Here is a 55,091-nt window from a genome sequence, read left to right on the forward strand (position 1 = left end):
AAGGCTGAAGCGGCCCGCCTCATCCATCTTCCAGGCGATCGCAGCCTGCTGGTCTTCCAGCAAGCTGACGTGAACATCGGCATTGAGCTGCGTATTGATGAGAAACATCGCGGCATTGATTGTCACCGAGAGCGAGGTCGAAACCGGGCTTCGCGCTTTCAGCAGCGATTGCAGCAGGGCAAGATCGTCGGCATTGCTCGGCGCAAGCAGCCGGGCGGGGCCGGCGAAAATCGAGGGGTCTGGTGCAACTCCCTCATATCGATACTGCGGTATCGCGCGAAAACCGTAGGCTTGGTAGAGCGACGGTTTGTCGGTGTAGAGGATGACGGCTTCAAAACCCTGCCGCTCGCACCAGTCGAGCGCTTTCACCGTCACGTCGCGGTAGAGCCCGCGGCCGCGCCATGGCGGCCGCACCGCACCCGATTGCAGCCCGGCGGCATGGACGATCCTGCCGTTGAGGACGAAGGGCAGCGCAAAGGCCGAGATATTGGCGGCAAGGACGCCCTCGGCATCGAACCAGCCGAACGGCATGCTGGTGGGATCGGGTCCGCCGAGCCGCTGCATTGGGCCGAGATCGATGCCGAAAATATCCTTGAGCAGGCAGACCAAGGCTGCCCAGCCGGCCGGGTCGCCGAAATAATCCTGCCGGAAGGTGAGGCCCGCGCTGTCGGGGGGCTTATTCATCACACGCCGGTAGAGCCGAAGCCGCCGGCGCCGCGCATTGTCTCGCTTGCCGCGGCACTCTCGGCGACCCGCGCCTGGGTCACCGGCGCGATCACCATCTGGGCGATGCGCATGCCGCGCTCGATAATGAACGGTTCGTCGCCGAGATTGGCGAGCAGCACTTTCACCTCGCCGCGATAGTCACTGTCGACGGTGCCCGGCGAATTCAGGCAGGTGATGCCGTGTTTGAAGGCAAGGCCGGAGCGCGGCCGCACCTGGCCCTCGAACCCCTCGGGGATCTCGAAGATGAAACCGGTTGGCACCAGCGCCCGTTTGCCGGGCAGCAGCGTCAGTGGTGCTGCCGCGTCGACGGCGGCGCGCAGGTCCATGCCGGCCGCCCCCTTGCTTTCATAGGCGGGCAGGTCGAGGCCTTCGCCGTTGGCCAGGCGGATGAGGTTCAGCGTCGGTCTCACATCGTGATGAATGGTCATGGCCCATTACTTTGCGCCCGGAGCGCCGAGGTCAATTGCAAAGCCGGGCTTTAATCGTTAGATACGCGGCAATTCCACAGGATTCACAGTATGGCCGAAAGTCTCGCCGAGGCGGTTTCCCGCCGCCGCACATTCGCTATTATCGCCCACCCGGACGCGGGCAAGACGACGCTCACCGAAAAGCTGCTGCTGTTCGGCGGCGCCATTCAGCTTGCCGGGGAAGTCAAGGCGAAGAAGGATCGCATACAGACGCGCTCCGACTGGATGAAGATCGAGCGCGAACGCGGCATCTCCGTCGTCACCTCGGTGATGACCTTTGAATATAACGACAATGTCTTCAACATCCTCGACACACCGGGCCACGAGGATTTCGCCGACGACACCTATCGCACGCTGACCGCCGTCGATGCCGCCGTGATGGTCATCGATGCCGCCAAGGGCATCGAGCCGCGCACGCTGAAGCTCTTCGAAGTCTGCCGCATGCGCGATATCCCGATCATCACCTTCATCAACAAGATGGACCGCGAAAGCCGCGATCCCTTCGAGATCCTCGACGAGGTGGAAGAGAAGCTGGCGCTGGATACGGCGCCGATCACCTGGCCGATCGGCCGCTCGAAGACCTTCTGCGGCTCCTACAATATTGCTGCCAACACGGTGCGCGGCTCGGATACCGAAATCGAGGGAACGCCGGTCAACGGCCCGCAGAGCGTTGCCGGCCGGCTGCCGGAAAACGAGCGCCAGGTCTTCGTCGAGGAGACGGAACTGGCGATCGAGGCCTGCCGCCCATTCGACCGCCAATCCTTCCTGGAAGGCCATATGACGCCGGTTTTCTTCGGCTCGGCGCTGCGCAATTACGGCGTTCGCGACCTGATCGACGCGCTCGGCGATTTTGCGCCGCCGCCACGCGACCAGGTCGCCGATACCAGGACGGTGCACGCGACCGACGACAAGATGACGGCCTTCGTCTTCAAGATCCAGGCCAACATGGATCCCAACCACCGCGACCGCATCGCCTTTGCCCGCATCTGCTCCGGCAAGCTCGAGCGCGGCATGAAGGCAAGGCTTGCCCGCACCGGCAAGCAGCTCGGCCTGACGGCGCCACAATTCTTCTTTGCCTCGCAGCGCCAGCTCGCCGACACCGCCTATGCCGGCGATGTCGTCGGCATTCCCAACCACGGGACGCTCCGCATCGGCGATACGCTGACCGAAGGCGAATCGCTGGTCTTCCAGGGCGTGCCGAACTTCTCGCCTGAAATCCTGCGCCGCGTGCGCCTGGAAGACGCGATGAAGGCGAAGAAGCTCAAGGAAGCCCTGCAGCAGATGGCCGAAGAAGGCGTCGTCCAGCTGTTTTCGCCGGAAGACGGTTCACCGGCGATCGTCGGCGTCGTCGGCGCCCTGCAGCTCGACGTCTTGAAGGAGCGGCTGATGGCCGAATACGGCCTGCCGGTCTCCTTCGAAACGTCGCGTTTCTCGGTCTGCCGCTGGATCTCGGCCGATCAGCCGGCCGATCTCGAAAAATTCCTCACCGTCAAACGCGGCGATATCGCCCGTGATCTCGACGGCGATCCGGTCTTCCTCGCCCAGGACGGTTTCTCGTTGCGCTACGAGTCGGAACGCCATCCGGCCATCAAGATGGTCGCCATCAAGGAATATCACGCCGCCAAGGCGGCGTGATACGGCTCTAGCCGGCAAGCCGTTCCGCCAAAAAATCGACGACGGCGCGCACCGCTGGCAGCTGGCCGCGCCGGTGCGGCATCAGGATCGTCGTCTCGATGCTGCCGGCCGTCCAGTCCGGTAGCAGCCGCACCAGCCGCATGGTCGCCAGCGCCTTCCGGCAGACCGATGTCGGCAGGCAGGTGATGCCGAGCCCGGCCGCCGCCGCTTCCATCAGCACATAGGGTTCATCCGCCGCCATCACGGACTGCAGTGTGACCAGAGCCTTTTCGCCGCTATCGCAATAGAGCCGCCATTGATTGTCGGTCAGGCTGGTCATGATCGTGGCATGTTGCGCCAGCTCTTCCGGCCTGCTCGGTTCGCCATGGGCGCGGATATAATCCGGCGACGCGAGAATGAAGAAAGGATGGCTGGCAAGCTTGCGCTGCACCAGCGCCGAATCCGGCAGCGGCGCGCGGTGACTGCGCAGCGCGATGTCGAAGCCTTCCTGGACGATATCGACGAAGCGGTCGGTCACATGAACGGAAAGCCGGAGCTTTGGATAGCGTGCCGCCAGCGCCGGCAGATGCTCCGTCAGGGTGAACTGCGCCGTCGGCACCGAGGCGGTCAGGCGAACGCTGCCGGCCGGTTCGGCCAGATGCCGCCGCACGATGCCCTCGGCCATCTCCGCCTCGATGATCGAGGCCTGGGCGTGCTGAAAGAATTCTCGGCCGAGCTCGGTCAGCGCGAAGCTCCGTGACGTGCGCTGAATCAGCCGCACGCCAAGCCGTCCCTCCAGCTCCGCGACCCGCTTGCTGACGGTCGATTTCGGAATGCCGAGATGTCTCGCCGCGGCCGTGAAACCGCCACTGTCGACCGCCTGCACGAAGAGATGCAGGTCGTTGAGGTTGAAAAGCGCCATGACCATCTTCCAGGATTATAGACATTGGGATGCATTTATAGCCTCTACCGCAAGATCGTCCACATCTGCACATTGATCGCGTCCAAACGGGCTCAATTCTGAAAGGAACGATTGATGTCACCCATATTGTTTTACGGCGTCCCGGAAGGCTGCTCCTTCGGCTCGATCGTCGCGCTGGAATGGTCCGGCCTGCCCTACCGGCTCTGCCGCGTCGAGATGCCGGAAATGGTCTCCAGCGATGAATACCTCAGGATCAACCCAGTCGGCGAAACGCCGTCGCTGTTGCTTGAGGATGGCAGGGTCATCAGCGAAAGCATGGCGATCCTCCAGCATATCGGCGCCCGCGCAATCGGCAGCGGTCGGGGTTTTGCGCAGGGGTCGGAGGATTTCGATCGCCTGAACCAGATGCTCGCCTTTCTCAACACCAGTTTCTTCAAGGCTTTCGGCCCGCTCTGGTATGCCTTCGAACACCCGCTGGAGCCGCAGCAGAAGCAGGCGCTGGCGGCCTATGGCATCGCCGCGGTCGAAAAGGCCCATCATACGCTGGAACGTCTGCTTGATGGCCGCGAATGGCTTCTCGGCAACGGCCCGAGCCTGGCCGACGCCTATTTCGTCGGGATCGCCCGCTGGAACGATTTTCACAAGGTCGTCGACCGGCAGCAGTTTCCCGGCCTGCATCGCCTCTATGAGCGCATGCAGCAGCAGCCGGCCGTGCGTTTCGCCCAGGCGATCGAGCACCGGCAGGAGGTTAAAAGCAGTGGCGGTTTCCTCGGCGAGGTCGATCTGACCGAAGCGCTCGGCCTGTTGAAGCAGGCGGCCTGAACCCGGTGGCCATCGCATCTCAGGGTGCGATGGCCGCTGCCCGAATAGTCTGCAGCCTAAACGTCCTTGCCGCGTTGGTCCTCGCGATCGGATCGTGGCAGCGGCTCGATATTCTCCACCCAGGGCAGGGCCGACCGGCACCATATCTGTTTCCTCGGTTTGAGGTCTCGCCGCTGATCGATGCCGCCGACGCGGATGCCGATCGCGCCGCCGTCGCCATCGGTGCGATAGAGCGGCGAGCCGCAATTCGGGCAGAAGAATTGACGGCTGAGGCGGCCGCTGTCGCCATATTTGCTGTAGCTGCGCGGTTCACCTGCTATGAGCGCGAAGCTTTGCGGCCGCGCCGGTGCGGTGATGCGATAGGCGGAGCCCGTCAGCCGCTGGCAATCGGTGCAATGGCAGATCGAGACCCGCTCCGGATCGATTTCCGCCTGATAGCGGATCGCCCCGCAATGACAGCCTCCGGTGATATGCATCGGCAAGTCCTCAAAGCATGTCGCAAAAGTGTACCGCGGTTTTGCGACGAAGACATGCGGAAAAACAAAGACCTGAAGCGTGGGCCAAGCGAATCTGAATGATCGCGCCACGCTTTAGTCTGCCGGCTGCGCGGCCGGGCGTGTGGCGTAGAAGGCCTTGGCATCCGCCGTGAAGGCGGCCCGCTGATCGGCATTCGTGTAGAACATATGCCCGCCGCGATAAAGTTTCAGCCCGACGCGGCCGTCGGTGAGCGAGGGCGGCAGGTGGTCGACCACATAGCGGCTGACGCCGTAAGGCGTCACCAGATCGCTGTAGCCATGCGCGATCAACAGGTGGAAGGCCGGGTTTGAGGCGAGCAGCTGCCGGATGTCGTCGGTGGCACTCGCCTGGAGGCGCGATCCGCCGCCGCGCCCGCCGCCCCATTCCCAGCGCCGGCTGATATCACTGTCGAGCAGCGAATAGGTCATCTCTGTTTTGAAGCCGAGGGCGTTGCGGGCGTAGTCGGCAAAGGCGCCGCCATAGGCGCGGGTGAAGCCGTCGAGGATGGCGTCGTCGCCCCGGTCGTAATCCGATTCCGGATAGGGATCGGGGGTGGCAAAGGCGGCGTCGTAGGGGCTCATCACTTCGCCGCTGCCGGCGGAGTGTTTGACGAAGGAATTGCCGAGGAAGCCGCGGTTGCGAGTGACGATATCCTCGGGGATGCCCGTCAGCCCTGCGATCCTGCGATAGAAGGCGGCCGCCTCGGCGCCTGTCGGCGGCGGACCGGCGAGCGTCGTCAGATAGTCGCCCAGCGCGAAGGTTTCGGCCTCGCGCTGCTTCTCTTCGTCAAAGGCGTTGTGCCGGTCGAGTTCGGCTGCCGCCAGCGACGGCAGCTCAAGTGCTGCGCCGAGCGCGAACTGGTCGGCATTGAACATCAACTGTCCCTCAAGCAATGGCGAAAGCATCACCGCGCCGGCGACGATGATGCCCTGGCTTTCCTGCAGCGTCGAAGCGACCTTGGCTGCGCGGAAGCCGCCGTAACTTTCGCCGAGAAGATATTTTGGCGAATTGGAACGGTTGTTGTGCGCGGCATAGAGCGCGATCGCCTTGGCAATGCTCTGGGCGTCTGAGTTGACATTGTAATAGTTGGAGGTGTCGTCGATCTTTGCGGTCCGGCTCCAGCCGGTGCCGATCGGGTCGATCAGCACGAGATCGGTGAAATCCAGCCAGCTTTGCGGGTTGTCGACCAGTTTCGCATGGGCGCCGTCACGGGCCTGAGGCCCGAAGTCGAGCACCTCAGGCCCGACCAGCCCGAGATGCAGGAAGGCGGACGCCGCACCCGGCCCGCCGTTGAAGGCAAAGGTCAGCGGCCGGTCCGGCCCTCCGTCTTTCGCGACATAGGCGGTGTAGAAGATCGCGCCGGTCTGCGCGCCGTCCTGGCCGAAGAGATCCAGCGTGCCGGCGGTTGCAGTATAGGCAATCTTTCGGCCGCCGATCGTCAGTTCGTGCTCGGTGACGGAATCGGCCGGCAGCAGCTTCAGCACGCCGTCGCGCGCACCGCTCTCGACATTCGCCCGGCCTTCGCCGTTTTCCTGCGCGGGGGAAAGGCCAGGAGCCAGCGACGTCGCAAGCGCGGCAAGCAGAAACAGAGTTCGTAAGCGCAAGATGTCTTCTCCGGCGGTGGATAATGCGGGCTGAGATAGCGTAGCATCCGCCGCCGGCGACCGGCATCAAGAGATGGTGATGGGCCGGTGAGGGCTCAGCTAGAGCATGATGCCGAAAAGTGTGAGCGGTTTTCGGACGACATCATGCTCTAACTCTTTAATTTAGAACAGGATTCAGATTTTAGGCCGACCGGGCCTAAAATCATCCTGTTCTAGCCTTCTCCACCGCATGGACGTTGATCTCGACCGACCGGCCGGCCTTCCAGCCGTTGATCGCGGCTCCGAGCCCGAGCGCGACGAAGAGGGCCGCACACCAGGAAAAGCTGCCGGTCCAGTCGCGGATGAGCCCGACGATAAGCGGGCCGATGGCGGCAAGCAGGTAACCGACGCATTGCGCCATGCCGGAAAGATGGGCGGCGACATCGGGATCGCGCGAGCGCAGCACGATCGTCGTCATCGCCGCCGCGATCAGCCCGCCTTGGCCGATGCCCTGCAGCACCGCCCACAGCCAGACGGTCGACAGCGGCGCAAACAGCAGGCCGAGCAGGGCGGTGACGGCGACACCGCAAAGGCTCGCATTGATCAGCCGCTGGTCTTTGCCGCGCACGGCGATATGCGGGACGATGAGGCAGGATGTTGCCTGCACCATTACCGACAGCGAGACGATCGCCCCGGCGGTGACGCCGTCGAGGCCGCGTTCGCGCAGGATCGGAACCAGCCAGCCGAAGACGCAATAGGCAAGCGCCGATTGCAGTCCCATGAACAGCGTCACCTGCCAGGCGAGCCGGTCGCGCCAGAGGCCCTCGACGCGGAAACCGTTTCGCCCGGCCTGCCTGCCGCTGCGCAGAACCTGCGGCAGCCAGAGCAGGCTGACGATCAAGGCGGGTAGGGCCCAGGCGGCTAGTGCGCCCGCAAGAGAGCCGCCGAGCGCGTGTTCGATTGGCAGTGTCAGCCCGGCCGCACTGGCCGCACCGGCGCAGAGCGCCATCGTGTAGAAGCCGGTCATCAGCGCGGCGCGCCCGGCGAAATCCCGTTTCACCAGCCCCGGCAACAGCACGTTGCCGACGGCAATGCAGGCGCCGGCCAGCGCAGTGCCGATGAACAGCAGCGGCACCGAGGAAAACCCGCGCAATGCAGTGCCGAGGGCCAGAAGCAGGATAACGCCGAGCAGCGTGCGTTCCGTGCCGAGGCGCTGGGCAAGACGCGGCGCCAGCGGCGAAAAGGCGCCGAGACAGACGACCGGAAGCGTCGTCAGCAGGCTGGCGCCAAGCGCGCTGAGGCCAAGCTCCGCGCGGATTTCCGGCAGCAGCGCCGAGGCGCTCGAAAAGACCGGGCGCAGGTTGAAGGCGATCAGCACCAGGCTGGCGCCGAGCAGGAAGCGACCTGCGGCGCCGCGCACCGGTGTTGCCTGTGGCGGTGGCAGGCTGCCGGCCTCGGCGTCGATCAACAATTCGTCGGTCGCGTCAAGCGCGGTGATGGCATCGGTGGACGGTGTGGTCATGACAGGATCATCCGGTCGAGGGCGGCAAGAACCGGCGCCATGAAGCGGCGCACCGCCGCGTCCGCTTTGTCGGGATCGCCGGTTTCGATGGCGTCGACGATATCGGCATGCGCTTGCATATCCGGTTCGGGAATATCCCTGCCGAGTGTGGCGGCGATGGTATCGGCGATCGAGGCCGAGAAGAAATCGTAGATCTCGATCATCGCCCGGTTGCCGGAAGCGGCGATGACGGCCTTGTGGAAGGCAAGGTCGCGCTCGATGAAGGCGGCCTGGTTGCCGCCGTCGTAATTGCCGCGTTCGGCAAGCAGCCGGCGAAGCTCGGTAACCGTCTCCGGTCTTTTGCGCACCGCCGTCAGCCGGGCGGCTTCGACGTCGAGCGCCAAGCGCGCCTCGAACTGGTCGCGCAGGCTGGCGCGCCGCGCCATCGTCAACGGCCGGCCGGCATCGCTGGTCGCGCGCACATAGGTTCCCGAACCCTGGCGGGTTTCGAGATAGCCTTGGGAGACCAGCACCCGCACCGCCTCGCGCACCGTGCCGCGGCTGACCGACAGCATGGCCGACAGCGAGGCTTCGTTGGGTAATTTCTCGCCGACCGCCCAGCGCTTGCCGAGAATGTCGCTGCGGATCGCCTCGACAGCGTCATCGGCGAGATTGGTCCTGCTGATTGCGTGCATCCCACTACTCATAAAGTCATCAGATGACTTTATGAGTAGTGGGATTTCGATTATCCGTCAACGGTCTCAAATCAGGGCAATAAAAAAGGGCCGCCTCGGCGACCCTTTCCATGAGTTTGGCCTCAAACGGGCCCGGACTGTCTATGCAGCCCCAGGAAGGCGGGGATTAGTGCGAGGGCTGCCTCGCTTTCATCAACTCTCCCATGCCCGTTAAGAGGTCCGAAATCTCATTAGACATTGGATCACCTTCCTTTCGTTCTGTTGCTGATAGCTCAAAGGTAGGCCGATTCTTCGCAGATGCAAGAGAGAAATGCGATCAATGCGCCGCCTTGATGAAGGTGCCGTTCTGCAGCTCGCGCATCGCCTGCATGATTTCCTCGCGCGAATTCATCACAATCGGGCCGTGCCATGCGACCGGCTCCTCGATTGGCTTGCCTGATACAAGCAGGAAACGGATGCCCTGGTCCCCCGCCTGCACCGTCACTTCGTCGCCGCTGTCGAAGACCACGAGCGTGCGGTTGCCGGACATGTCGCGAATGTTCAACTCCTCGCCGTCGACTTCCTTCTCGACGCGCACGCCGAAGGGTTTCGACGCATCGCGAAAGGTGCCGGAGCCGGCGAAGATATAGGCGAAGGCGTTGCGGTAGGTGTCGACCGGCAGACGCTTCTTCTTGCCGGGCGGCACCGAGACGTCGAGATAGATCGGCTCGGCGGCGACGCCGTCGACGGGACCGGCCTTGCCCCAGAAATCGCCGCAGATCACCCGCACGGCCGTGCCGTCATCATCGACGACGACAGGGATGTCGGCGGATTTGACGTCCTGATAGCGCGGCGCCGTCATCTTCAGCGAGGAGGGCAGGTTTGCCCAGAGCTGGAAACCATGCATGCGGCCGGCGAAATCGCCCTTCGGCATTTCCTGGTGCATGATGCCGCTGCCGGCCGTCATCCACTGGATATCGCCGGCGCCGAGCAGGCCACGGTTGCCAAGGCTGTCGCCATGCTCGACGGTGCCGGCAAGCACATAGGTGATCGTCTCGATGCCGCGATGCGGGTGCCATGGGAAACCGCGAATATATTCCGCCGGATTGTCATTGCGGAAATCGTCCATCATCAGGAAGGGATCGGTCATCGCCGGATCGCCGAAGCCGAACACGCGGTGCAGCTTCACGCCCGCGCCTTCCATGGTCGGTGTGGCGGTACTTTCATGTTTGACGGGGCGGATCGACATGGCGTCCTCTTGAAGGTTCAACTTGGCGGCAACTATAGCGGCCCGGCCACTAAGCGCGAAGCCTGTCCTGCGGACAACGCAGTGTTCACAAAAGAACACAGGCTTTCGCCGAATTTGAACATATGAAGCGCCACGAAACCGTCATCTTGCGCTTGCAAACCGCCGGCGCGTTAAGCTGTTATTAGCCGCGACGTCAGACAATTTCAGCATGCCCGCCGATGCGGCGGCGGGTCCCGGAGCAAGAAAGCCATGTGTCGCTGGGCAGCCTATCGCGGAGACCCTCTCTATCTCGAGGAACTGGTATCCTCGCCCGCTCATTCGCTGATCGAGCAATCCCATTGCGCCACCCGCGCCAAGACGGCGACGAATGGCGATGGCTTCGGCATCGCCTGGTATGGCGACAGGCCCGAGCCCGGCCGCTACCGCGATATCCTGCCGGCCTGGTCGGATTGCAATCTGAAGAGCCTGGCGCGGCAGATCCGTTCGCCGCTCTTCCTCGCCCATGTCCGCGCCGCCACCGGCGGCGGCACGCGCCGCGACAATTGCCACCCCTTCACCCATGACACCTGGTCCTTCATGCACAATGGCCAGATCTCCGGCTTCGAGCGCCTGCGCCGGCCGATGGAGGCGATGCTCGATGACGACCTGTTCAATGCTCGCGGCGGCACGACCGATTCCGAGCTGATGTTCCTGCTGGCGCTGCAGTTCGGCCTGCGCGAGGCGCCGGTCGCCGCAATGGCTGATATGGTCGGCTTCGTCGAGGACGTGGCCGAAAGCGTCATCGGCTCGATCCTGCTGCGCTTTACCGCCGCCTTCTCCGACGGCAACACGCTCTATGCGATCCGCTATGCCACAGATCGCAAGGCGCCGACACTCTATGCCTCTCCTGTCGGCGCCGGCTATTGCCTGGTCTCCGAGCCGTTGAACGACGATGTCGACGCCTGGGCTGAAATTCCGAATGGCAGTGCCGTCACCGTCGGCAAGAACGGCATCGACGTCGCTGACTTCCGGCCGGAAAAGCGAAGCGCCGCCAAGCCGCAGCGCGTGGCTATTCCGGCTTGAAGCGCTTTAGCTGAATTGCTTGGCGATCAGCGCCGCCAGCCTTTCGGCAACCTCTTCCTTCGCCAGGTCAGGCCATTGCTCGACGCCGTCGCGGCGAATGAGTTTGACGCTGTTGCGGCTGCCGCCCATGATGCCGGTGGCCGGCGAAACGTCATTGGCGACGATCAGGTCGGCGCCCTTGCGCTCGAGTTTCGCCTTGGCATTGCTTTCCACGTCCTGCGTCTCGGCGGCAAAGCCGATCACCAGTTTCGGCCGCATCGTATGATGGCCGACGGTTTTCAGGATGTCCGGATTCTCGGTCAGCGCCAGCGTCGGAATGGATTCGCCCGGATGTTTCTTCAGCTTCTGGTCGGCGGCCGAGGCCACCCGCCAGTCCGCCACCGCCGCGACCATCACCGCGATATCGGCCGGCAGCGCCGCCAGCACGGCATCGCGCATTTCCTCCGCCCGCTCGACATGCACGGTGTTGACGCCGACCGGGTCGGCGATCGTCACCGGCCCTGAGACCAGCGTCACCTCCGCCCCGAGCCTGGCAAGAGCGGCGGCGATCGCATGCCCCTGCCGGCCGGAAGAGCGGTTGGCGATGTAGCGCACCGGATCGATCGGCTCGTGCGTCGGTCCCGACGTGACTATCGCCTTGCGTCCCTTGAGCGGCTTTTCTCCGTCGTCGAGCATGGTTTCGGCGGCCGCGACGATCTCCAGCGGTTCCGCCATCCGGCCGAGCCCCGCCTCCCGGCTCTCCGCCATCTCGCCTGCCATCGGCCCGACGAAGCGGACGCCGTCGTCCCTGAGTCTTGCCGCATTGCGCCGCGTCGCCGGATGCGCCCACATGCGGGGGTTCATCGCCGGTGCGGCCAGCACCGGCCTCTCCGTCGCCAAAAGCACGGTCGAGGCGAGATCGTCGGCAAGCCCGTTCGCCATCTTCGCCAGCAGGTCGGCCGTGGCGGGGGCAATGAGCACGAGATCGCAGTCGCGCGCCAGCCGGATATGGCCGACATCCTGCTCATCCTGGCGCGAAAACAGATCGAGGAAGACGTGGTCGGCTGCAAGCGCGCCGACGGCCAGCGGTGTGACGAATTCCTGGGCGCCGTTGGTCATCACCGGCCGCACGCTGGCGCCGCGCTCGCGCAGCCGGCGGATCAGATCCAGGCTCTTATAGGCCGCGATGCCGCCGGAGATGATGAGGAGGATGCGTTTGCCGCTGAGAGCCATGGCTTTCTACCCGTCGCCTTTTTTTCGACCCTAAGCCTTTGGTGGACAACATGCAATCGCGGGACGGCACATCGCCGCGCTCGGCCGGTGCCGCCCCGTTCATGACGTCGGCCGTCATTCTCGTGGGCTCAGAGGTTGCTCATCCCGCCGTCGATCACGAGTTCGCTGCCGACGATATAGGCGGCCTCATCGGAGGCGAGAAAGACGATCGTTTTCGCGACCTCGCTGGGGTTCCCGAAGCGGCCGACGGGGATCTGCGACTGGATCTCGGCAGCCATCGCCTTGGATTGGGCTTCCGACGCCCCGAGCTTGCTGTAGAGCGGCGTGGCGATCGGGCCCGGGCTGATGGCGTTGACGCGGATGCCGCGACCGATGAGTTCGCCCGACAGCGTCTTTGCGAGCGTCAGCAATGCACCCTTCGTCAGTGAATAGACGCTGGAGTTCGGCATGCCGATATGGGCGTTGATGGAGGTATTGAGCACGATTGCGGCCCGGCTCGAAAAAATCGGCAGCAACGACTGGATCAGGAAAAACGGCCCCTTGACATTGATCGCCACCGACTTGTCGAAGGCGGCTTCGCTCCACTGTTCCAGCGGCCCGAATTCGGCGACACCGGCATTGACGAAGAGGATGTCGAGCGTGCCGAAAGCCTCTTTCACCGTATCGGCGACGGCCTTCTGGCCGGCCGCATTGCCGGCATCGGCCTGGATGACGATCGCTTTGTCGCCGAGTTCGCTACGGGCGGCTTCGACGCTTGCGGCGCTGCTGCCGGTAACGACGACGCGGGCGCCTTCGGCGATGAATTGGCGGGCGGTTTCGATGCCGATGCCGCTGGTGCCGCCGGTGATGAGGGCTGTCTTGTTCTGCAGTCGTGACATGATGACGTTCCTTTGATCGGATATTGTGGCCGGAGAAGGCGCGCTTTCATCCGGCGAATTGGGGAGCGCTTGGCTTTCGTCAGGTTCGGGTGATCGACGCGCCGCCATCGACCAGCGAGGCAGTGCCGGTGACGAAACTCGCATCGTCGGAGGCGAGGTAGAGAACCGAGCGGGCCAGCTCCTCGGGCGCTGCGACACGCTTCAGCGCATGCAGATTGGTGATGAAGGACTGCTTGTCGGAGGTGTCGTTCATCTCCCGATACATGTCGGTGTCGACGGCGCCCGGCAGGATGGCATTGACGCGCACGCCCTGCTGTCCGTATTCGGCCGCGAGCGCCTGGGTCAGGCCGATCAGGCCGGATTTGCTGGCGGCATAGGCGGCGACGCCGGGAAAGGCGAAGCTGTAACCGACGAAGGTCGAGGTGAAGATCACCGAGCCGCCGCCATTCCCCACCATTTCGCCGATCTGGTGCTTGGCGGCGAGGAAGGCGGCGGTCAGATTGATCGCCAACGCATCGCTGAAGCCTGCTTCCGAAACGCCGGTGCTCGGGCCGGCCTCGCCGAGTGTGCCGGCATTGTTGAAGGCAATGTCGAGCTTGCCGTAATGGGTCACGGCGGCCGCGACCAGCGCCTTGTGATAGTCTTCCGACCGGACGTCGCCGGCCACGGCGACAGCATCGCCGCCTTCCGCCTTGATCTCCGCGACGAGACTGTCGAGTTCGCGCTCGCGGCGGGCGCCGACGACGACCTTGGCGCCCTCAGCGGCGAAGAGCTTTGCCGTGGTGCGGCCGATGCCTGAGCTTGCGCCGGTGACGATTGCGACCTTGTTGTTCAAACGGTTCATGGTCTCATTCCTGTTCTTGATCCGAGGCGGCCCCTGCCGTCCCTTCCGTTGAATGGAAGATGGCATTTTCCGTTCGTTCGGATTAGTCTCCAGATCATGGAATTCGAATTCGGAAAAGCCGAACGATGATCAGAATCGAAGGTATAGCGGCTTTTGTCGCCGTCACCGAGGCAGGCTCGGTCAGCGAGGCCGCCCGGCGGCTGCGGCTCTCCAAATCCGTCGTCAGCGAAAGGCTGGCCGAGCTGGAGAAGTCGCTCGGCGGCATGCTGCTGCACCGAACGACGCGCAAACTCACCTTGACCGAGGATGGTGCGGTCTTCCTGGAGCGGGCCGGTCGCATCGTCCGCGAGATCGAGGAGGCTGCCGCCGACATGGCCGAGCGGCGCGGAACCCTGTCGGGGCCGATCCGCATTGCTGCACCCGTCACCTTCGGCCGCATGCATCTCGGCCCGGCGCTTTATCCCTTCCTCGCCGAACATCCGGAGATCGAACTGACGCTCGATATCGACGACCGGCGCGTCGATGCGTCCTCGGACGGCTACGACGCGGTCATCCGCAACGGCCCGATCGCCGATAGCCGGCTGGTCGCCTGGAAGCTCACCCGCAGCCGCCGCCTCCTCTGCGCGTCGCCGGCGTATCTCGCGCGTGCAGGAATGCCGGCGTCGCTGGCGGATCTCAGCAGCCATCGCGGCATCTTCTACACCAATCGCGGCGTTGCCGACTGGCGCTTCCAGACGCCCGACGGTGCGATCGTCGTCCGCGCGAAACTGGCGCTCGGCATCAACAATGGCGACATGCTTCGTGACGCTTCGATTGCCGGTCTCGGCATCGCGCTGCTGCCTGCCTTCATTGCCGGCCCGGCGATCCGCGAGGGCCGGCTTGCCGAAATCGATGTCGGCCACAGGCCGGAGGCCGAATTCATCTATATGGCCCATCCAGAGGGCCGCAATCCCTCGGCCAAGCTCCGCGCCATTGCCGATCACTTGAAGAAGAGCTTCGGCGATCCACCCTATTGGGATCCGGCGGGTTAACGCATGAATTCCAAGGCTCATCAGGATGAACATATGCCGCCGTCAGCGCACGCCGCAAAGACCGTGATCGCAGCAGAAAAGCATTATTTGACGCGCGACTCCGCCGCCTATCGCCGCGCCAGTCTGGCGCTTTTCCTCTCCGGCTTTTCCACCTTCTCGCTGCTCTATTGCGTCCAGCCGCTGCTGCCGATCTTCTCGCAGGAATTTGCCGTCAGCCCGGCCGAAAGTTCGCTGTCCCTCTCGCTCTCTACTGGCTTCCTGGCGGTCGCCATCATCTGTGCCGCCGCGGTTTCGGAAGGTCTCGGCCGCCGCAGCCTGATTGCGCTATCGCTGGTCGCCGCCGCATTGCTGACGATTGCCACCGCCTTCGCTCCGGATTGGCACCTGCTGCTCGTCATCCGCGCCCTGCAGGGCCTCGTTCTCGGCGGCGTGCCCGCCGTCGCCATGGCCTATCTCGCCGAGGAGATCGACCCGCGCGGCCTTGGCGCCACCATGGGCTCCTATGTCGCCGGCACGGCCTTCGGCGGCATGTCCGGCCGCGTACTGACAGGCATCTTCGCCGAATATCTTACCTGGCGCCCGGCGCTTTTCATCATCGGCGCCATCGGCCTTGCCGCCGCGCTCGGCTTCATCGCCCTGCTGCCGCCGTCAAGAAATTTCGTCCGCCGGCCGGGCTTCGACCTCAACTTTCATCTCAAAGCCTGGCTCGGCCATCTCAAAAATCCGGCGCTGCCCTTCATCTTCGCCGTCGCCTTCCTGGCGATGGGCTCCTTCGTGACGATCTACAACTATGCCGGTTTTCGCCTGGTGGCGCCGCCCTATGGCCTCAACCAGACCGAACTCGGCCTGATCTTCACCGTCTATCTCTTCGGCATCGGCGCTTCTTCGATCGGCGGCCTGCTCGGAGATTGGATCGGGCACTTTCGCGTGCTTCTCTTCAGTCTGGCGCTCACCGCCGCCGGCAGCGCGCTGACGCTGTTTGCCCCGCTGCCATCGATCATCCTCGGCATCATCGTGCTGACGACCGGCTTCTTCATGAGCCACTCCATCGCCAGCGGCCTTGTCGGCAAGCTGGCGCATGGCACCAAAGGCCACGCCTCGTCGCTCGATATGCTGGCCTATTATGTCGGCTCCAGCCTCATGGGCTCGGCCGGCGGCTGGTTCTTCGCAGTGGAAGGCTGGGCCGCCGTCGTTATCTTCACGCTTGCCATGCTGGCGCTGGCCTTTATCTCCGCCTGTGTGGCGCAACATTTCGCGAGGAGCAGAGCATGATCCGCATAGACCGTCTCGACCACCTCGTGCTCACCGTCGCCGATATCGAAACGACCTGCGATTTCTATTCCCGTATCCTCGGCATGTCGGTCGAGGTGTTCGCGGGAGACCGCAAAGCCCTGAAATTCGGCCGCCAGAAGATCAATCTGCACCAGGCCGGCCACGAATTCGATCCCAAGGCGAGACATCCGACCCCTGGTTCCGGCGATCTCTGCTTCATCGCCGAGACGCCGCTTGCCGACGTCATCGCCCATCTGCAGGCGTCGGGCGTTGTGATCGAAGAAGGGCCCGTCGAACGCACCGGCGCCACCGGACGTCTGCGCTCGGTCTATTTCAGGGATCCCGACGGCAATCTCATCGAAGTTTCAAATCTGATCGACTGACGCTCGATTTGGCCAATACCCCGACTCAACCAAGCTGAATATAGGGCACGTCCTTCTTCGCCACCTCGTCCAGCGCTTCCTCGTAACCGGCATCGGCATAACGCATGACGCCGAGGGCGGTGTCGTTGGTCAGCGCGTGGTCGAGCCGTTCGTCGGCGCCATCCGTGCCGTCGGCGATGACCGTGACGCCGCAGCTCGTCATGTAGCCGGCATAGCCGCCGCCGCCGGAATGGACGACGACGAGGTCGGCCATCGAGGAGCAGAGCATCATCGCATCGATCAGCGGCCAGTCGGCGATCGCATCCGAGCCGTCCTTCATCCGTTCGGTCATGATATTCGGATGCGCCATGGCGCCGGCATCGAGATGGTCGCGGGAGAAGGCGACCGGGCCTTTGAGTTCGCCATTCGCAACCAGCGTATTGACGCGCCGGGCGAGTGCCGTGCGTTCGCCGTGGCCGAGCCAGGCAATGCGCGCCGGCAGCCCTTCGAATGGCACATGCTGGCGCGCCAGCCGGATCCAGTTGGTGATGATCTTGTTGTCGGGGAATAGTTCCAGCAGCAGGTCGTCGATGCGGGCGATATCGCTCTCCTCGCCCGACAGCGCCATCCAACGGAACGGCCCGATCGCCCGGGCAAACAGCGGCCTGAGATAGGCTTCGGTGAAGATCGGAATGTCGAAGGCATTGGTGACGCCGCCCTCTTTCGCCTGGGTGCGGATGAGGTTGCCATTATCGAAAACTTCCGAGCCCTTCCTCTGGAATTCCAGCATCGCCGTCACATGGTCGACGATCGAGGCGCGGCTTGCCGCCATCAATTGCCCCTGGCCGTCGTCGCGCAGTCCCCTGACCTGCTCGAGGCTCATGCCCTTCGGCACATAGCCATAGACGAGGTCGTGTGCCGAGGTCTGGTCGGTGACGATGTCGGGCACAATGCCGCGCCGGGCAATCTCCGGATAGACCTCGGCCGCATTGCCGACGAGGCCGACGGAAAGAGCCCGCTTCTCCTTCACCGCCGCATTGATCATCTGAAGGGCGCTATCGAGATCGGGTGCGATTTCCTGGAGATAGCCGATCTGCTGGCGCTTGCGGGCCCGTTCCGGGTCGATATCGACACAGAGGATCGCCGCCCCTGCCATGCGACCGGCGAGCGGCTGTGCCCCACCCATGCCGCCAAGGCCGGCCGTCAGCACGAAGCGGCCGAGGAGATCGCCGCCGAAGCGCCGCTCGGCAATGCGCATGAAGATCTCGTAGGTGCCCTGGATGACGCCCTGGCTGCCGATATATTGCCAGGCGCCGGCCGTCAGCCCGCCCCAGCAGATCAGCCCCTTGCGCTGCAGCTCGTAGAACACTTCGGCCTTAGCCCATTGCCCGACGATGTTGCAGTTCGCCATGATGACCAGCGGCGCTTTGGCGTGAGTTCGAACGAGCCCGATCGGCTTGCCGGACTGGATGAGCAGCGTCTGGTCCTCCTCCATCTCGGTCAGCGCCTTGACGATGCCCTTGTGCGCCGCCCAGTTGCGGGCCGCCTTGCCGAGCGCGGCATAGACGATCAGGTTTTCGGGATCCTCACCGACGGACAGCACGTTTTCGAGCAGCCGCAGCAGCGCTTCCTGCCGCCAGCCCTTGGCACGCAAGTCCGGCCCGCCGGGAATGGGAAATTTCGGATGACGTGGATTGGCCTTCGGCATCGTGGATTCCTCGTTGGTTATCCTCCCTTCTTCCCAGGCGAGAAGGGAATGGCGTTATTTGCCCGGCAGCGATTCCACATAGGCGAGCGCCGCATCGAGCAAACGCCGTCTGAGCGCATCGTCGCCGTAGACCGCAGCCGTCGCCCGCACCCAGCCCTGCATCACACGCTCGCCCGAAAGCATCTGGATGACGCCCGGCAGCGCCAGCGCCCAGCCGTCATTGCCTCGGCCGAGACGGACCAGCATGCCGTCACTGCGCGCGCAGCAGAGAAGATTGCCGTTCAGCAGGAAGGCCCGGCCGCCGAACATCGATTTTTCGCTGAAGCCAGGCCGATCGCCGAGTTCCTCGCGCAGCAATTCTTCCAAGCCGGGATCGCGCGTCATGGTTCAGGCCTTCGTTTCCAGTGCATAACGGGCGATCTCGATCCCCATCGCCTTTTCGACGACGGGATAGACTGTGGGATCGAGCACGCTTGCCGACAGCGGTATGAGTTCCTTTGGAACACGCAGGATGAAGACATGCATGCCCTCCTTGAGCTGGCCGACGCTGAGCGGTTCGCCCTCGGTTGACAGGGTAGTAATGACGGCGGGGAAGGTGGCAAGCCGCATGCCATCCGCATCGTCCACCGCCATATATTCATTCATCACATGCAGCCTCACCGATTTTTCGCCCGGACCGACGGTGATCGTGCCGATGTCGAAGGCTTCCTTGGTGTAGACGACGTCCTTGCGGGTGATGATGCCCTCGGCGAGGATATGCCCGCCCGTCGTCTTGCAGATGGCGTCGATGACATCAGATCCGCCCTTCCTCTCCGCCGCAATGATCGCCTCGCCGAGCGCAAGCGCCATCGAGATGCCGCCGAGTGCGGCATGGCTGCGCACATAGGAGGCTCTCAGCGGATTGCGGCAGCTGGCGATGAAGCCGCCGGATTGATCGGCGGCGGCGCGCAGCACCGGCGAGATCTTCGCGGTCGCGCCCTTGACCACCAGTTCGATATAGCGGTTCTCGGACCGATTGCCGCCGACGGCGGTCTGGATCATCGGCTCCGGTGAGCCGGCCATGCCGATCGAGCCCATGTCGCCTGTGGGGTGCGCACGGATATCGCCGACCGCGTCGACCACCTTGGTGCCGAGGATTGCCGACGGCAGCCAGCCGTTCAGCGTCGAGGATTTGCCGTTCTGGCCGATGATCAGCCCGGAGAGCCTTTCGCCCAGCGCCTCCTGCAGGAGCTGCACGGCCTTGACATAATCGATGCCCTGCATCTCCCAGGGCGTAGTCGAGGCCGGCGCACCGATCGCCGCCGCCGTCGCGATCCAGTCCTCGTCCTTCAGTTCGTCGATCGAGACCAGCTCCGGCTTGCCGATGGTGACCGCCGCCAGCCCGAGCATCCGCCCGTGATCGGCCCAGCCGCCGCCGCCGGCGGCATAGACGGAGCCGCCCTTGACGGCCGCTTCCACGTCCTTCTCAACCAGTATGCGTCCCATCCGGCTTCTCCTGGTTCGAATTTCTGTCCATCTCGCGCACCGCCTCGAACAGCACGGCGGCGCCGAGCGCGACGTCGTCATTGTCAGCCCATTCGTCGGGGCAATGGCTGCGGCCGTCCCGGCAGGGCACGAAGATCATCGCCGCTGGCGCCACCTTGGCGATCCAGGCCGTATCGTGCCCTGCGCCGGAGGCCATGCGGCGATGCTTGGCGCCGACGCGCTCGCAGGCGGCCTCCAGCGTCGACAGCAGCCCGGCATCACCCGGGGTCGGCAGATTGTCGGACACCCGGTTCGGCGCCTTGATCGTCACGCCATAGGCGTCCGCCAGCTTTTGGACATGGCCGTCGAGCCAGCGACAGAAGGCCTCCATGTCGGCGCGGATCTCCGCGCGGCCATCGATCAGCAGCACCACCTTCGACGGCACGACATTGGCCGCATTCGGCTCGATCCGGAACTCGCCGACCGTCGCCGCGAAGTGGCCTGGTGTTTTGGCAAGTTCGGCGGCGGCGTTGCGGATGTCGAGCACCAATTGCGAGGCCGCCACCAGTGCATCCGCCCGCCGGTCCATCGGCGTCGTGCCGGCATGGTCGGCCCGCCCCTCGACGGTGATCTCCAGGCGGGTGATGCCCGAGATCGCGGTGACGATGCCGATATCGGCTTTTTCGGCTTCGAGCACCGGCCCCTGTTCGATATGAAGCTCGAGAAAGCCTGCCAGATCGGGCCGCTTCTGCTGCGCCAGAACGTCTGGACTGCCGCCCACCTCGGCGATACCCTCGGCAAGCTCGCGCCCGTCGCTGACGCGCGAAAGCCAGGCTTCCGGCAATTGCCCGGTCATCCCCCGGCTGCCGATGCAGGATACGCCGAAGATGCTCACCTCCTCGGCAAGGAAATCGACGATCTCCAGATCGTGGTCGAGCTCCAGGCCCTGATCGTGCAGTGCCCGCGCCACCTCCAGTGCCGAGATCACCCCGGCAATGCCGTCGAAGCGGCCGCCATCCGGCACCGTGTCGGAATGCGAACCGACCATGATCGTGCCGAGCCAGGGTTTGCGGCCGGTGCGCCGGCCGATCAGATTGCCGGCGGCATCGATCCGCGTTTCCAGTCTTGCCGCCTTCATCCGCGCTTCGATATAGGCCCGGCCTTCGAGAAAGAGCGGCGTGAAGGCCCGCCGCGTCCACGGATGCCCCGGCTCGGTGATTGCGGCCAGCGCCTCGATATCTCCAGCGATCCGGCCGGCATCGACGGGAAGATTACGGCTCATGCACCGGCTCCCGCGATAACCTGGCGCGGCAGCGGCCTCACGAACCGTCCGGTGCGGGGCTCGGCGAGCACCTTCCCGCTCTCGGCGATCTTTTCGCCGCGCAGATATGTGGCCGCAACGGTCCAGGGCAGGCGGATCCCATTATAAGGGCTCCAGCCGACGACGTTGTTGCCGCTTGCGGCGGCGTCATAGACGCTCTCCCGCGGCTCCAGCACGACGATATCGGCATCCTTGCCGGGGGTCAGCGCCCCCTTGATATGGTCGAGCCGGAAATGCTTGGCCGGGTTTTCCGCCATCAGCTTGGCTGCCCAAGTGAGCGGAATGCCCCGTTCGACGGCGCCTTTGATGAAAAGCGGCACCATCACCTCGAGACCGGGAACACCGGAGGCATTGGCGAGCATGTCGGGATTGGTCTTGCGGTTCTCCGACCAGCTGACGTGATCGGTCGAAACCAGCCAGACATCGCCCTTCGCCACTTTCCGCCAGAGTTTTTCCACCTCGGCGCGCGGCCGTACCGGCGGATTGATCTTTGCCTTGCCGCCGAGGCGCTGCACGTCATTCTCTTCGTCGAGCGTCAGATAATGGATGCAGCATTCGACCGTCGCGGCAAAGCCGTCGCGGCGATAGGAACGCGCGATGTCGTAGCCGCGCCCGAGCGAGCAGTGCACCACATGCGCCGGGCAGCTGGTCGCAGCCCCCGTCTCGAAGATCGTGTGCATCGCCAGGAGTTCGGTAATCGCCGGCCGCGACAGGCCGTGCGCCCGCCAGTCGGTGATGCCGCTCGCCTTCACCTGCTCCATGTAGGTGCGTACCGCCTCGTCGTCCTCATTGTGCACGCCAGCCGTCAGCCCCGTCGGCGCGATTGCCGCAAAGCAGGCGTCGAGCAGAGCCGGCGGAATGCGCGGAAAACGCTTTGGGTCTGTGCCGAAGGTCGAGAATTTGAACGCCGCAACGCCTGCTTCGACCATCTCGGCAATCCGCGCGGCGCCTTCTTGCGGATCGACCGTGCCGTAAAGCGCGAAGTCGACGCGCGCCTGCGGGCTCGCATGGTCGATCTTCCGTTTCACCGCCGCTGCCGAGCAGACGAGGTCGCCCTCGTCATAAGGCATGTCGATGATGGCAGTCACGCCGCCGGCGGCTGCCGAGCGCGTCGACCAGATGAAATCCTCCTGGTCTTTCTGGGACAGCGAATGCACCTGCGCGTCGATCGCGCCGGGCAGGATCAGCGCTTTGCCGAGCAGATGCCGCTCGCGCGCCGCAGGCGGCACGCCGAGGCCGACCTCGGCAATGCGGCCGTCACGCACGGCGACATAACCCGCTTCGACAATGCGGTCCGGCAGCACCACTGTGCCCTGCAGAACGAGATCGAAGTCCATGACGCTTCCTCCCTAAGCTGAGATCAGAGTGCCGGTGCCTCGTGGCGGGCCAGCCGCTCCTCGATGCGCTCCAGCGAGCCGAGCGCGAAGAAATCGTCGAAGGATGCGATCGGAACTTGCTCGGTCAGCCTGGAGACGAAGTCGTCCGAGCCGAGTTCCTCTTCGATCGCCTCCACCTCGGCCGACAGCGGCCGGTCGACCGTATAGAAATCCGCATGTTTGCGCACCACTTCGTAGAGCATGGCGGCGACGCCCTTCGGTTCGTCGCCGAGAATGTCGATCGCCTGGGCAGACAGCAGCGCCTCGAGGGCTGCGAGACGCTTCAGCGCCCGCATCTGCCGGTCGAAGCGCTCGATGACCAGCGGCAGGAAGGCTGCCTCATCCTCCAGTCCGGCCGCCACCACCAGCGACTGTGCCGATACGGGATTGGACATCGACAGCACGCGCGAAAAAATCTCGCCGGCAAGCTTGATGATCGGCCCGAAACCGGTGGCGATCCGCCCCGGCGGCACGAGATTGACCGGCAGGTCGCGCCGCTGACCGTTGCCGAGAATGACACAGCGGTTGAAGGCATTGCGCGCCGCATGCGCCATGCAGAGTGCCGCCGATTCGAGCAGGATCGTCACATCGAGCGGCAGCGACCCGCCCGAGGTCATCACCCGGCCTTCGACGACGACCGGATTGTCGTCCGAGCGGCCGGTGGCGGCAAGGATCTTGTGGCCGGTCGACAGCAGGTTTTCGATCACCGCGCCGAACACCTGGGCGATCATCCGCAGGCTGAGCGGGTCCTGAACATGCGTTGCAACCGGCCAGTTCCAATCGTCGGAGGCGTTGCAGAGCCAGGCGCCGATCAGCGCCTCGCGCGCCGTGCCGACATGGCGGACCGCCTTCCAGGGATCGCGGGACGCGCCGAGCGCGCCGGCCGCCATCATCGCCGTCGCCAGCAGGATGCGGATCGAGGCGGCGGCATTGCGCGTCGTTTCCGCCGCCGCTGCAAAGCTCACCGCATTGATGCTGAGCGAGGCGAGGCTGTCGCGCGGCGCCATCCGCACCGGCTCCAGCCCGGCTGCCCGGAAAGCCTCTGCCGCCTGCATCCGGTTGCCGCGATAGACCGCTTCGCCGACGCCGGTCAGCACCGCGCCGATCTGTCCCATCAACCCGATATCCGCACAGCCGATCGAGCCGGTGCGGCGCACGACCGGGATGAGATCGGCCTCGAGCATCCTGATATAGGCCTGGATCAGCTCCGGCGTGCAGCCGACCTGGCCGGTCAGCGCCGTATTGACGCGGATCGCCATGGCATTGCGCACGACATTGCAGGAAAAGGGTGTGCCGGTGCCGAAATGATGGGCGCGCACCAGGCCGAGGTTGAAGGTATCGAGTTCGTCGGCCGACCACTCCACATCCTTCATGGCGCCGACGCCGGTCGTCGCGCCATAAACGGGCATGCCGGAGGCGATGGCCTCCTCGACGACCTCACGGGCGATTGCGATGCGGGCCATGCCGGTCGCCGACGCCGAAATCGTCGCTTTGCCGGCACCGATCGTCACCATCTCGGCAAAACCGAGCGGCCGTCCGGAAAGTTCGATGCCAGGGCGTTCGTGCTGCATGTGCCATATCTCCTAAACAGTGAGACTAAGCGGCCCTTCCGTCACATGGGATATCCTAAATGCCGAACACAGCATGTTTTTGACAGGCGGATCAGCTCACCATCCAGGCAATATAGAGAAGCGTCAATGCGATGACCCAAAGCGCGATCCTGGCCGAGCGGTTATGCCGCGCCTCGGCCTTGCCGATCGCCTCCGCCGTCTGCGCGTCGAAGCGCAGCCCATGTTCGCTCATTTGCAGGAGCTGGTGGTGAAATTTTTCCGTTTTCGCTGCGATTTCGGGCACGGCTTCGGCGAGTTTGACCGCCGCCTTCAGTCCGTCCTTGATATCGGTGGCGATCCGCTTCGGGCCGAGATTGGTGCGGATCCAGTCGCCGACAACGGGCTCGGAGGCCTTCCACATGTTGAAGCGCGGGTTGAGCATGCGCGACACGCCTTCGACCACGACCATGGTCTTCTGCAGCATCACCAGCTCCGGCCGTGTCGCCATGTCGAACAGTTCGGTCACTTCGAAAAGCAGCGTCAGCAGCTTGCCCATCGAGATCGTCTCGGCCGGCTGTCCGTGGATCGGCTCGCCGATTGCCCGGATCGCCTGGGCAAAACTCTCGACATTGTGGTGTCCGGGCACATAGCCCGCCTCGAAATGCACCTCGGCGACGCGGATATAATCGCGGGTGATGAAGCCGTAGAGGATTTCGGCGAGGAACCGCCGCTCCTTTTTACCGAGGCGTCCGACGATGCCCATGTCGACGGCGACGATCATGCCGCCCGCATCGACGAACAGATTGCCCGGATGCATGTCGGCATGAAAGAAACCGTCGCGCAGCGTGTGGCGCAGGAACGACTGGATCAGCGTATCGGCGAGCAGGTTGAGATCGTGGCCGGCGGCGCGCAGGCCCTCGACATCGGACATGCGCGTGCCGTCGATCCATTCCATGGTGATGACGTCGCGTCCGGTGCGCTCCCAGTCGACCTTCGGGACGCGGAAGCCCGGGTCCTTTTCGGTATTCTCGGCGATCTCGGAAAGGGCGGCCGCTTCCAGGCGAAGATCCATCTCCACCTTCGTCGTCTGCTCCAGCGTCTTCGTCACCTCGACCGGCCGCAGCCGTCGGCTGGAGGCCAGGAAACGCTCCTGCATACGGGCGACGAGATACATCGCCTCGATGTCATGGGCAAAACGCTGGCGCACGCCCGGCCGCACGATCTTGACGGCGACCTTCTTGCGGCCCTCTGATGTCTCGACCTCGGCCGGATGCACCTGGGCGATCGAGGCAGCGGCGATCGGCTCGCCGAAGCTTGCATAGAGTTCGCCGATCGGCCGCCCGAGCGAGCCTTCGATATTGGCCTTGGCGGCAGCCGAGGGAAAGAAGGCCATCCGGTCCTGAAGCTGCGACAGGTCGTTGGCGAATTCGACGCCGACGACATCCGGCCGCGTCGCCAGGAACTGGCCGATCTTCACATAGGAGGGACCGAGCCGTTCGACGGCCTGTGCCAACCGGTCGCTGCGCTTCTGATGCCGCGCCTTGCTGCGCTCGAAAATCGTGACGAAGGATTTGGCGAGTGCGACCGGAGGCGGCAGGCCTTCGGACGGAAGAGCCGACACGACGCCCTCACGCACGAGCACCCAGCCGACGCGCCAAAGGCGGAAATAGGCCCCGAATGTGCTCATGCTGCCATACCCCGCCGGACGAGGTTCGTGTTTTCTTCCCTCATTCCCTCAAAGCTTCCAGCCGGAATGCAGCGCGGCAATGCCGCCGGTATAATTGGTGTAGTTGACGCGCGAAAAACCGGCCTGGCGGATCATTGCCGCGAAATTCTCCTGGTTCGGGAACTTGCGGATCGATTCCACCAGATACTGGTAGGGTTCGGCCTCGCCGGTGATCGCCTTGCCGAATTGCGGAATGGCATTGAACGACCAGGCGTCATAGATCTTGTCGAGCAGCGGCATATCGACTTCGGAAAATTCCAGCACCAGCAGACGTCCGCCGCGCTTCAACACCCGATAGGCCTCCGACAGCGCCGCATCGATCCGCGGCACGTTGCGGATGCCGAAGGCGATTGTATAGGCGTCGAAGCTGCCAGCCTCGAAAGGCAGTTCCTCGGCATTCGCCTCGACGAAGGTGAGATTGCCGGAAAGCTTCTTCTTTTCCGCCCGCTCGGCGCCGACGCCGAGCATCGAGCCGTTGATGTCGAGCACGGTCGCATGCGCCTGCCGGCCCGAGGCCTCGACGATACGGAAGGCGATGTCGCCGGTGCCACCGGCGACATCGAGCACCTTGTAGCCCGGCTCCTTGCGCGGGTTCAGCGCCGAAATCATCGCATCTTTCCAGGCGCGGTGCATGCCCATCGACATGACGTCGTTCATGATGTCGTAGCGCTTGGCGACCTTGTGGAACACCTGGTTGACGAGGCCCTGCTTCTCGCCGTCAGACACCTCACGGAAGCCGTAGGAGGTCTCCATGCCGCCATCGGCGGAAGTGCGGCTTTCTGACATCAGGCTGCTCCATTCCTTAAGATTCGGGCGCGGCGGCCATAGCGAAAGACCGCGCGCGACGTTATCACAGGGCCGCACTCTCCGCGGCACACTGGCGCTATAGCGCACATCGTCGTCGGTTGAAACACGTTAGATATAGATGGGTTAAGATGCCGGAATTGCCAGAAGTCGAAACGGTGAAACGCGGCCTGGCGCCGGCGATGGAGGGGGCTCGCATCGCCAGGCTGGAGCTGCGCCGCGGCGATCTGCGCTTCCCCTTTCCCGACGCTTTCGCCGACAGGGTATCCGGCCGCACCATCGTCAGCCTTGGCCGCCGTGCCAAATATCTGCTGGTCGATCTCGACGACGGCAACACGCTGATTTCCCATCTTGGCATGTCCGGCTCTTTTCGCATTGAGCAGGGTGCCATCTCCGGCGCGCCGGGTGAATTCCACCATGCCCGTTCGAAGGACGAGAAGCACGATCACGTCGTCTTTCATCTGGAAGGTCAAGGCGGTCCTCGCCGCGTCGTCTACAACGACCCGCGCCGTTTCGGCTTCATGGATATGGTGGGGCGCGCCGATCTTGCCGCCCATCCGTTTTTCCGCGATCTCGGCCCGGAGCCGACGGGAAACGAGCTTGGGGCAGCTTTTCTCGCCGAACGCTTCCGGGTCAAGGCGCAGCCATTGAAGAGTGCGCTGCTCGACCAGAAGAACATTGCCGGTCTCGGCAATATCTATGTCTGCGAGGCGCTGTGGCGCGCCCATCTTTCGCCGATCCGCGCCGCCGGCACGCTGGTGACGGCAGTCGGCCGGCCGAAAGAGCAGCTCGACCTGCTCGTTGCCTCGATCCGCGACGTCGTTGCCGATGCGATCGCAGCCGGCGGATCGTCGCTTCGCGATCATATCCAGACCGACGGATCGCTCGGCTATTTCCAGCATTCCTTCTCCGTCTATGATCGCGAAGGTCAGGCTTGCCGCACGCCCGGCTGCGGCGGTACGGTCGCCCGCATCGTCCAGGCGGGCCGCTCCACCTTCTATTGCGCCACCTGCCAGAAGTAAGATCCGGAACCGGGAGAACAGCATGGCCTACGAGACCCTGATCGTCGAAACCCGAGGCAATGTCGGCCTCGTCACGCTGAACCGACCCCAGGCGCTGAACGCGCTGAATTCCATCGTCCTCAAGGAATTGAGGGAGGCCTATGCCGCCTTCCATGCCGACGAGGCGGTCGGCGCGATCGTGCTCACCGGTTCCGAGCGCGCCTTTGCCGCCGGCGCCGATATCAAGGAGATGCAGCCGCTCGAGTTCGCCGATATCTATAAGAGTGATTTCATCAGCGGCTGGGATGACGTCGCCAAGGCGCGCAAGCCGGTGATCGCCGCCGTCAGTGGGTTTGCGCTCGGCGGCGGCTGCGAGCTTGCCATGATGTGCGATTTCATCATCGCCGCGGAGACGGCGAAGTTCGGCCAGCCGGAAATCACCCTCGGCGTCATTCCCGGCATGGGCGGCTCGCAGCGGCTGACGCGCGCCGTCGGCAAGGCGAAGGCGATGGATCTCATCCTGACCGGCCGGATGATGGATGCCGCCGAGGCCGAACGATCGGGACTCGTTTCGCGTGTGGTGGCGCCCGAGCGTCTCATCGACGAGGCGCTGGCGGCGGCCGAAAAGATCGCCTCGCTGTCGCGCCCCTCGGTCTTGATGGCCAAGGAGGCTGTCAACCGCGCATTCGAGACGACGCTGGAGGAGGGCTTGCGCTTCGAGCGCCGGCTGTTTCACAGTCTCTTTGCCACCGACGACCAGAAGGAAGGCATGGCGGCCTTCGTCGAGAAGCGCAAACCGGCTTTTACGCACCGTTGAGTGCTTTTAGGCGGTTCCAGCCGCAAAGCTTGAAAATCCGCGTTGACGTGGGCCGGCTTTAGAGTTATATGCCCGCCCACGGTTCGGAAAGCCGGTTTGGTTTTCCGCGATTGCTCCCGAATTGCTGGATTTTGTGGCCGCAGGGCCCGCGGTAATAGCGGAGTTTGTTCGAATTCTTGAGAGAGGCATCCATGGCCAATACAACTTCGGCGAAAAAAGCGACCCGCAAGATCGCCCGCCGTACCGACGTCAATAAGGCTCGTCGCTCGCGCGTTCGTACTTTCGTTCGCCAGGTCGAAGAGGCCATCGCATCCGGTGACGCCGCCAAGGCGAAGGAAGCTTTCCTGGCTGCTCAGCCCGAGCTTGCCCGCGCCGCCAGCAAGGGCGTGCTGCACGCCAACACGGCATCGCGCAAGGTCTCGCGCCTGGCCGCTCGTGTGAAGGCTCTTTCGGTCACTGCGACCGCGTAATCTTCCATTAACGGCTTCCTCGTTATGATTAGCCCGGTAATTTTACCGGGCTTTTTCGATTCAACCGATCAGCCCCTGTATGGTTAATCTCACGACTGTTTCGTGTCAGCGCCATGACAGGAAAAATTGTTCAAAAACAAAGACTTGCGCAAGGATGCTTTCACGCTGCGCGACTCTGCCCCAAGCTTCCGGGACCAGGGGGGAGTCAAGAAGATTATTATTTTTTTTCTTTCCCTGCGTGTCAAAATAGCCCGAACGGGGAATCTCCTTGATTCAAAAGCGATTCTTTTTTGACGCTGGTGTGACGCCCGAAAAGGGCAGGCGGAGTCAATGGCCGCTTGTTAATTTTGCGTAAAATTCATCGTTGATATTGCCTTTTGATCCTGCCTAAATGGCCTCCAACAAGGGGCGCGGACATCACCTGCAGAGGCTCGGTCTTAACTGCCACGTCGGCAGGGCGATAAGTGCGTGCCATTTGTTACGGAGCCTTGCGCTTCCGTTTTTTCAAGCACTCGACGGATTTGGGCCGTAACGTGGCTGTTACGGGCAGGGATGTTTTGTGCCTTCAGTGGCCACACGTTTAAGGCGAGGCCGCCGGGGAAGGTTAAAGTGATATTGCGTTCGGGCTGATCGGTCGAAAACGAGGATCGACCGCCAGCCTGGCACGGAAAGCCGATGAAGGTTGCCGCATGAATGCGGTTCCTGCAACGGAATTTTGTGCCGGTCCCTTCGGGGGCAGTGTTTGAGTGAACCGGCAGGTGAGCGGCTTCATGAGGATGCCGTCAGCCCGCCAAAGCGGGGAATGATCGGGCGGCTATTTTAGCGGAAGCCGCCCGGTGGAATTGAAAGGCGGCATTATGCAGATGAATACGATGACGACGGGCGGGCCCGACAATGGGGATGTGGCACCGCAGACGTTTGGCTCCATTCGCCTCGACGTGGGAGAAGCAAAGGCGGAAATGAAGCACAGCATCTTGTTTGAGCGCGTCAGCGCGCGCTTGAAGGCCCAGGTTGGTCCTGACGTCTATGCCAGCTGGTTCGCCAGGCTGAAGCTGCATTCGGTATCGAAGAGTGTGGTGCGCCTTTCGGTTCCCACCACCTTCCTGAAGTCGTGGATCAACAATCGTTATCTCGATCTCATCACCGGCCTGTTCCAGGCCGAGGATCCGGAAATTCTGAAGATCGAAGTCCTGGTGCGCACGGCAACGCGCAGCAGCACGAAGGCACTCGATGAGGCGGCCCAGCCCGAGCCGGTCGCTGCCCCCCAGGCGCGCCGTCCCGCAAGTGCCCAGCCGGCCGGCCAGGCCGTCCAACAGGCGGTTTCCTCCGTTGCTGCGGCAAGGCCCGCAAGCTTTGGTTCGCCGCTCTTCGGTTCGCCGCTCGACAGCCGCTTCACCTTCGACACCTTCGTCGAAGGCAGCTCGAACCGCGTCGCGCTTGCAGCGGCGAAGACGATCGCCGAAGCCGGTTCCGGCGCCGTGCGCTTCAACCCGCTCTTCATCCATTCGACGGTCGGCCTCGGCAAGACACACCTGTTGCAGGCAATTGCCAATGCGGCGGTGCAGAACCCGCGGGCTCTGCGCGTCGTTTATCTGACGGCCGAATATTTCATGTGGCGCTTCGCCACCGCGATCCGCGACAATGATGCGCTGACGCTGAAGGATTCGCTGCGCAACATCGATCTGCTGATCATCGACGACATGCAGTTCCTGCAGGGCAAGATGATCCAGCACGAATTCTGCCATCTCCTCAACATGCTGCTCGACAGCGCCAAGCAGGTGGTCGTCGCCGCCGACAGGGCGCCCTGGGAGCTGGAATCGCTCGACCCGCGTGTTCGCTCGCGCCTGCAGGGCGGTGTCGCGATCGAATTCGACGCGCCGGATTACGAGATGCGTCTCGAAATCCTCAAGCGTCGCCTGGCGGCCGCCCGGCTCGAAGATCCGTCGCTGGAAATTCCGGCCGAACTGCTCCAGCACGTCGCCCGCAACGTCACGGCCAGCGGCCGCGAACTCGAAGGCGCTTTCAATCAGCTGGTCTTCCGGCGCTCCTTCGAGCCGAACCTGTCGATCGAGCGCGTCGACGAGCTGCTCGCGCATCTCGTCGGCTCCGGCGAGCCCCGCCGTGTGCGCATCGAGGACATCCAGCGCATCGTCGCCAGGCACTACAACGTCTCGCGCCAGGAACTGGTCTCGAACCGCCGCACCCGCGTCATCGTCAAGCCGCGCCAGATCGCCATGTATCTGGCGAAGACGCTGACGCCGCGCTCCTTCCCCGAGATCGGCCGCCGTTTCGGCGGGCGCGATCACACGACCGTGCTGCATGCCGTGCGCAAGATCGAGGAGCTGATTTCGGGCGACAACAAGCTTTCGCACGAAGTCGAGCTGTTGAAGCGGTTGATTAACGAATAATCGCCCGATTTTCGCAAAGCTTTGGCGGCTGGAAGCGATTCCGGCCGTTTTCTTTTATGAGCTTTTTATTCTATACCTCCGGCCTCCCAGTGCCTGTCGCTCAAAACGGCGGCGGTATTGGAGGGACGATACAAGATGAAGAAGCGCCGAATGGCGCGTGGGAGGAATGAATGAGTTTCGAAAAGATCGCCGTTCTCGGCCTGGGCAAGGTCGGACGGCTGGCGGCGACGCTGTTGCATGAAAGCGGCTTCGAGGTCATCGGCGTCGATGCGCAATTGCCGTTGAGCGACGTTCCCTTCAAGTGCCGCGCCGGCGATATTTCCGACCCGCAGGTGGTCGGCGAGCTGCTGTCGAATGTCGAGGCGGTGCTCTCCTGCCTGCCTTACCATCTGAACATCGAATTGGCGCGCGCCGCCCATCTGGCCGGCATTCATTATTTCGACCTGACCGAAGACGTTCCCACCACCAATTTCATCATCGAACTATCAAAGACCGCCCGCGGCCTGATGGCGCCGCAATGCGGCCTGGCGCCGGGTTTCGTCGGCATCGTCGGCGCAAGCCTTGCCGACGGCTTCGATCGCTGCCGTTCGATCCGCATGCGCGTCGGCGCCTTGCCGCAGCATCCGACCGGACTGCTCGGCTATGCCTTCAACTGGTCGCCTGAGGGCGTCGTCAACGAATATCTGAACGATTGCGAGGTCATCGAGGGCGGGGTGCGCAAGCTCGTCTCGCCGATGGAATGGCACGAGACCGTCTATGTCGGAGGCGTCAAGCTCGAAGCCTTCACGACGTCTGGCGGTCTCGGCACGATGTGCGACACGATGCTCGGCAAGATCGACAATCTCGATTACAAGACCATGCGGTATCCCGGCCATATGGAGCTGATGAACTTCTTCTTCCACGAGCTTCTGATGCGCGACAAGCGCAAGCTCGCCGGCGAGATCCTGACCAATGCCAAGCCGCCTGTTGAAGACGATGTCGTCTATGTCCACGTCGCCGCCGAGGGCACGGAGAACGGCAGCCTGCGCCGCAAGGAGTTCGTCCGCGCCTATTACCCGATCGAGATTGCCGGCGCACGCCGCACGGCGATCGCCTGGACGACGTCGGCCTCCGTTGTTGCCGTCATCGAAATGGTCCGCGACGGCCTGCTGCCGGCGACCGGGTTCCTGCACCAGGAGCATATTCCGCTGGAGATGTTTTTGAAGACGCCGACCGGCAGCCTGTTCAAGGCGGGCGCCACCGGCCACGGCTGAGAAATGCTTTCCGGCGCGGCCCGCGATGTCGGCCGCGCTGGACCAATGCATTGCGTGGGCGTCAGCAGGCGAGATCGGCGACGACGGAATCGAGGATCAGCATGCCGGACGGCGTGCAGCGCAGGCGTGAATTGCCGATCCGCTCGATGAATTTGTGTTCAAGCAGGAATTCCTCGCGTTTCGGGTCGAGGTCGCGGCCGGAAAGCTGTTGCCAGCGGGCAAGATCGACGCCCTCCCTGAGCCGCAGCCCCATCAGTAGCAACTCGTCGGACTGTTCCTCGTAGCCGAGTCGTTCCTCATCGAGAATGCCGTGGCCGTCACGTTCGACCATGTCGAGCCAGGCTTCCGGCTTGCGCTCGGTCGCCGTCGCGAGCTTCTCCGGGCCACGCGTCAGCCGGCCGTGGGCGCCCGGGCCGATGCCGGCATAATCGCCGTAGCGCCAATAGGTCAGGTTATGCCGGCTTTCCGCACCCGGCCGGGCGTGATTGGAAACCTCATAGGCGGGCATGCCTTCGCGCGCCGTAATCTCCTGCGTCGCCTCGTAGAGCACTGCCGATTGCTCGCCATCCGGCACGACTAGCTTGCCGGCCTTATGCAGGCCGTAGAAGGGCGTGCCTTCCTCGATGGTCAGCTGATAGAGCGAAAGATGGTCGACCGCATAGGAGATCGCCTCCTTCAGCTCCTTTTCCCATTCCTCGACCGTCTGCTGCGGCCGCGCGTAGATCAGATCGAACGACATGCGCGGAAAAATGTCGCGCGCCAGCCGGATCGCCTTCAGCGCGTCGGCGACGTCATGCAGCCGGCCGAGGAATTTTAGATCCCGGTCGTTCAGCGCCTGCACGCCGAGCGAGACGCGATTGACACCCGCCGCCCGGTAGCCGCGGAAGCGTTCGGCTTCGACGCTCGAAGGATTGGCTTCCATGGTGATCTCGATGCCATCTGGCACATGCCAGTGCCGCGCAATGCCGTCGAGAATGGCGGAGACCGTTTCCGGTTTCATCAGCGAGGGCGTGCCGCCGCCGAGGAAGATGCTCGTCACCGTCTTCGGCCCGCTCATCGCCCGCACCGTCGCCATCTCCTTCAGGAAGGCCGCCGTAAAGCGCTCCTGATCGACCGGCTGGTGGCGCACATGGCTGTTGAAGTCGCAGTAGGGACACTTCGCCGCGCAGAAGGGCCAATGCACATAGACGCCGAAGCCGGGCTCGCCGGTATCGGGCAGCAGCGCGGCGTCGCGCGAAAGGCTTGGCGTGTCGAAATTGTCCACGGAGTGATCCTATGCCTCCAGGCAGGTTTCGACAAAGAGTTTGAAGGCGCGGGCCCGGTGCGACAGCGCCTGCGGCTTGCCGGCGCTCCAGCCGTGTTTTTCCTCGCTGCTCATTTCCCCGAAGGTGATGTCGTAACCCTCGGGCTGGAAGACCGGATCGTAGCCGAAGCCCTGGGTGCCGCGCGGCGGCCAGGCGACGCTGCCTTCCACCTCGCCGCGAAACAGCTCCGTGTGGCCGTCCGGCCAGGCAAGGCAGAGCACGCTGACGAAACGCGCGGTACGCTGTTCCGGCTTGGTCGCGCCGGCATCCTGCAGCGCCTTTTCCACCTTGGCCATCGCCATGTCGAAATCGCGCGTGCCGTCTGATGTCTCCGCCCAATTGGCGGTGTAGACACCGGGGTCGCCGTCAAGCGCATCGACCACCAGCCCGGAATCGTCCGAAAGCGCCGGCATGCCGGCGGCATTGGCCGAGGCGACCGCCTTGATCGTCGCATTCTCCTCGAAACTTGTGCCGGTTTCCTCCGGTTCGACGAAATTCAGCTCGGCAGCCGATCTGGCGGTGAAGCCGAGCGGTCCGATCAGTTCCTGGATCTCGCGGATCTTGCCGGCATTGTGGCTGGCGACGACGATGGTCTTCGTTTCAAGCTTGCGCATTCAGATGTCCTGTTCGATGCCCCAGATTTTCGCCTCCGCGCATTCCAGGCTGTTGCCCTCAGGATCGCGGAAATAGATCGAGCGGCCGCCATTCGGCCAGTGCACTTCGGATTCGATCGCCACGCCGGCCGTTCTCAGCCGTTCGGCCATCGCATCGATGTTGCGGCCGGACACCCGAAAGCAGGCATGGCCCTGTCCGGTCGTGCCGTGCGGCGGCACCTGCAGGGCATCCCGCGCCGGCGGCTTCACCGTTTCCTCAGGATTGAAGATCAGCAGAACGCCGGGGCCGCAGCGGAAGAAGACATGCCGGTTGGCGGCGCGGGCGATCTTTTCAAGTCCGAGAACGTCTTCGTAGAACGTCTCGGCCTGATCGAGATCGCGTGCATAGAGCGCCGTTTCCAACATGCCTTCCAGCATGGGGTTCATCCTTCGACGGCTTGCTTCTGCAGCGCGACCAGTTCGCCGATGCCGTTTCTGGCAAGCTGCATCAGCGAGGTGAATTCGCCCTCGCTGAACGGTGTGCCTTCGGCCGTGCCCTGGATCTCGACGATCCCGCCGGTGCCGGTCATCACGAAGTTGGCATCGGTCTCGGCCGAGGAATCTTCGAGGTAATCGAGATCGATCACCGGCTGGCTGGCGAAGATACCGCAGGAGATGGCGGCGACATGATCCTTCAGGACCCGGTCGACCTTGATCATGTTGCGGCTTTCCATCCATTTCAGGCAGTCGTAAAGGGCGATCCAGCCGCCGGTGATCGAAGCCGTCCGGGTGCCCCCATCGGCCTGGATGACATCGCAATCAAGCGTGATCTGCCGTTCGCCGAGCGCCTGCAGGTCGACGACGGCGCGTAGCGACCGGCCGATCAGCCGCTGGATTTCCTGGGTGCGGCCGCCCTGCTTGCCGGCGGCGGCCTCGCGCTTCATGCGTTCACCGGTCGCCCGCGGCAGCATTCCGTATTCGGCCGTGACCCAGCCCTTGCCGGAATTGCGCAGCCATGGCGGCGTCTTTTCTTCGAGGCTGGCCGTGCAGAGCACATGCGTATCGCCGAATTTTACCAGGCAGGAGCCTTCCGCATGCTTGGAAAAATTGCGCTCGAACGAGACCTTGCGCATCTGGTCGATTTTTCTGCCTGAAGGCCGCATTCTTATCTCCTGGGGTTTGTTGACCGCTTCTACGATTGGCGGCGCTCATTTGCAAATTCCCTTTTGCCACGGCTGCGAGTTTGACTTACTTTCGGGAAATATCATCAGCGCGGGTTCGAGAGGTTCATGGGCATCAGGTCGACATCGGTTTCGGATGCCGTTGCTGCGCTCGACGAGCGCTCCAGGGAAATTTTTCGCCGCATCGTCGAGGGTTATCTGGAGAGCGGCGAGCCGCTCGGTTCGCGCAATCTGTCCCGCCTGCTGCCGATGTCGCTGTCGCCGGCCTCGGTGCGCAACGTCATGAGCGATCTCGAGGATCTCGGCCTCATCTATTCGCCGCATACCAGCGCCGGCCGGCTGCCCACCCAGATAGGCCTGCGCTTCTTCGTCGATGCCTTCATGCAGGTCGGTGATCTCTCCGCCGAGGACCGCGCCAATATCGATCGGCAGGTGCGGGCCGAAAGCGGCGGCAATCCGGTGGAATCGATGATGAACGAGGCAAGCCGCATGCTGTCCGGCATTTCGCGCGGCGCCGGCCTGGTCATCACCTCGAAAAGCGATCCGGTGCTGAAACATGTCGAGTTCATCCGGCTTGAACCGACAAAGGCGCTGGCCGTGCTCGTCGGCGATCACGATCAGGTGGAAAACCGAATCATCGAGCTGCCGGCGGGGGTCACCTCCTCGCAGCTGGCGGAGGCGGCTAATTTTCTCAATGCCCACATGTCCGGCCAGACCCTGCCGGAGCTCCGCAAACAATTAAGCCAGCTGAAGGATAACGTCCGTCACGAGCTCGATGCCCTGTCGCGTGATCTCGTCGAGCGCGGCATCGCTGTCTGGGCCGGCAGCCCGGACGAGGGAAAGCCGACGCAGCTGATCATCCGCGGCCGCGCCAACCTGCTCGAAGGCCTCGCCGGCGCCGAGGATCTCGACCGGCTGCGCCTGCTGTTCGACGATCTCGAAAAGAAGGACAGCCTGATCGAGATCCTCAATCTCGCCGAAACCGGTTCGGGCGTGCGTATCTTCATCGGTTCGGAAAACAAGCTCTTCTCGCTGTCAGGCTCCTCGCTCATCGTCGCGCCCTATCGTGACGATGACGATCGTATCGTCGGCGCCGTCGGCGTCATCGGTCCGACGCGGCTCAATTATTCCCGCATCGTGCCGATGGTGGACTACACCGCCCAGCTCGTCTCCCGCCTTTCGCGCAATCCCCTTTGATGCCGCTTTGACGTCGCAGCCCTTCAAAGTTCGACAGCGTCCGTTGGGCATCTGACGAGAGTGGCGCTGTACAGGCGCAGAATTTTCGCTTCTTTGTCACGCAGACTTGATTTTTTTCGGTCAAACCTCGATATCGGGCGCATCTGAAGACACCAACCGGAGACCGTCATGACCGATGACACGACGAAAAACGGACCTGACGCAACTGCGGCCGATGCCGCAGCCGACGCTGCCGCCTACGTCGAGAACGATATTGCGCAGGAAGAGGCCACCCAGCCGGACCCGCTCGAGCTTTTGAAAGCCGAAAACGGCGAACTGCGCGACCGCTATCTGCGCCTTGCTGCCGAGATGGACAATCTGCGCCGGCGCACCGAGCGCGAGGTCAAGGATGCCAAGTCCTATTCCGTCGCCGGTTTTGCCCGCGACATGCTTGCCGTCTCGGACAATCTGCGCCGGGCGCTGGATGCCATCCCGCCAGAGCTCAAGGACGCGGCCGATGCCGGCCTGACGACGCTGATCGAGGGTGTGGAGATGACCGAGCGCGCCATGCTGTCGGCTCTCGAACGCCATGGCGTTCGCAAGCTGGAGCCGGTCGGCCAGAAGTTCGACCCGAATTTCCATCAGGCGATGTTCGAGGTGCCGAACCCCGACGTGCCGAACAACACCGTCGTCCAGGTCGTGCAGGCAGGCTTTTCCATCGGCGAGCGAGTGCTGCGCCCAGCCATGGTCGGCGTTGCCAAGGGCGGCCCGAAGCCGGCCGAAGCCGAGACCAATTCGGTCTTCGACGAGAAGGACGCCTGAGGTTGCCGTTGTCCTCTCTTCAAGAGACGGACATCCAAAAAATCAGATGCGGGCGAAGCGTTCGATCAAAAGATCGAAGAAGCCGTCCGCATCGACGTGGCGCATGACTTTCGCATTGCGCTTGCGCTCGGTGACATGCCACCAGTCGACGACGGTCATGCCGGCGGTGAGTTCGGAGTGAACCTCGATCTCGACATTGCAGTCCCGGCCGTTGAAAAGCTCCGGCTTCAGGAGGTAGGCGACGACTGTCGGGTCATGCAGCGGCCCGCCGTCGGAGCCGTATTTCTCGATGTCGAACCGCTCGAAGAATTCCAGCATCTCGACCATGGCCTTTGCCGGCGCCGTGCCGATCTCGGCCATGCGCTTGACCCGGTCCTTGCGGGTCAGCAATTGGTGCGTCACGTCGAGCGGCATCATCACGATCGGGACGCCCGAGCGGAAGACGATATCGGCTGCCTCGGGGTCGACATAGATGTTGAATTCGGCCGCCGGGGTGATGTTGCCGCCCTCGAAGAAGCCGCCGCCCATCATCACCAGTTCGCGGATGCGCGGGGCGATATCGGGTGCTTTCTGCAAGGCCATGCCGATATTGGTGAGCGGCCCGAGCGTGCAGAGCGTCACCGTGCCTTCCGGCTCCAGGCGCAGCGTCTCGATGATGAAGTCGACGGAATGGCCGGGCTGCAGCGCCATCGTCGGCTCGGCGAGATCAGGACCGTCGAGGCCGGTCTTGCCGTGCACATGTTCGGCGGTCACCAGCTTGCGGGCAATCGGCGCGTCGGCGCCGGCGAAAACCTTCGTCTCCGTCCGGCCGCAGAGCTCGCAGACGATGCGTGCATTGCGGCTGGTGAGCGAAAGCGGCACGTTGCCGGCGACCGTGGTGATCCCCAGTACCTGCAGCTCCTCGGGGCTGCCGAAGGCCAGCATGATGGCGGCCGCGTCGTCCTGGCCGGGATCCGTGTCGATGATGATCTTTCTTGCGTTTGCCATCCGATGCACCGTTTTCTTCATTTCTCGTCACAAATCGGCACATTCCGCGCCGGCACGTTTTGATGCGAGGCAGCAGGCGCTTTGTCAAGCAGCCGACCGCCACCACCTTAAAATTGAGGGATGGGGCAGGGACGTCGCCTGCGTCTTGCAGCGCCGGAGTGCTGTCCCCATATTAGTAGCATCCGGATGCTGCCCTTAAGGTCCGGGATGGTCGCTTGCATCAAGGACTTGAAAAGAAATGAGCCGCATTACCCCTTTCGCCAGCCCGCTGCTTCTGGGCTTCGATGCCATGGAAAAGACGCTGGAGCGCATTTCCAAGGCGAGCGACGGATATCCGCCCTATAATATCGAACGCATCGGCGCCGATAGCGGCGCGCCGGAACGTCTGCGCATTACGCTGGCGGTGGCCGGTTTCGGCGAGGAGGAACTCGATGTCTCCATCGAGGAGAACCAGCTTCTGATCCGCGGCCGCCAGGTGGAGCAGGGTGAACGGGATTATCTCTATCGCGGCATCGCCGCCCGCCAGTTCCAGCGCACCTTCGTTCTTGCCGACGGCATGCAGGTGCTTGGAGCCGGCCTGAAGAACGGTCTGCTCTCCGTCGATCTAATTCGTCCGGAACCCGCGCGCATGGTCAAGAAAATTAACATTTCGGTCTCAGAGTAGCACAACGGTTTGTCGAACCGTTGGTCCCTTCTTCCGGAGGAACAGGAATGTTGATGAAAGAAGCCACGTCTCACTTGACCAAATCCGAGCTTGCCCACATCGGCAGCGGCGAGGTCGCCTATATCAGAAAAATGCGTACCGATGAGGTCGCCAAGTGCTTTCCCGAGGCGCCGGATATCGATCCGAACGTCGACCTCTGGGCGCTCTTCGGCGCCGACGGCACGCCCATCCTTCTGACGGACAATCGCTCCAGCACCTTCTTCAAGGCTGCCGAGGACGAACTGAAGACGGTCAGCCTGCACTGACCGTCGAATGCAGTCTGTCGCGTTTCACCGCTCTTGCGGTGCATGCTCATGCTATTCGATTTGGATGCGCTCGCGGCGGATGCCGCGACATGGGCGCGGTGCCTCGTTAGACGTTTTTTCCGTATTCGATGAGGTGGAAAGGCCGGCAGATCTCTGCTGCGACCTGTCGTTAGATCTTGTTGGCCCTCAGATCTTCCCGAATGTCAGATAGGCCGAAGAGCGGCCCTCGCGCCGTGCCTTGGCCTCGTAGCGCGTGCTCGGCCAGCCCTCGTAGGGTGTCAGCCAATCCGCAGCATTGTCGGCCATCCAGTCGAAGCCGCCATGGTCGCGGCATTTGATCAGCGTCCAGTTCACATAGGTGTCGATGTCGGAGGCAAAGCAGAACAGGCCGCCGGGCTTCAGCACGCGATGAAAGCGGTCGAGATTGGTCTTCGAGACGAAGCGGCGTTTCCAGTGCTTCCGCTTCGGCCAGGGGTCGGGATAGAGCAGATCGATCTGATCGAGCGAAGCGGCCGGCAGCCAGTCGAGCAGCTGCGTCGCGTCGTCATTATAGACGCGAATATTGCGCGCACCGGTTTCGCCGATGCGCGACAACAGCTTCTGCATGGAATTGACGAAGGGCTCGACGCCGATGAAGCCGGTCGAAGGTGTCTCGAGGGCGCGGTGGATCAGGTGTTCGCCGCCGCCGAAACCGATTTCCAGCCGCAATCTCTCGACCGGAGCCGGGAAGAGGGAAGTCAGCGGCCCCAGTGGAGCCGCTGAAAGATCGATAAGGAATGCCGGCAGCAGACTGTTCAGCGTCTCGGCCTGCTGTTCGCGCAGGGCCTTGCCCTTGCGGCGACCGAAGAAGGCTTCCGTCGCCCGGCCGCGGCGTTCCATATCCGTCATGCTTTATCTCAGGCCTTCACGCTTTCCTTGAGCGCCTTCACGAGGTCGGTGCGCTCCCAGGAGAACGAGCCGTCGCGGCCGGCCTTGCGGCCGAAATGGCCGTAGGCAGAGGTCTTCGCATAGATCGGCTTGTTGAGGTCGAGATGGCGGCGGATGCCGGAGGGAGACAGGTCCATGTTCTTGCGGATCGCCGCTTCGACCTGATCTTCGCTGAACTTGCCGGTGCCGTGCAGGTCGACATAGATCGACAGCGGCTGGGCGACGCCGATCGCGTAGGAGATCTGGATCGTGCAGCGGTCGGCAAGGCCGGCGGCGACGACGTTCTTGGCGAGGTAGCGGGCGGCATAGGCAGCCGAACGGTCGACCTTCGTCGTGTCCTTGCCGGAGAACGCACCGCCGCCATGCGGAGCCGCACCGCCGTAGGTGTCGACGATGATCTTGCGGCCGGTGAGGCCCGCATCGCCGTCCGGCCCGCCGATGACGAACTTGCCGGTCGGGTTGATGTACCAATTGCAATCGTCAGCGATCTTCAGTTCGCCGAGCGCTTCGCGGATATAGGGCTCGACGACGGCGCGGACCTTGTTCGAATCCCAGCTTTCGTCGAGATGCTGGGTCGAAAGCACGATCGAGGTTGCTTCCGACGGCTTGCCGTCGACGTAGCGCACGGTCACCTGGCTCTTGGCGTCGGGACCGAGCTTGGCGACTTCGCCGTCGCCCTTCTTGCGGGCAGTTGCCAGCAGCTGCAGGATCTTGTGGGAATAATAGATCGGCGCCGGCATCAGGTCCGGCGTTTCGCGGCAGGCGTAACCGAACATGATGCCCTGGTCGCCGGCGCCCTCGTCGCCCTGCTGGTCGGCGGCGCTGTCGACGCCCTGCGCGATGTCGGCCGACTGCGAGTGCAGCAGCACGTCGATCTTTGCCTTCTTCCAGTGGAAGCCGTCCTGCTCGTAGCCGATATCCTTGATGGCGCGGCGGGCGGCGGCCTTGAACTTCGAAGGATTGATGACGTCCTTGCCATGCTTGTCCTTCTTCATCAGGCTCGGCGGCAGGCGGACTTCACCGGCGATGACGACGCGGTTGGTCGTCGCCAGCGTTTCGCAGGCAATGCGAACGCCCCACGGATTGACGCCGGTCTTGGCCGCTTCGCGGTAGACCAGATCGACGATCTCGTCGGAGATGCGGTCACAAACCTTGTCCGGATGACCTTCGGCAACAGATTCGCTGGTAAAGAGATAATTCGCGCGCATTCCGGGATTCCCCTCAAAGAACAAAAGCTCGCTAGTAGGTACTCAGTTCGAGACCCGATGACAAGCGCAGAAGGACATAAATATATCTTTATATCCGCGGCAAAGTGACAAATTTTGCCCCAAAAACGCAAAAAAGCGGCCTTTCGGCCGCCTTTCGAATTCTGCGATGGAGCTGGCTCAGTCGGAGTCGGCCTCAGCGGCCAATGCCTTCACCAGCTCCACGACCTTGCGGCGAACCTTGGGATCGGAAATCTTGACGAAGGCGCGGTTGAGCTGCAGGCCTTCCGAGGAAGAGAGGAAATCGACGACGTAATTCGAGCTGGAAGTTTCCATCCCGCCGGCGCCGGAATTTTCGCCGGGCGCGTCCTCGAAGAAAAAGGAAACCGGGACATTGAGGATGTTCGAGATATTCTGCAGACGGCTTGCGCCGACACGGTTGGTGCCCTTTTCGTATTTCTGGATCTGCTGAAAGGTAATGCCGAGGCTTTCCCCGAGTTTTTCCTGGCTCATGCCCAGCATTGTTCGGCGAAGGCGAATACGGCTGCCAACGTGGATGTCGATCGGATTAGGCTTCTTTTTGTTTTCAATCATGGTCGTGCCCTAGCTAAGAATTTCAACCTGTTTCTAACCGGCATGCCCCTGATCCATCCCAAACGCCACGTTGCAAGCGGTGAGAACCACCTTTGCACATCCATTCAGAACGCCGATTGTCATCACTATGCAATTTTAGGGGTTTTTGGTCAATTCAGCCCGGAAATAAAACCTCTACGAGAAACCAGCGCAATCAAAATGAGCAGCGCCTCGGTCAACCAGAAGTGTGTTTGCAGGGGGAATGTCGTTCCAGCCTCTCCGCCGAACCTATCAAGAGTTGCATCAATAAAGCCGATTTCCTCGAGACCGAGGCCCGCAATTATTTCCCCATGTGCATTCACAATTGCTGAAATGCCGCTATTGGCGTCGCGAATCAGCGGCAGCCCGGTTTCGACCGCCCGCACTCGCGCCTGCTGGAAGTGCTGATAGGGGCCGGGTGTCGCACCGAACCAGGCATCATTGGTGATGTTGAGGATCGCATTGGCGTCTTTGATGTCGCCGGTCATTTCATCGGGGAAAATGATCTCGTAGCAGATCAGCGGATAGAGATTGAGCCCGCCGGGCAGCGCCAGCAGGTGGCGGCTGGCAGCCGCCGAAAACCCGCCCGGCATCTCGACGACGTTCTGGATGCCAAATTCGGTGAGCAGGTCCTCGAAGGGCAGGTATTCGCCGAAAGGCACCAGATGCACCTTGTCGGAGGCAGCGATGATCTGACCGCGGCCGTCGATGACATAGATGGAATTATAGTAGCGTGTCGGCGTGCCCGGTCCCATTTCCTCGGCGCGGACGGCGCCGGCGATCAGGATCTGGTTGTCGTCGAGCGTATCGGCGATCCGCATCAGCGCATCCTGGTTGTCGGTGAGGATGAAAGGGATCGAGGTTTCCGGCCAGACGATGATATCGGGCTTCCGTCCGCCATTCTTCGGCGCTTCGGCCGACAGCTTCAGATGGGTCTCGAAGATCGCATTGCGGTCGGCGTCGTTGTCCATCTTCTCCGCCTGATCGATGGCAGGTTGCACCAACCGCACCACCGGCCGCTTGTCCTCGGGCAAGGCGTCGGGCCGCGGTGCGAGATAGAGGGCATAAGCGCCATAACCGAGATGGGCGGCAAACAGCAGGGCGGCGAGCGCGATGCCGCCGCGCGCGCCTTGCCGCGTGCCGGCAAGGGCAGGCGCGGAAAAAATGAAGACGGCAAGTGCCGTCACCCCCATCACCCCGATCACATGCGCCGACTGCATCATCAGCGGAACGGGCATCATGCCGTAGCCGATGGCGTTCCAGGGAAAGCCGGTCAGGATGACGCTTCGAAGCCATTCCATCAGCCCGAAGCCGGCCGCAAGTGCGGCGATCCGTCCCATCCCATCAGACCAGAAGATGCGGGCAATGGCGGCTGCCAGCCCGTAGAAAATCGCAAGACAGGCCGGCAACCCGAGAATTGCCAAGGGCAACGCCCAGGCGAACTCCTCCTGATCGACCAGCAGCGCATGGCCGAGCCACCAGAGACCAGCGACGAAATAACCGAAGCCGAACAGCCAGCCGGTGGCAAAGGCCGGCCACAGTCTGCCGACCAGGCCGCTTTCAGGCGCCGCCGCCGCCCCGTCGATCAGCCAGACGAGCAGGGTGAAGGAGAGGAACATTGCCGCAAAAAAGCCGAAAGGCGGCAGCGCCAGCACGGCGAATGCTCCGGCGGCGATGGCCAGCAGCGACCGTTTGAACCCCCAGACGAGGATAACCCTGTCCGCAAGCCGCTCCATGCGCACTCCCATCAAACCGCGAATCAACCCATTCGCAGTCTTTCAAAAAAGCGGCTCTTTGTCCTGCTAGAGCATGATGCCGAAAAGTGTGAGCGGTTTTCGGACGACATCATGCTCTAACTCTTTAATTGAGAACAGATCGCCCGGAAGTGTGCAGCGGTTCCGGGATAGCGACATGCATAAAAAACAGCTGAAGCGCGTCACAGCAATCAAACTGAATGCTACGCGCTTTAGTTGGCGGTCGATTCCGCCGACCGGTCGTCGCCGACGTCGGAGCCGGGCGCGATGTCGCCATCGACTTTGGCGCGGCGGCGGATCGCGTGGCGCTTGCGGGTGATGCGCAGCCGCTTGATGCGGCGCGGATCGGCGTCGAGGATGTGGAATTCGAAGCCGGGCAGCGCCTGGACGACCTCGCCGCGCACCGGGATGCGGCCGAGCGCGGAGAAGATCAGGCCGCCCAGCGTATCGACCTCGTCGACCTGCTCGCTGATGTCGAAATCCGGCCCGATCGCTGCGGCGATCTCTTCCAGTTCGACGCGGGCGTCGGCGATGAAGACGTCTTCGGCGACCCGCTTGAACATCACCTCTTCGTCGTCATGTTCGTCGTCGATGTCGCCGACCACCATTTCGACGATGTCCTCATGCGAGGCGAGCCCGTCGGTGCCGCCATATTCGTCGATGACGAGCGCCATCTGCGTGCGGTTCACCTGCATGCGGCGCAACAGGTCGGATGCCAGCATCGACGGCGGCACGAACAGGATCTTGCGGATGATGCCGGCTTCCGTCAGCGTCTTCTGCAAGTCGACGCGGGCGAGGTCCAAATTGGGCTTGGCCAGACGCGTGCTCTTCTGGATGTTTTCGGGCGCAACCTCGATCGCCGGCAGCGCCGGCAGGCTAGCGGCCGGTTTCGTCGGGCCGCGGCGCTTGTTGCGCGCCTGCTTGGCGACATAAGAGAGCAGGTCGCGGATATGCACCATGCCGCGCGGATCGTCGAGCGTATCGGCATAGACGGGCATGCGCGAGCGGCCGGATTCCTCAAACAGGATCATCAGTTCGCCGATGGTGATGTTCTGATCGACCGCCTCGATATCGGCGCGCGGCACCATCACGTCGGCGACGCGCACCTCACGAAAGCGCAGGATGTTGTGCAGCATTGCCCGTTCGTCGGGCGAAAAGGCATCGTCGCCGTGCGCATCGGTCATCAGCGCGTCGGCAAGATCCTCACGCAGCGAGCCCTGCTGCGGACGGAGGATGCGCGCGGCGCGCGACCAGAAGGATTGGGATCGGCCGGATGGCCGACTACTGCCTGCCTCGTCCGAAGAGGAGGATGGCTCGGAGTCCTTGGCGTCTGCCGCCGGCTTCGTCGTAAAGTCGCTCATGGTTCCATTTTAAGGTCTTGACCCTCGTAGGGATCAGATAGGCCGAGCTGCGCCAAAATGCGAGTCTCCAGCCCCTCCATAATTTCGGCTTCGGCACTATTCATATGGTCGTAGCCGAGAAGATGCAAGAAACCGTGCACCAGAAGGTGGGTCAGGTGGTCGTCGAAACTCTTTTCGAGCTCGCCGGCTTCCCGCTCCACCGTCTCCCGAGCGACGATGATGTCGCCGAGCATCGGACCGGGCATCTTGCCGGGCTGAACCGGAAAGGCCGGAAAGGACAGCACATTGGTCGCCTTGTCCTTGCCGCGCCATTCGGCGTTGATGTCCTGGATCGAGGCGTCGTCGGTGAAAACAAGCGAAACCTCGGGCGGCATCGTCGGGAACGGTTGCTTCTCGCTGTCGCGGAGATAGACCACGGCTGCGCCGAGCACGCGTTCGCAAAACGACAGCAGCGTCTCCTCGCCCGGCCAGCCGATGTCCTCGACGCTGATCTGGATGTCGAGTTCGGCCATCAGTCCTGCCGGCTGACTGCTTCGGTTTCGACGGCATAGGTCGAATCATAGGCCCTGACGATGCGCCCGACCAGCGGATGGCGGACGACGTCGGTATCCTTGAAGCGCACGATCGAGATGCCCTCGACGCCGTTCAGTAGCTGCAGCGCCTCGACGAGACCGGATTTGACGCCGCGCGGCAGGTCGATCTGGCTCGGGTCGCCGGTGATGATCATCCGGGCATTTTCGCCGAGACGCGTCAGGAACATCTTCATCTGCATCGATGTCGTGTTCTGCGCCTCGTCGAGGATGATGGCGGCGTTGGCAAGGGTGCGGCCGCGCATGAAGGCGAGCGGCGCGATTTCGATGACGCCGGCGGTGATCGCCCGATCGACCTTGTCGGCGGGGATCATGTCGTAGAGTGCGTCATAGAGCGGGCGAAGATAGGGGTCGACCTTTTCCTTCATGTCGCCGGGCAGGAAGCCGAGGCGCTCGCCCGCTTCGACGGCAGGGCGCGATAGGATAATTTTTTCGACGGCGCCGCGCTCCAGCAACTGGGCGGCATGGGCGACGGCGAGATAGGTCTTGCCGGTGCCGGCCGGGCCGACGCCGAAGACCATTTCGGCGCGTTCCAGCGCCCTGATATAGGCGTCCTGCGTCGGCGTGCGGGCGATGATCGTCTTCTTGCGGGTGGAAACCTGTGCCATCGTCAACTTGGCCTTGCGCTCCATTGTGGGAAGGCTGAGCTGATCGTCGGCGGCGACCGCCATGCGGATTGCGCCCTCGACGTCGGATCGTTCCACGCTGCCGCCTTTCTGAAGTTTTTCGTAGAGATAGTCGAGCGTGCGCCGCGCCTGGTTGGTGGTCACGACATCGCCGGTGATAACGACCGAATTGCCGCGCGCCCGAGCATCGATGTTGAGCCGTTCCTCGAGTAGCTTGAGGTTCTGGTCGAATTGACCGAAGAGTTCGCTGGCGAAGCGATTGTTCTCGAACGTCAGGACAAAGTGATTGGAGTCGCTTGGCGTGCGGGGGGGGTGGCGCGGTGAAGAAGAAACCAATTCTTGTCCGTTCAAGCGGTCAGGCTCCTTGGGTTAAACCGCAGCCTCTGCGCGTTCGGCAAACAGGCTGTTGGTTCCGGTTCCGGTGATTCGCACTTTAATAATGTCACCGATTTGCGATGCTTTTGCATCAACATTCACTGATTGAAGCCAGGGAGAACGGCCGATTAGCTGTTCCGGCATGCGACCGGGCTTTTCGAGCAACAGATCAATCTCTTTGCCGATGCAGGATTCGGCAAATTCCTGCTGCTGCTTCAGGAGAAGCGCTTGCAGGCGTTCCAGCCGTTCTGCCTTGATCTCTTCCGGCACCTGGTCCTTCAGCTCCGCGCCGGGCGTGCCCGGCCGTGTCGAGTATTTGAACGAGAAGGCCTGTGCATAACGGACCTCCTCCACAAGCCGGAGTGTATCCTCAAAATCGGCGTCTGTCTCCCCCGGAAAGCCGGTAATGAAATCGCCCGACAGCGCAATATCGGGCCGCACCGCGCGGATGCGCCCAATCAACGTCAGGTATTCGGCTGCCGTATGGCGCCGGTTCATCGCTTTGAGGATACGGTCGGAGCCTGATTGCACCGGCAGGTGCAGATAGGGCATCAGCGCCCCGAGGTCGCGATGGGCGTTGATCAGCCGGTCGTCCATGTCGCGCGGATGGCTTGTGGTATAACGCAGCCGCGCAAGGCCGGGGATCTCGGCAAGGCGGTAGAGCAAGTCGCCGAGGCTCCATGCCTCGCCCTGCAGCCCGGCGCCGTGCCAGGCATTGACGTTCTGCCCGAGCAGGGTGATTTCGCGCACCCCGCCTTCGACGAGCTTTTCGGCTTCCTCGACGATCTGAGAAACCGGCCGCGACACTTCCGAGCCCCGCGTATAGGGCACGACGCAGAAGGTGCAGAACTTGTCGCAGCCCTCCTGCACCGTCAGGAAGGCGGTGACGCCGCGGGCGCGGATCTTGCGGCTCTCGGGGATCGGCAGATGCTCGAACTTGTCCTCGATCGCATATTCCGTATCGACGACGCGCTGGCCCTCTTTGGCCCGGCGCAGCGCCTCCGGCAGGCGGTGGTAGGTCTGCGGGCCGATGACGACGTCGACGGCAGGCGCCCGGCGCAGGATCTCCTCGCCTTCGGCCTGGGCGACGCAGCCGGCAACGCCGATCATCATCTCCCTTCCGTCCGCTGCCTTCCTCTTTTTCATGTCGCGCAGCCGCCCGAGCGCCGAATAGACCTTCTCGGCCGCCTTTTCGCGGATATGGCAGGTGTTGAGCAGAACCAGGTCCGCCTCTTCCATGTCCTCGGTCGGCTCATAGCCATCGCGGGCGAGCGCATCGCTCATGCGCATAGAATCGTAGACGTTCATCTGGCAGCCATAGGTCTTGATGAAGACCTTGCGGCTGTTGCTGCCGTCGGCGACGATCGGCTTCGGGGCCTGGAGAAGGGCGCTGTCCTGTGTCATGGCGCGCTATTTAGTGGTTTTTGCCGTCCGAGAAAATCGAAATCTTGAGTCAGGAGATTTCCCGCCCGCGCAGGCAGCTGTTCAACAGGTTGCGGATACGCAAGGCGATCGTGCCGCTCACCTCCTTGCGATTGGTGTCGGCGCGGTAATCCACCGCCTCGCCGAAGCAAACCTCGGCGTCGATCGCGCCGCATCGCACGATATCGATCAGATGCGGCAACAGCTCGATATCCCCCGGCCAGGCGGCCAGCGGCCGATGATAGCGGCCCATGGCGATGCCGTGCACCCTGGTGTAGGCAATTGCCACCGGCTGCACCACGACGGTTCCCGTCGGTGAAGCGGGCACCGCCATCGCAGCAGCGCCGAACAGCGAGGATTTGACCTCCAGCAGCCGGTTGCCGTCGGAAGTCGTCCCTTCCGGGAAGAGCACGACGATCTCGCCGTCGGCCATTCGCCCGGCGATCTCGTTGGCCTGGTGGCCGGTCCTGCGCTTCTCCTCGCGCACGACGAAGACGCTCTTCTGCAGCTTGGCGAGCGTGCCGAAGATCGGCCAGTCGGCCACCTCGATCTTGGCAATGAAGGCGACGTCGGCAACCGCCGACATCACCATGATGTCGAGCCAGGACGAGTGGTTGGAACAGAGCATCAGCGGCCGACGCTCCTCCAGCCTGCCGGTGACACGGATGCGGACGCCGAGACAATAGCAGACGATACGGTGCCAGGCGCGCGGAAGCCTGCGGCGCAGCCGCCAGTCAAAACGCAGGGCAAGCAGCTGCAGCGGCATGAGCACGATGCTGACGGCGAGGATGACGACCGCAGCAAGCCCGATGCGCAGCCAGGCGATCAAATGCTGGTCTCCCGGGGGGCCATTGCTTCAGAGATCTTCCTTCTTCAACGGAACGCCGTAGAGCTCGAGCCGGTGGTCGACCAGCCGGAAGCCATGCTCGCGGGCAATGCGTTCCTGCAGCGCCTCGATCTCCGGCGAGCGGAATTCGATGACCGTGCCGGTCTTCAGGTCGATCAGGTGGTCGTGATGCTCTTCCGGCACCGTTTCGTAGCGCGAGCGCCCGTCGCGGAAATCGTGGCGGGCGATAATGCCGGCATCCTCGAACAGCTTCACGGTGCGATAGACGGTCGAAATCGAAATCTTCGCATCGACCTTCACCGAGCGGCGGTAGAGTTCTTCCACGTCGGGATGATCCTCGGAATCTTCGAGGATGCGCGCGATCACGCGGCGCTGCTCGGTCATGCGCATGCCGCGTTCGGTGCAAAGCTCCTCAAGGGTCTTGGCTACATCAGACATGGCCCGCCTGTAAAATATCCGTGTTTCGACAACGCCGCGCGGTGCTTGCGCCGGCCTGTGTGTCATCTCGCTGCAAGGCAACTACCGAAGAACGCGCTTCATGACAAGCGCCGTGGAGAGGGCGCCATTGTCCTGCTTGTAGTAACCCTTGCGTTCGCCGACCTTTTCGAAGCCGAGCTTGCGATAGAGGCCAAGGGCCGCGGTATTGCCGTTGTCGACCTCGAGGAACATGCTCTCGCCGCCGCGTGCGCGCGCTTCCCGGATCGCCGCCTGCATCAGCCGCCAGCCGAGCCCGGAACGGGCGACTTTCGCCTGCACGGCGATCGTCAGGATCTCCGCCTCGCCGGCGACATGGCGGGCAAGGATGAAGCCGGGAAGCGGCTTTTTCAGAAAGGCATTGGTCTGGCGCGCGACGAAGCCGAACACGGTGTCCTGCATAAGCAGGCCGTGAAATTCACCATCGCCCCAGGGTCGGGCAAAGCGCTCCCCATGCAGGACGGCGACATCGCGGCAATCCTCGCGCTCCATGGCGATGATTTCGAATTCCGGCTTCAGCGTCAGGTAGGATTCCAGCATGGTCACACTCGTCGGGCGATTGCATACCCGGCCTGCGGCTTGGCGTCGGGTCCGCGCAGATAAAGGGGCTTCGGCTTTCCGGCATCCAGGGAGGCGGCAGCACCGAGGCGCGCCACGACAGAGATCGGGAAACTGTTGCTGTGATCGCCGCCGGCGCCGGCCTTCAGCAGCGGCGTCGCCGAACCGGTGATCTCGCCGTCGAAGTCTCTAGCAAAAGCCTGCGCCTCTGCAACGCTTAACGCCCGTGGCGCGTCGAGAGACGAACCGTCTGATGAAAAGGCCTGGAGGTAGATTTCGCCCCGTTTGGCGTCCATCGCTGCCAGCACGGGGCGATGAGGCGTCTTCTCGCGCTGGGCTGATGCCATGACCTCGAGCGTCGTGACGCCGACGGCCGGCACATTGAGGGAAAGCGCAAAACCCCGGGCTGCGGCAACGCCGACACGGATACCGGTAAACGAGCCGGGGCCGATGGTGACGGCAATCCGGTCGATATGAGAAAGTGCCAGCCCCGCCTGATCGAGTGCGCGATCAACGATATCGATCAGATGTTCAGCATGCCCCTTGCCGATCATGTCCGATGCCTCCCCCAGCATCGTATTCCTGCCGCTGTCGTAAACGGCGGCAGCGCAGTCTACACCTGCCGTGTCGAGCGCCAGAACAATCATGCCATCAATTTCCGAAAAATCTATTGTCGCTTGAACATAAATCCGTCTGGCCGAACGAGAGATGAACGGCCGGACGGATCCAAGCTTTTAAGCGGCAATCACTTCCTGCACTTCCGGGACGAAATGGCGCAGCAGGTTCTGGACGCCGTGCTTCAGCGTTGCCGTTGAAGACGGGCAGCCGGCGCAGGAACCCTTCATGTTCAGATAGACCTTGCCGTCCTTGAAGCCGCGGAAGGTGATGTCGCCGCCGTCTTGGGCAACGGCGGGGCGCACGCGGGTCTCCAGAAGCTCCTTGATGGTCAGCACGATCGATTCATCGCCCTCGTCGAAGAATTCGTCGCCGGCATCGACGTCTTCCGAAAGCATGGAGGCATCGCCCATGACCGGCTTGCCGGACATGAAATGCTCCATGATCGAGCCTAATATAGCCGGCTTAAGATGCTGCCATTCGGCATCATCCTTGGAGACGGAAATAAAATCATAGCCGAAATAGACGCCGGTGACGCCGGGGATTTCGAACAGGCGGGCGGCGAGCGGCGAAGCCTCAGCCTCCTCGGCGCTGCGGAACTCGGCCGTGCCGTTTTCCATCACCACCTTGCCCGGCAGGAACTTCTGCGTGGCGGGGTTCGGCGTGGCTTCGGTCTGAATGAACATCTGGGTCTCCATGCGGCTGGCCCATGGCTTCGCCGTCTTTAGAATTCTTCAAAAGAAGATAAGCCCATTGCCGGTTCCATTCAAGAGATTTTTACTCAAGAAATTGTCAGCAGAGGGCGTCGATTTCCTCGTTGGTTAGCGTATCCGGCAACACGGTTACCGGGATCGGAAACGCCGCCGCGCGGCCGGCAACCGACGAAACCAGCGGTCCCGGACCTTCCTTCGCCGAACCGGCAGCCAGAACCAGGATCGCCACATCGCGGTCTTCCTCGATCACGGCGTTGATCTGTTCGGCCGCACTGCCCTCACGGATGACGACCTCAGGCTCGATGCCGATCGTCTCGCGCACGATCTGGGCGATCTTGGCAACGACCGCTTCGGCCTCTTCACGGGCTTCCGCCCGCATGATCGCCTCGACGCCGAGCCATTGCTGAAAATCCCCGTCGGGGATGACATAGAGCAGCACCAGCCCGCCATTGGAATTCTTCGCGCGCCGGCCGGCATAATGAACGGCGCGCTGGCATTCGGGTGTACCGTCGATCACCGCCATGAATTTGCGGCGATGACCTTCGAGCCGTGAGAGTCGCTTCGATACCATGGCGCGGACTCTGACACCCGAAGCGGAAAATTTGCAAGCCCAGTTTTTCCTCTTCTCCCCCCGGCAGAATGTTCCCTTCTCCCCAGACGAAGGTCCCCTTCGCCCCTGGGTGGAGAGAAGAACAGATCACCCTCAGTAGAGGAAGCCGATGACGTCGCGGACCTGGCTCATCGTCACCTCGGCGCGGGCCCTGGCGCGTTCGCCGCCCTTGCGCAGGATCGCGTCGATATGGCTGGTGTCGTCCATCAGCCGGCGCATCTCGCCGGTGATCGGCGCCATCACATGGATGGCGAGATCGACCAGTGCCGGCTTGAAGACGGAGAACTGCTGGCCGCCGAATTCGGCAAGCACGTCGGCCTTCGACTTGTCGGCAAGGGCCGCATAGATTGCTACCAGATTGTCGGCTTCCGGGCGGCCCTGCAGCCCGTCGATCTCGCTCGGCAGGCCGTCCGGATCGGTCTTTGCCTTGCGGATCTTCTTCGAGATCGCGTCCTCGTCGTCCATCAGGTTGATGCGGGAGAGGTCGGAAGGGTCGGATTTCGACATTTTCTTGGTGCCGTCACGCAGCGACATGACGCGCGGCGCCGGCCCGCCGATCAGCGGTTCGACCATCGGGAAATAGGCATGCACCGGCTCGTTGCCGACGGTGATGTCGACCCCATAACCGGTCCTGCTGATATGCTCGGCATAATCGAGGTTGAACTTCATCGCGATGTCGCGGGCAAGCTCCAGATGCTGCTTTTGATCCTCACCGACAGGCACATGGGTGGCGCGATAGACGAGAATGTCGGCGGCCATCAGGCTAGGATAGGCGTAGAGACCGAGCGAAGCCTGTTCGCGATCCTTGCCGGCCTTGTCCTTGAATTGCGTCATGCGGTTCATCCAGCCGATGCGGGCGACGCAATTGAAGATCCAGGCAAGTTCGGCATGCTGCGGCACGGCCGACTGGTTGAAGACGATATGCTTTTCCGGATCGATGCCGGCGGCGATGAAGGCGGCGGCGATCGAGCGCGTCTGGCTCGGCATGTCCTCATGCACGAGCTGGGCGGTGAGCGCATGCATGTCGACGACGCAGTAGATGCAGTCATTGCCGTCCTGCAGCGCCACGAACCGCCGGATGGCGCCGAGATAATTGCCGAGATGCAGATTGCCGGTCGGCTGCACGCCGGAGAATACGAGTTTCTTGAATTCGCTCATGTCGTCCTCAATAGGCTGGTGGAGGGCCCACAGCTTTTAGATGGCTGCATTTGCAACAGGGCTTTCGCCCGTGTTGCTAACGCCGCGGCTTATGCACGGGCAACCGGCCGCAATCAAGGGGTTCAGCCTGCGGCATGCTGGATCAGATCGAAGCTGTTGCCGTAGGGATCGGCAAACACCGCAACCGTGCCGTAGACCTCATGTCGCGGCTCTTCCAGAAAGCGCACGCCGGCCGCAAGCAGTGCGGCATGGTCGCGGGCAAAATCGTCGGTCTTCAGAAAGAAGCCGACACGGCCGCCGGTCTGATTGCCGATCGCCGCGCGCTGCGTCGCATCTGCCGCCTGCGCCAGCAGAAACGCGGCTCCATCTCCAACCATGGCCCCACCCTTCGGCTTCACCACCACCCAGCGCTTTCCCTCCAGCTGCGTCTCGTCCTGCAGGCAGTCGAAACCGAGGCAATCGCAATAGAAAGCCTTGGCGCGGTCGTAGTCGTCGACGACGAGGGTGACGAGGAAAAGCGACTGGATCGTCATGTTATATCTCCCGATTGAGACGTTTATTCCAATTTGGATCGGCGATATCCACGGTTTTAAGCCAAAATGATCAAGCTGATTACTCATAATTGAGTATAAAATTTCACAGAAAAGCTTTTATTGAAATGAAAATCCTCTACCGCGCAGTAGCGGCCCAATGGTCGCCGCGTCAACCGCCCGGAGGGACCATGCAGAACGCCAGTTTGCTCGCCATGGCAGGCCTTTTCGCCCTACAATCAGCAACCAACGCCGTCGGTCAAGACAGCAAACGACCGGTCCTCCATCTTCCCAGCCAGGATGCACGCCTCGCCTATACGGTCCAGACCGTCAGTGTTCGTGCCGGTTGTTTTCCCGAGCGTCTTCGGGCGGTCCTGTCGCATATCGCCGCAAAAACCGGGCGCCGGCCAATGATCACCTCCGGCCTCCGGCCGCATCCCAGCCGCCATGGATCCCTGCACGGAAAATGCCTGGCGGCCGATATCAGAATGCCGGGCCTCTCGGAGCGCATCATCATCGCGGCCGCCAGAAGTGCGCCTGGCATTGGCGGCATCGGCACCTATTGCAACGGTATCGTTCATGTCGACGTCGGACCGCAGCGGCGATGGGTCGATTGTTAAGGCAGGTGCTGCTCGGCCTTGTGCAATGGTTGTCCGGGTTTTGCCCTCAAGATTGCCCCTCACCCTAACCCCACCAGGGCCGAGCCAACGGTCTCGACCCGTCCTTCGGACCCCCGTGAAAAACGGGGAGAGGGGACGTGCCCTGCGAAATGCTGGTGAGGAACAGAGGGGTTGCCGCTATCCCCTTCGCCCCGCAAGCGGGGAGAAGGTGCCGGCAGGCGGATGAGGGGCAGGCACCGGCAATCTCCTTAGCCTTGCGGGTCCTTTGCCGGCGCCGGCTTGCGGTTCAGATTGCGCCGGATCATGCCGAGATTTGCTCCGCCGATCAGGAAGGCGGCGGCGAAATAGACCAGCATGGCAATCGCAATCAGCAGCCCGAGGGTGCCGACCTTGGTCAGAAGCGGCGCGCCGGAGGCAAGCGAAGGCGCA

Annotated in this window: 57 protein-coding genes (2 of these 57 running past the window's edge); 16 read left to right on the plus strand and 41 right to left on the minus strand. The window is 63.0% G+C overall.

Translation table 11 applies throughout. From position 1 onward, the window contains the following. Positions 1-684: the 5' portion of a GNAT family N-acetyltransferase gene (locus tag HJB82_RS16735; protein WP_221116698.1), read on the minus strand. Its footprint begins 216 nt before the window's first position; only the first 684 of its 900 coding nucleotides appear in the window; its start codon is at positions 682-684; its stop codon lies off the left edge, out of view. Next, positions 684-1,154, minus strand: a complete 471-nt coding sequence (dut, locus tag HJB82_RS16740) for a dUTP diphosphatase (RefSeq protein ID WP_207582604.1) — start codon at positions 1,152-1,154, stop codon at positions 684-686. Before dut ends, HJB82_RS16735 begins: the two co-directional genes overlap by 1 nt. Positions 1,155-1,244: 90 nt before the next feature. Between dut and HJB82_RS16745 the strand changes: the two genes are divergently transcribed. Continuing rightward, positions 1,245-2,828 (plus strand): peptide chain release factor 3, encoded by a 1,584-nt coding sequence (locus tag HJB82_RS16745; RefSeq protein ID WP_207582605.1) that lies wholly within the window; start codon positions 1,245-1,247, stop codon positions 2,826-2,828. 7 nt (positions 2,829-2,835) lie between these two features. Here HJB82_RS16745 and HJB82_RS16750 read toward each other — a convergent pair whose 3' ends face one another. Then, positions 2,836-3,729: a LysR substrate-binding domain-containing protein gene (locus HJB82_RS16750; RefSeq protein ID WP_207582606.1), complete on the minus strand. Its 894-nt coding sequence runs from the start codon at positions 3,727-3,729 to the stop codon at positions 2,836-2,838. A 114-nt stretch (positions 3,730-3,843) separates the two neighbouring features. On the opposite strand from HJB82_RS16750, the gene HJB82_RS16755 reads away from it, so the two are divergent. After that, a complete protein-coding gene (locus HJB82_RS16755; RefSeq protein WP_221116699.1) occupies positions 3,844-4,551 on the plus strand; it encodes a glutathione S-transferase family protein in 708 nt (235 codons plus the stop codon). Positions 4,552-4,607: 56 nt separating this feature from the next. Here HJB82_RS16755 and HJB82_RS16760 read toward each other — a convergent pair whose 3' ends face one another. From HJB82_RS16760 to HJB82_RS16780, 5 genes are all read right to left on the minus strand, one after another. Continuing rightward, positions 4,608-5,027, minus strand: coding sequence for a GFA family protein (locus HJB82_RS16760; RefSeq protein ID WP_207582608.1), 420 nt, complete (start codon positions 5,025-5,027; stop codon positions 4,608-4,610). Positions 5,028-5,141: 114 nt separating this feature from the next. Further along, entirely contained in the window at positions 5,142-6,671 is a 1,530-nt protein-coding gene (locus HJB82_RS16765) for a S10 family peptidase (RefSeq protein ID WP_221140702.1), read from the minus strand. A gap of 202 nt (positions 6,672-6,873) precedes the next feature. Then, complete coding sequence (locus HJB82_RS16770; protein ID WP_221140704.1) at positions 6,874-8,172, minus strand: MFS transporter; 1,299 nt, start codon at positions 8,170-8,172, stop codon at positions 6,874-6,876. Then, positions 8,169-8,846, minus strand: a complete 678-nt coding sequence (locus HJB82_RS16775) for a FadR/GntR family transcriptional regulator (RefSeq protein ID WP_207582611.1) — start codon at positions 8,844-8,846, stop codon at positions 8,169-8,171. Before HJB82_RS16775 ends, HJB82_RS16770 begins: the two co-directional genes overlap by 4 nt. A gap of 316 nt (positions 8,847-9,162) precedes the next feature. Next, entirely contained in the window at positions 9,163-10,074 is a 912-nt protein-coding gene (locus HJB82_RS16780; protein WP_071084535.1) for a pirin family protein, read from the minus strand. A 249-nt stretch (positions 10,075-10,323) separates the two neighbouring features. On the opposite strand from HJB82_RS16780, the gene HJB82_RS16785 reads away from it, so the two are divergent. Beyond that, complete coding sequence (locus tag HJB82_RS16785) at positions 10,324-11,136, plus strand: class II glutamine amidotransferase (protein WP_221140706.1); 813 nt, start codon at positions 10,324-10,326, stop codon at positions 11,134-11,136. 6 nt (positions 11,137-11,142) lie between these two features. On the opposite strand, the gene coaBC is transcribed toward HJB82_RS16785, so the two are convergent. From coaBC to HJB82_RS16800, 3 genes are all read right to left on the minus strand, one after another. Then, positions 11,143-12,348 (minus strand): bifunctional phosphopantothenoylcysteine decarboxylase/phosphopantothenate--cysteine ligase CoaBC, encoded by a 1,206-nt coding sequence (gene coaBC, locus HJB82_RS16790; RefSeq protein WP_221140708.1) that lies wholly within the window; start codon positions 12,346-12,348, stop codon positions 11,143-11,145. Positions 12,349-12,476: 128 nt separating this feature from the next. Next, positions 12,477-13,226 (minus strand): SDR family oxidoreductase, encoded by a 750-nt coding sequence (locus tag HJB82_RS16795; protein ID WP_221140710.1) that lies wholly within the window; start codon positions 13,224-13,226, stop codon positions 12,477-12,479. Between the two features lie 79 nt (positions 13,227-13,305). Continuing rightward, positions 13,306-14,070 (minus strand): SDR family oxidoreductase, encoded by a 765-nt coding sequence (locus tag HJB82_RS16800; RefSeq protein WP_221116705.1) that lies wholly within the window; start codon positions 14,068-14,070, stop codon positions 13,306-13,308. Between the two features lie 125 nt (positions 14,071-14,195). Between HJB82_RS16800 and HJB82_RS16805 the strand changes: the two genes are divergently transcribed. From HJB82_RS16805 to HJB82_RS16815, 3 genes are read left to right on the plus strand one after another with little or no spacing between them, the layout of a single operon-like run. Further along, positions 14,196-15,101: a LysR family transcriptional regulator gene (locus tag HJB82_RS16805; RefSeq protein WP_221140712.1), complete on the plus strand. Its 906-nt coding sequence runs from the start codon at positions 14,196-14,198 to the stop codon at positions 15,099-15,101. A 33-nt stretch (positions 15,102-15,134) separates the two neighbouring features. Then, positions 15,135-16,373, plus strand: a complete 1,239-nt coding sequence (locus tag HJB82_RS16810; protein WP_221140714.1) for an MFS transporter — start codon at positions 15,135-15,137, stop codon at positions 16,371-16,373. Continuing rightward, positions 16,370-16,756: a VOC family protein gene (locus HJB82_RS16815; protein WP_207582618.1), complete on the plus strand. Its 387-nt coding sequence runs from the start codon at positions 16,370-16,372 to the stop codon at positions 16,754-16,756. The genes HJB82_RS16810 and HJB82_RS16815 overlap by 4 nt, the downstream gene beginning before the upstream one ends. A gap of 25 nt (positions 16,757-16,781) precedes the next feature. Here the strand turns inward: HJB82_RS16815 and HJB82_RS16820 are convergent, their stop codons facing one another. The 8 genes from HJB82_RS16820 to ubiE all read right to left on the minus strand — a co-directional run bounded on the left by HJB82_RS16820 (position 16,782) and on the right by ubiE (position 26,666). Further along, entirely contained in the window at positions 16,782-18,443 is a 1,662-nt protein-coding gene (locus tag HJB82_RS16820) for a urocanate hydratase (protein WP_207582619.1), read from the minus strand. A gap of 54 nt (positions 18,444-18,497) precedes the next feature. Next, positions 18,498-18,827, minus strand: a complete 330-nt coding sequence (locus HJB82_RS16825; protein WP_207582620.1) for a TfoX/Sxy family protein — start codon at positions 18,825-18,827, stop codon at positions 18,498-18,500. A gap of 3 nt (positions 18,828-18,830) precedes the next feature. Beyond that, positions 18,831-19,928, minus strand: coding sequence for a DUF917 domain-containing protein (locus HJB82_RS16830; RefSeq protein WP_221140715.1), 1,098 nt, complete (start codon positions 19,926-19,928; stop codon positions 18,831-18,833). Further along, entirely contained in the window at positions 19,909-21,189 is a 1,281-nt protein-coding gene (locus HJB82_RS16835; RefSeq protein ID WP_221140717.1) for a Zn-dependent hydrolase, read from the minus strand. The genes HJB82_RS16830 and HJB82_RS16835 overlap by 20 nt, the downstream gene beginning before the upstream one ends. Further along, positions 21,186-22,565, minus strand: a complete 1,380-nt coding sequence (locus HJB82_RS16840; protein WP_221116713.1) for a dihydroorotase family protein — start codon at positions 22,563-22,565, stop codon at positions 21,186-21,188. Before HJB82_RS16840 ends, HJB82_RS16835 begins: the two co-directional genes overlap by 4 nt. Positions 22,566-22,588: 23 nt before the next feature. Further along, complete coding sequence (locus HJB82_RS16845) at positions 22,589-24,175, minus strand: aromatic amino acid lyase (protein WP_164006256.1); 1,587 nt, start codon at positions 24,173-24,175, stop codon at positions 22,589-22,591. A 91-nt stretch (positions 24,176-24,266) separates the two neighbouring features. Beyond that, the gene (gene ubiB, locus HJB82_RS16850; protein ID WP_207582625.1) at positions 24,267-25,841 is read right to left on the minus strand and encodes a 2-polyprenylphenol 6-hydroxylase; all 1,575 of its coding nucleotides are present in this window, start codon (positions 25,839-25,841) and stop codon (positions 24,267-24,269) included. A gap of 48 nt (positions 25,842-25,889) precedes the next feature. Next, positions 25,890-26,666: a bifunctional demethylmenaquinone methyltransferase/2-methoxy-6-polyprenyl-1,4-benzoquinol methylase UbiE gene (gene ubiE, locus HJB82_RS16855; RefSeq protein ID WP_207582626.1), complete on the minus strand. Its 777-nt coding sequence runs from the start codon at positions 26,664-26,666 to the stop codon at positions 25,890-25,892. Positions 26,667-26,815: 149 nt separating this feature from the next. Here ubiE and mutM point away from each other — a divergent pair, with 149 nt between their 5' ends. The 5 genes from mutM (at position 26,816) to HJB82_RS16880 (ending at position 32,633) form a co-directional block, all read left to right on the plus strand. Next, positions 26,816-27,706 (plus strand): bifunctional DNA-formamidopyrimidine glycosylase/DNA-(apurinic or apyrimidinic site) lyase, encoded by an 891-nt coding sequence (gene mutM, locus HJB82_RS16860; protein WP_207582627.1) that lies wholly within the window; start codon positions 26,816-26,818, stop codon positions 27,704-27,706. 22 nt (positions 27,707-27,728) lie between these two features. Beyond that, positions 27,729-28,502, plus strand: coding sequence for an enoyl-CoA hydratase (locus HJB82_RS16865; RefSeq protein ID WP_207582628.1), 774 nt, complete (start codon positions 27,729-27,731; stop codon positions 28,500-28,502). A gap of 191 nt (positions 28,503-28,693) precedes the next feature. After that, the gene (gene rpsT / locus HJB82_RS16870) at positions 28,694-28,972 is read left to right on the plus strand and encodes a 30S ribosomal protein S20 (protein WP_003570835.1); all 279 of its coding nucleotides are present in this window, start codon (positions 28,694-28,696) and stop codon (positions 28,970-28,972) included. Positions 28,973-29,829: 857 nt separating this feature from the next. Beyond that, entirely contained in the window at positions 29,830-31,380 is a 1,551-nt protein-coding gene (gene dnaA, locus HJB82_RS16875) for a chromosomal replication initiator protein DnaA (RefSeq protein WP_207584239.1), read from the plus strand. 170 nt (positions 31,381-31,550) lie between these two features. Next, on the plus strand, positions 31,551-32,633 hold the full coding sequence (locus HJB82_RS16880) for a saccharopine dehydrogenase family protein (protein ID WP_207582629.1): 1,083 nt from the start codon (positions 31,551-31,553) through the stop codon (positions 32,631-32,633). A gap of 61 nt (positions 32,634-32,694) precedes the next feature. Here the strand turns inward: HJB82_RS16880 and hemW are convergent, their stop codons facing one another. From hemW to rph, 4 genes are read right to left on the minus strand one after another with little or no spacing between them, the layout of a single operon-like run. Beyond that, positions 32,695-33,897 (minus strand): radical SAM family heme chaperone HemW, encoded by a 1,203-nt coding sequence (gene hemW / locus HJB82_RS16885; RefSeq protein WP_221132414.1) that lies wholly within the window; start codon positions 33,895-33,897, stop codon positions 32,695-32,697. Positions 33,898-33,906: 9 nt separating this feature from the next. Further along, complete coding sequence (gene rdgB, locus HJB82_RS16890; protein WP_207582631.1) at positions 33,907-34,551, minus strand: RdgB/HAM1 family non-canonical purine NTP pyrophosphatase; 645 nt, start codon at positions 34,549-34,551, stop codon at positions 33,907-33,909. Then, positions 34,552-34,977 carry a VOC family protein gene (locus HJB82_RS16895; protein WP_207582632.1) on the minus strand — a complete coding sequence of 142 codons (426 nt, stop codon included), beginning with the start codon at positions 34,975-34,977 and terminating at the stop codon, positions 34,552-34,554. Then, a complete protein-coding gene (rph, locus tag HJB82_RS16900; protein WP_007633796.1) occupies positions 34,974-35,693 on the minus strand; it encodes a ribonuclease PH in 720 nt (239 codons plus the stop codon). The genes HJB82_RS16895 and rph overlap by 4 nt, the downstream gene beginning before the upstream one ends. 126 nt (positions 35,694-35,819) lie before the next feature. Here rph and hrcA point away from each other — a divergent pair, with 126 nt between their 5' ends. Together hrcA and grpE are read left to right on the plus strand one after the other, a co-directional pair. Next, the gene (gene hrcA, locus HJB82_RS16905; RefSeq protein WP_207582633.1) at positions 35,820-36,908 is read left to right on the plus strand and encodes a heat-inducible transcriptional repressor HrcA; all 1,089 of its coding nucleotides are present in this window, start codon (positions 35,820-35,822) and stop codon (positions 36,906-36,908) included. Between the two features lie 168 nt (positions 36,909-37,076). Beyond that, positions 37,077-37,709, plus strand: a complete 633-nt coding sequence (gene grpE / locus HJB82_RS16910) for a nucleotide exchange factor GrpE (protein ID WP_207582634.1) — start codon at positions 37,077-37,079, stop codon at positions 37,707-37,709. A gap of 42 nt (positions 37,710-37,751) precedes the next feature. Here the strand turns inward: grpE and HJB82_RS16915 are convergent, their stop codons facing one another. Further along, complete coding sequence (locus HJB82_RS16915) at positions 37,752-38,696, minus strand: nucleoside hydrolase (RefSeq protein ID WP_221116717.1); 945 nt, start codon at positions 38,694-38,696, stop codon at positions 37,752-37,754. A 238-nt stretch (positions 38,697-38,934) separates the two neighbouring features. Here HJB82_RS16915 and HJB82_RS16920 point away from each other — a divergent pair, with 238 nt between their 5' ends. Further along, a complete protein-coding gene (locus HJB82_RS16920; protein ID WP_207582636.1) occupies positions 38,935-39,360 on the plus strand; it encodes an Hsp20 family protein in 426 nt (141 codons plus the stop codon). 47 nt (positions 39,361-39,407) lie between these two features. Continuing rightward, the gene (locus tag HJB82_RS16925) at positions 39,408-39,665 is read left to right on the plus strand and encodes a DUF1150 family protein (protein ID WP_164006271.1); all 258 of its coding nucleotides are present in this window, start codon (positions 39,408-39,410) and stop codon (positions 39,663-39,665) included. Positions 39,666-39,851: 186 nt separating this feature from the next. Here HJB82_RS16925 and HJB82_RS16930 read toward each other — a convergent pair whose 3' ends face one another. From HJB82_RS16930 to HJB82_RS17005, 16 genes are all read right to left on the minus strand, one after another. Next, positions 39,852-40,553 (minus strand): tRNA (guanosine(46)-N(7))-methyltransferase TrmB, encoded by a 702-nt coding sequence (locus HJB82_RS16930; RefSeq protein ID WP_207582637.1) that lies wholly within the window; start codon positions 40,551-40,553, stop codon positions 39,852-39,854. An 8-nt stretch (positions 40,554-40,561) separates the two neighbouring features. Beyond that, complete coding sequence (gene metK, locus HJB82_RS16935; RefSeq protein ID WP_207582638.1) at positions 40,562-41,800, minus strand: methionine adenosyltransferase; 1,239 nt, start codon at positions 41,798-41,800, stop codon at positions 40,562-40,564. Between the two features lie 177 nt (positions 41,801-41,977). Then, positions 41,978-42,391, minus strand: a complete 414-nt coding sequence (locus HJB82_RS16940; protein ID WP_207582639.1) for a helix-turn-helix domain-containing protein — start codon at positions 42,389-42,391, stop codon at positions 41,978-41,980. Between the two features lie 149 nt (positions 42,392-42,540). After that, positions 42,541-44,145: an apolipoprotein N-acyltransferase gene (lnt, locus tag HJB82_RS16945; RefSeq protein WP_207582640.1), complete on the minus strand. Its 1,605-nt coding sequence runs from the start codon at positions 44,143-44,145 to the stop codon at positions 42,541-42,543. A gap of 230 nt (positions 44,146-44,375) precedes the next feature. Beyond that, positions 44,376-45,524: a hemolysin family protein gene (locus HJB82_RS16950; RefSeq protein ID WP_221140719.1), complete on the minus strand. Its 1,149-nt coding sequence runs from the start codon at positions 45,522-45,524 to the stop codon at positions 44,376-44,378. Beyond that, positions 45,521-46,036, minus strand: a complete 516-nt coding sequence (gene ybeY, locus HJB82_RS16955; RefSeq protein WP_207582642.1) for an rRNA maturation RNase YbeY — start codon at positions 46,034-46,036, stop codon at positions 45,521-45,523. The genes HJB82_RS16950 and ybeY overlap by 4 nt, the downstream gene beginning before the upstream one ends. Continuing rightward, a complete protein-coding gene (locus HJB82_RS16960) occupies positions 46,036-47,091 on the minus strand; it encodes a PhoH family protein (RefSeq protein WP_221116718.1) in 1,056 nt (351 codons plus the stop codon). The genes ybeY and HJB82_RS16960 overlap by 1 nt, the downstream gene beginning before the upstream one ends. 18 nt (positions 47,092-47,109) lie before the next feature. Then, the gene (miaB, locus tag HJB82_RS16965; RefSeq protein WP_207582643.1) at positions 47,110-48,519 is read right to left on the minus strand and encodes a tRNA (N6-isopentenyl adenosine(37)-C2)-methylthiotransferase MiaB; all 1,410 of its coding nucleotides are present in this window, start codon (positions 48,517-48,519) and stop codon (positions 47,110-47,112) included. A gap of 49 nt (positions 48,520-48,568) precedes the next feature. Further along, positions 48,569-49,366, minus strand: coding sequence for a 1-acyl-sn-glycerol-3-phosphate acyltransferase (locus HJB82_RS16970; RefSeq protein ID WP_207582644.1), 798 nt, complete (start codon positions 49,364-49,366; stop codon positions 48,569-48,571). Positions 49,367-49,393: 27 nt separating this feature from the next. After that, positions 49,394-49,822, minus strand: coding sequence for a Fur family transcriptional regulator (locus HJB82_RS16975; protein ID WP_007633774.1), 429 nt, complete (start codon positions 49,820-49,822; stop codon positions 49,394-49,396). A gap of 81 nt (positions 49,823-49,903) precedes the next feature. Next, positions 49,904-50,398, minus strand: a complete 495-nt coding sequence (locus HJB82_RS16980) for an N-acetyltransferase (RefSeq protein ID WP_207582645.1) — start codon at positions 50,396-50,398, stop codon at positions 49,904-49,906. A gap of 2 nt (positions 50,399-50,400) precedes the next feature. Beyond that, positions 50,401-51,063 (minus strand): tRNA (adenosine(37)-N6)-threonylcarbamoyltransferase complex dimerization subunit type 1 TsaB, encoded by a 663-nt coding sequence (tsaB, locus tag HJB82_RS16985; protein ID WP_207582646.1) that lies wholly within the window; start codon positions 51,061-51,063, stop codon positions 50,401-50,403. Between the two features lie 87 nt (positions 51,064-51,150). Then, positions 51,151-51,717, minus strand: a complete 567-nt coding sequence (locus HJB82_RS16990; protein ID WP_207582647.1) for a NifU family protein — start codon at positions 51,715-51,717, stop codon at positions 51,151-51,153. A gap of 106 nt (positions 51,718-51,823) precedes the next feature. Next, complete coding sequence (locus HJB82_RS16995; protein ID WP_164006283.1) at positions 51,824-52,315, minus strand: universal stress protein; 492 nt, start codon at positions 52,313-52,315, stop codon at positions 51,824-51,826. 132 nt (positions 52,316-52,447) lie between these two features. Further along, the gene (trpS, locus tag HJB82_RS17000; RefSeq protein WP_207582648.1) at positions 52,448-53,512 is read right to left on the minus strand and encodes a tryptophan--tRNA ligase; all 1,065 of its coding nucleotides are present in this window, start codon (positions 53,510-53,512) and stop codon (positions 52,448-52,450) included. Positions 53,513-53,634: 122 nt separating this feature from the next. Next, a complete protein-coding gene (locus tag HJB82_RS17005) occupies positions 53,635-54,045 on the minus strand; it encodes a VOC family protein (protein ID WP_207582649.1) in 411 nt (136 codons plus the stop codon). A 188-nt stretch (positions 54,046-54,233) separates the two neighbouring features. Between HJB82_RS17005 and HJB82_RS17010 the strand changes: the two genes are divergently transcribed. Further along, positions 54,234-54,662, plus strand: coding sequence for a D-Ala-D-Ala carboxypeptidase family metallohydrolase (locus HJB82_RS17010; protein ID WP_207582650.1), 429 nt, complete (start codon positions 54,234-54,236; stop codon positions 54,660-54,662). A 248-nt stretch (positions 54,663-54,910) separates the two neighbouring features. Here the strand turns inward: HJB82_RS17010 and murJ are convergent, their stop codons facing one another. Next, a protein-coding gene (murJ, locus tag HJB82_RS17015; protein ID WP_207582651.1) for a murein biosynthesis integral membrane protein MurJ crosses the window boundary here: on the minus strand, positions 54,911-55,091 show its final stretch. The gene runs 1,406 nt beyond the window's last position; the window shows 181 of its 1,587 coding nt (coding positions 1,407-1,587); the start codon falls outside the window, past its right edge — the gene reads right to left on this strand; it ends in the stop codon at positions 54,911-54,913.

Source organism: Rhizobium sp. NZLR10, assembly GCF_019685125.1.
Taxonomy (GTDB): Bacteria; Pseudomonadota; Alphaproteobacteria; order Rhizobiales; family Rhizobiaceae; genus Rhizobium.

Excerpts from the sequence above, each read along its gene's own strand:
- dut (WP_207582604.1), bottom strand. The coding sequence starts at position 1,154 with ATGACCATTCATCACGATGTGAGACCGACGCTGAACCTCATCCGCCTG.
- HJB82_RS16745 (WP_207582605.1), top strand. The coding sequence starts at position 1,245 with ATGGCCGAAAGTCTCGCCGAGGCGGTTTCCCGCCGCCGCACATTCGCT.
- HJB82_RS16750 (WP_207582606.1), bottom strand. The coding sequence starts at position 3,729 with ATGGCGCTTTTCAACCTCAACGACCTGCATCTCTTCGTGCAGGCGGTC.
- HJB82_RS16755 (WP_221116699.1), top strand. The coding sequence starts at position 3,844 with ATGTCACCCATATTGTTTTACGGCGTCCCGGAAGGCTGCTCCTTCGGC.
- HJB82_RS16760 (WP_207582608.1), bottom strand. The coding sequence starts at position 5,027 with ATGCATATCACCGGAGGCTGTCATTGCGGGGCGATCCGCTATCAGGCG.
- HJB82_RS16770 (WP_221140704.1), bottom strand. The coding sequence starts at position 8,172 with ATGACCACACCGTCCACCGATGCCATCACCGCGCTTGACGCGACCGAC.
- HJB82_RS16775 (WP_207582611.1), bottom strand. The coding sequence starts at position 8,846 with ATGCACGCAATCAGCAGGACCAATCTCGCCGATGACGCTGTCGAGGCG.
- HJB82_RS16780 (WP_071084535.1), bottom strand. The coding sequence starts at position 10,074 with ATGTCGATCCGCCCCGTCAAACATGAAAGTACCGCCACACCGACCATG.
- HJB82_RS16785 (WP_221140706.1), top strand. The coding sequence starts at position 10,324 with ATGTGTCGCTGGGCAGCCTATCGCGGAGACCCTCTCTATCTCGAGGAA.
- coaBC (WP_221140708.1), bottom strand. The coding sequence starts at position 12,348 with ATGGCTCTCAGCGGCAAACGCATCCTCCTCATCATCTCCGGCGGCATC.
- HJB82_RS16795 (WP_221140710.1), bottom strand. The coding sequence starts at position 13,226 with ATGTCACGACTGCAGAACAAGACAGCCCTCATCACCGGCGGCACCAGC.
- HJB82_RS16800 (WP_221116705.1), bottom strand. The coding sequence starts at position 14,070 with ATGAACCGTTTGAACAACAAGGTCGCAATCGTCACCGGCGCAAGCTCA.
- HJB82_RS16805 (WP_221140712.1), top strand. The coding sequence starts at position 14,196 with ATGATCAGAATCGAAGGTATAGCGGCTTTTGTCGCCGTCACCGAGGCA.
- HJB82_RS16810 (WP_221140714.1), top strand. The coding sequence starts at position 15,135 with ATGCCGCCGTCAGCGCACGCCGCAAAGACCGTGATCGCAGCAGAAAAG.
- HJB82_RS16815 (WP_207582618.1), top strand. The coding sequence starts at position 16,370 with ATGATCCGCATAGACCGTCTCGACCACCTCGTGCTCACCGTCGCCGAT.
- HJB82_RS16820 (WP_207582619.1), bottom strand. The coding sequence starts at position 18,443 with ATGCCGAAGGCCAATCCACGTCATCCGAAATTTCCCATTCCCGGCGGG.
- HJB82_RS16825 (WP_207582620.1), bottom strand. The coding sequence starts at position 18,827 with ATGACGCGCGATCCCGGCTTGGAAGAATTGCTGCGCGAGGAACTCGGC.
- HJB82_RS16830 (WP_221140715.1), bottom strand. The coding sequence starts at position 19,928 with ATGGGACGCATACTGGTTGAGAAGGACGTGGAAGCGGCCGTCAAGGGC.
- HJB82_RS16835 (WP_221140717.1), bottom strand. The coding sequence starts at position 21,189 with ATGAGCCGTAATCTTCCCGTCGATGCCGGCCGGATCGCTGGAGATATC.
- HJB82_RS16840 (WP_221116713.1), bottom strand. The coding sequence starts at position 22,565 with ATGGACTTCGATCTCGTTCTGCAGGGCACAGTGGTGCTGCCGGACCGC.
- HJB82_RS16845 (WP_164006256.1), bottom strand. The coding sequence starts at position 24,175 with ATGCAGCACGAACGCCCTGGCATCGAACTTTCCGGACGGCCGCTCGGT.
- ubiB (WP_207582625.1), bottom strand. The coding sequence starts at position 25,841 with ATGAGCACATTCGGGGCCTATTTCCGCCTTTGGCGCGTCGGCTGGGTG.
- ubiE (WP_207582626.1), bottom strand. The coding sequence starts at position 26,666 with ATGTCAGAAAGCCGCACTTCCGCCGATGGCGGCATGGAGACCTCCTAC.
- mutM (WP_207582627.1), top strand. The coding sequence starts at position 26,816 with ATGCCGGAATTGCCAGAAGTCGAAACGGTGAAACGCGGCCTGGCGCCG.
- HJB82_RS16865 (WP_207582628.1), top strand. The coding sequence starts at position 27,729 with ATGGCCTACGAGACCCTGATCGTCGAAACCCGAGGCAATGTCGGCCTC.
- rpsT (WP_003570835.1), top strand. The coding sequence starts at position 28,694 with ATGGCCAATACAACTTCGGCGAAAAAAGCGACCCGCAAGATCGCCCGC.
- dnaA (WP_207584239.1), top strand. The coding sequence starts at position 29,830 with ATGCAGATGAATACGATGACGACGGGCGGGCCCGACAATGGGGATGTG.
- HJB82_RS16880 (WP_207582629.1), top strand. The coding sequence starts at position 31,551 with ATGAGTTTCGAAAAGATCGCCGTTCTCGGCCTGGGCAAGGTCGGACGG.
- rdgB (WP_207582631.1), bottom strand. The coding sequence starts at position 34,551 with ATGCGCAAGCTTGAAACGAAGACCATCGTCGTCGCCAGCCACAATGCC.
- HJB82_RS16895 (WP_207582632.1), bottom strand. The coding sequence starts at position 34,977 with ATGAACCCCATGCTGGAAGGCATGTTGGAAACGGCGCTCTATGCACGC.
- rph (WP_007633796.1), bottom strand. The coding sequence starts at position 35,693 with ATGCGGCCTTCAGGCAGAAAAATCGACCAGATGCGCAAGGTCTCGTTC.
- hrcA (WP_207582633.1), top strand. The coding sequence starts at position 35,820 with ATGGGCATCAGGTCGACATCGGTTTCGGATGCCGTTGCTGCGCTCGAC.
- grpE (WP_207582634.1), top strand. The coding sequence starts at position 37,077 with ATGACCGATGACACGACGAAAAACGGACCTGACGCAACTGCGGCCGAT.
- HJB82_RS16915 (WP_221116717.1), bottom strand. The coding sequence starts at position 38,696 with ATGGCAAACGCAAGAAAGATCATCATCGACACGGATCCCGGCCAGGAC.
- HJB82_RS16920 (WP_207582636.1), top strand. The coding sequence starts at position 38,935 with ATGAGCCGCATTACCCCTTTCGCCAGCCCGCTGCTTCTGGGCTTCGAT.
- HJB82_RS16925 (WP_164006271.1), top strand. The coding sequence starts at position 39,408 with ATGTTGATGAAAGAAGCCACGTCTCACTTGACCAAATCCGAGCTTGCC.
- HJB82_RS16930 (WP_207582637.1), bottom strand. The coding sequence starts at position 40,553 with ATGACGGATATGGAACGCCGCGGCCGGGCGACGGAAGCCTTCTTCGGT.
- metK (WP_207582638.1), bottom strand. The coding sequence starts at position 41,800 with ATGCGCGCGAATTATCTCTTTACCAGCGAATCTGTTGCCGAAGGTCAT.
- HJB82_RS16940 (WP_207582639.1), bottom strand. The coding sequence starts at position 42,391 with ATGATTGAAAACAAAAAGAAGCCTAATCCGATCGACATCCACGTTGGC.
- lnt (WP_207582640.1), bottom strand. The coding sequence starts at position 44,145 with ATGGAGCGGCTTGCGGACAGGGTTATCCTCGTCTGGGGGTTCAAACGG.
- HJB82_RS16950 (WP_221140719.1), bottom strand. The coding sequence starts at position 45,524 with ATGAGCGACTTTACGACGAAGCCGGCGGCAGACGCCAAGGACTCCGAG.
- ybeY (WP_207582642.1), bottom strand. The coding sequence starts at position 46,036 with ATGGCCGAACTCGACATCCAGATCAGCGTCGAGGACATCGGCTGGCCG.
- miaB (WP_207582643.1), bottom strand. The coding sequence starts at position 48,519 with ATGACACAGGACAGCGCCCTTCTCCAGGCCCCGAAGCCGATCGTCGCC.
- HJB82_RS16975 (WP_007633774.1), bottom strand. The coding sequence starts at position 49,822 with ATGTCTGATGTAGCCAAGACCCTTGAGGAGCTTTGCACCGAACGCGGC.
- HJB82_RS16980 (WP_207582645.1), bottom strand. The coding sequence starts at position 50,398 with ATGCTGGAATCCTACCTGACGCTGAAGCCGGAATTCGAAATCATCGCC.
- tsaB (WP_207582646.1), bottom strand. The coding sequence starts at position 51,063 with ATGATTGTTCTGGCGCTCGACACGGCAGGTGTAGACTGCGCTGCCGCC.
- HJB82_RS16990 (WP_207582647.1), bottom strand. The coding sequence starts at position 51,717 with ATGTTCATTCAGACCGAAGCCACGCCGAACCCCGCCACGCAGAAGTTC.
- HJB82_RS16995 (WP_164006283.1), bottom strand. The coding sequence starts at position 52,315 with ATGGTATCGAAGCGACTCTCACGGCTCGAAGGTCATCGCCGCAAATTC.
- trpS (WP_207582648.1), bottom strand. The coding sequence starts at position 53,512 with ATGAGCGAATTCAAGAAACTCGTATTCTCCGGCGTGCAGCCGACCGGC.
- HJB82_RS17005 (WP_207582649.1), bottom strand. The coding sequence starts at position 54,045 with ATGACGATCCAGTCGCTTTTCCTCGTCACCCTCGTCGTCGACGACTAC.
- HJB82_RS17010 (WP_207582650.1), top strand. The coding sequence starts at position 54,234 with ATGCAGAACGCCAGTTTGCTCGCCATGGCAGGCCTTTTCGCCCTACAA.